A 57,101-nucleotide genomic window follows, 5' to 3' on the forward strand; every position below is an offset into this window, starting at 1 on the left:
CTCGCGGGGCAGGCGGCTGAACGCCACCGCGTTCGCGTCGGACAGGACGATGTTCGCGTCGCCCGGGCGGAACGGTTCGGTGAGGCCCTGGTCCTTGTCGCCCGCACCATCAGCGGTATCGCGCAGGTCGCTGATGGCCTTCGTGACCTGCGCGACCGTGAGGCCCGCGGCGGCTTCCTGATCGCGGCGTTCGTACAGCATGCTGCGAATCGCGCCCGCGTGGTACCCCTCGACGGCGAGGATGCCGGCGGCCTGTTCGAGCACGCCGCCGGGGCGGTCGTCGTTGATGAGCGGCGACGCGCCCTTGTACGCGGTGACGCCGACGTCCTCGAAGATGTACGCACCGTGCAGGAAGAACAGGTCATTCAGGAACGGGTTGAAGCCCTTGATGGCGCCGCCGCTCGCGGCCTGCCCGGCCGCGTCGAACGCGCCGTTCAGGTCGATGACGGGGCGCGGCACGGGCGTCCCACCGAGCGCCGTGATGGTCTGAATCAGGAACTTCACGTGGGCGATCTCGTCACTGGCGAGTTCGTTCGCGAAATCGCGCACGTCGGTGTTCTGGAAGGGCACGCCGGTCAGGCCGGCGGGCAGGCGGATTTCCGCGTCGCCGCCGACGCCCTGCAGTTCCGCGAGGCGGCCGGTGGCGGCCAGGTAGAAGGCCGCTTCGAGGTACTCGAGGTTCAGGGCGAAGTTCAGGACGGCCGCGTCGACGCTCGTTGCGGGGAGGCCCGCAAGGTTCGAGAGGTCCAGCAGGGCGGGCGCGCAGGCGGTCACGCCGACGCCCACGCCGAGCAGGCCGAGGGTGCGCAGGGCCTGGCGGCGCGACGTGGGCGCGTTCAGGGGGGTTGAGGACTGGGTCATGGGGGTCCCTCCGGGGTGTTGAGTGGGGTGCGTTACTTGAGGTTGCCGTTCACGCCGTTCGGGAAGAACCCGCCGCTGGCCGCGTCCGCCTTCTGGTAGACGATGTTCAGGACCTCGCGGGGCGCGCGGCTGAACGCCACGCCGTTCTCGTCGGTGGGCACGATGTTGGACTCATTCGGGCGGGGGGCGTCGGCGATGCCCTGATCCTTGTCGGCGGCGCCGTCGAGGCTGTCGCGCAGGTCGCTGATGCCCTTGGATACCTGCGCGACCGTGAGGCCCGGCGCGACTTCCTGCGCGCGGCGCTTGTACAGCTGGTACCGGGTGGAGCCCATGTGGTATCCCTCGACGGCGAGGATGCCGGCGGCCTGTTCGAGCACGCCGCCGGGCTTGCGGTCACGGATGAGCGGCGATGCGCCCTTGTACGCGGTGACGCCGACGTCCTCCAGGGTGTGGCTCGCCAGCAGGAAGGACGTGTCATCCCGGAAGGGGTTGAAGTCCGTAATGCGCCCGCCAGTGGCGGCGTTCGCGGCGGCGGTGAACGCCGGGCCGATGTCGAGCACGGGGCGGGGAATGGGCACGCCGCCGAGCGCGGTGATGGTCTGAATCAGGAAGCGCACGTGCGAGAGTTCGTTGGTGGCGAGTTCGTTCGCGAAGTCGCGGATGTCGCCCGACTGGAACGTCATGGGCGCGAGGCCGGTGACGCCGTCGGGCACGCGAATCTCGGCGTTCCCGCCGAGGCCGCCGAGTTCGCGGATGCGGCCGGTGGCCATGAGGTAGAAGGCCGTCTCGAGGTATTCGAGGTTCAGGGCGAAGTTCAGGATGTCGACGTCGAGGTTGGGCTTGTCGGCGCGGGGGGTGGTGCTGGGCGCGCAACTGGCGAGGGCGACGCCAGCGCCGGCCACGCCGAGGCCACGCAGGAACTGGCGGCGCGAGGTGGGCGCGTGGGGGGTGGTGCCTTCTGGGCTCATGAGGTCCTCCGGAGTGGGGCAGGTGGCGTTGATGCCGGGCTGGGGCGACACCGCATGAAGCGCACCCCGAGGTGGGGTGGTGCTTTGATGGTGTCTGTGGTGGGCGAGATCAGGGTGGCGGCTGTGTTCCTCGCCACCGTACTCAGGGGGGTGGCCACGGCGATGACAGTGGACTGAAGCTGCCATTGAGGAAACCGTCACGCTCCGTAGAGAAGTGGGCTCAACACACGAACGCTCCGTGTGCCCGCGTACAGAGCGAACGGAACGTCCGGTCAGGAAGGTTGCGCGCGACGGTGCACGCGGCGCCCCCGGCCCACCGCGCAGGTACTCCACCGTGAACGCCAGGTCGCTCCCGCCCCCCTCGCATCAACCGGCTGTCGCAGGGACCAACGCGCCAGGTGACCGACCTCGGGCCGCGTCCAGCAAGGGCACAAGGTGCACCGCCGAAGGGACAGGTTAACCGTCCACAGCGCCTGAGGAACGGCACGGTGGAGCCCGTGATCACCACTTGGCCTGCGCGTGAGCGGTCCAGGCTCACGCGCAGGCCGGGCGTCACCGCGCACCTCCTGAGGGCCGGCGGTGGTCTGTGACCGAGCCACGCCTTCCCTTACGCTGCCGGGAACGCCCGGGGTTCACCTTGGCGCATTCGGCGGATGCGCGCGCGGGCCGACACGCCGTATACTTCAGGGGCGATGACCGGGAAGAGTACCCGGCGCGGCCCCCACAGGAAGGCGTTCCCGCGACTGAGAGGAACGCTGGTCAGGCGCCCGGCGAACGTCACCCGCGAGCACGCCCGCAGAACCCCCCGCAGCCGGGGGCAGTAGAGCGGGCCGGGCGCGCCCGTTACAGCGCACCTTCGAGTGCCGCACACCCGTGCGGAATCGCGGTGGTACCACGGGACCCTTCACGTCTCGTCCGCGCACCCCTGAGCGGGGTCGTCCCGGACGAGACGTTGCTTGTGGTCCGGGCAGCCCCGCGCGAAGGAGCCATATGCAGGAACACCCCATCCCCGACACGAACGACACCGCGCTCAGCAAAGCCTTCGACCCCGCCAGCGTCGAGCCGAAATGGGCGCGTATCTGGGCGCAGGAGCCGTTCCGCGCGGACGCAACCAGCAGCAAACCCCCGTTCACGATCGTCATTCCGCCGCCGAACGTCACCGGGAACCTCCACCTCGGGCACGCGCTCGACAACACCCTTATCGACACGCTGATTCGCTACAAGCGCATGGCGGGCTTCGAGGCGCTGTACCTGCCGGGCACGGACCACGCCGGCATCAGCACGCAGGTGGTCGTCGAGCGGCAACTGAAGGTTGAAGGCAAGACCCGCTTCGACCTGGGCCGCGACGCGTTCCTGGAGCGCGTGTGGGCGTGGAAGCAGGAGTCCGGCGGGACGATCCTGAATCAGCTGCAGCGCCTCGGCGTGAGCGCCGACTGGACGCGCGAGCGCTTCACGATGGATGAGGGCCTGTCGCGCGCCGTGCGGCACGAGTTCGTGCGCCTGTACCACGAGGGCCTCGCGTACCGCGGCGAACGCATGGTGAACTGGGACCCGGCCAGCCAGACGACGCTCAGCGACCTCGAAATCGACCGCGAGGTCCGCAAGGGCAAGATGACCACCCTCCGGTACGCCCTGGAGGACCAGACGCTCGCGGCGAGCAACGGCGAGGCCGGGGAAATCCTGATCGCCACGGTCCGCCCGGAGACGATCTTCGCGGACCAGGCCATTGCCGTACACCCCACAGACGCGCGCTTCGCGCACCTCGTCGGGCAGCGCGCCCGCATCCCCCTCACGGACCGGTTCATTCCGATCATTGCGGATGAGGCCGTCGAGATGGAGTTCGGCGTGGGCGCCCTGAAGATCACGCCCGCGCACGACCCGACCGACTTCGAGGTGGGCGAACGCCACAGCCTCTCCCGCCCCAGCGTCATCGACCTGAACGGGCACCTCACTTCGGACCTCGTGCCGGAAGCGTTCCGCGGCCTGGAGCGCTTCGACGCGCGCAAGAAGGTCATCGCGGCGCTGCACGAGGCGGGCGCCGTCGTGGAGGAGAAGGACCACCAGACGGCCATCGGCCTGTCCGAACGCACCAAGGTGCCGGTCGAGCCGATCATCAGCACCCAGTGGTTCGTGCGCATGAAGCCCATGGCGGACGCCGTCCTCGCGGGCCTGGACCGCGGCGACATGCAGCTCGTCCCGGACCGCTACACCAAAGTGAACCGCGACTGGCTGGAGAACATCCGCGACTGGAACATCAGCCGCCAGTTGTGGTGGGGGCACCGCATTCCCGCGTGGTACGACGACGCCGGAAACGTGTACGTGCCGGACCTGGAGAACCCGGACCTCGACTGCGATCAGGACCCCCGCTACGCGCACCTGAACCTGCGCCGCGACCCGGACGTGTTCGACACGTGGTTCAGCAGCAACCTGTGGCCGTTCAGCACGCTCGGCTGGCCGGACGAGGCCAGCGAGGACTACCGCAAGTTCTACCCCACGCAGGTGCTCGTCACCGGGTACGACATCCTGTTCTTCTGGGTGGCGCGCATGCAGATGGCCGCGTACCACTTCACGGGGCGCGCGCCGTTCAGCACCATCATGCTGCACGGCCTGTACCTGGACGCGAAGGGCCAGAAGATGAGCAAGAGCAAGGGCAACGGCGTGGACCCGCTGGAGCTCTTCGAGCAGTACGGCGTGGACGCCGCACGCTTCGCGTTCACGTACCTCAGCACGGGCGGGCAGGACATCAAGCACGACCCGCGCCGCTTCGAGCAGGGCCGCAACTTCGCGAACAAACTGTGGAACGCCGCGCGCTTCGCGTTCATGAACCTCGAAGGCGAGCCGGAAGCGGGCGAAGCGACCCTCGCGGACCGCTGGATTCGCAGCCGCCTGAACGACACGGTCCGCGAAGTGACCGCGCACCTCGACGCGTTCGACATCGGCGCGGCCATCCGCACGGCGTACGCCTTCACGTGGGATGAGTTCTGCGACTGGTACATCGAGGCGGCCAAACCCGCCCTGCGCGCCCGCAACGCCGCCACGCGCGCCACCCTCAAGGACGTGCTGGAAGGCATCCTGAAGCTCCTGCACCCGTTCATGCCGTTCATCACGAGCGAAATCTACGAGGCGCTGAACCACAAGCGGCAGCTCGCCGTGCACTCCTGGCCGAAACACAACCCGGACGCGTTCGACGCGGAAGCGACGCGGGCGTTCGCCGCGCTGCGCGCCACCGTGAGCGCCGCGCGCAGCCTCAAGAGCGAACTGGGCCTCAGCCCGCAGGACCGCCTGGGCGTCGTCGTGGAAGGCGAACTGCTGGGCACCATTCAGGAGAACCGCGCCGTCGTGGAAAGCATCGCGCGCGTGAACATCCAGGACGCCCTGGAGGGCCGCACGCTGAGCGCCATCGAGGCGGGCGTGACGGTGCGCGCGCCCCTGGAGGGGACCGTGGACCTCCAAGACTGGCTCGGCAAGCAGCAGAAACGTCTCGTGGAGCTGAACAAGCAGATCCAGCAGGCGCAGGGCAAACTCAGCAATGAGGGCTTCGTGGCGCGCGCGCCGCAGGACGTCATTGACGAGGAGCGGCGCCGCGTGACGGACTTCACTGCGCAGAAGGAACGACTGGAGCAGGTGCTGCAACAGTTCGCTTGAAGTAGGCGTGACGAGCGGGGCGATCAGGAGTCCTGATCGCCCCGCTCGTCTGGTCAAGCCCTGGCTGCCGCACCACAGGGCCTGCCCCGCACTTGTAAGGGTTCTGTCAGCGGAATTTCATAATCTCTTCACAGACGAGGCAAGGAAACGCGCAGTGCATCCGGGCACCTGCTGCGCGTCGAGCCAGTGGTGCGACCGACGTCCCCCGCAGTTCCGCGCGCTCGCCGCGCCTGCATGGCCGACCCCCCGCCGTCATGCAACCGAACTGCCCTCAGGTCCGGAGACACGTCGCGCACCCCTCAGACCAGGCTGCTCACACGTTCCGGCGGCTGCCCCGGGTCACACCCGGACGGCGACCAGACCGGCACCACGCTTGAGCGCCGATCCAAGCGGTCGCTGCACGACTCTCTCCGACAAGGTCCCCTCCCCTTTCCATCTTCCAGGAGCCTGCACATGCGTAAACTCATCGCGCTGACCCTCGCCGTCGCCACCCTCGCCCCCAACGCCCTCGCTGACTCGAAAAGCGACCAGACTGTGTCGTACGGCATCGCCAAGATTGCTGAAGTCGCGTTCGGAACTGAACCCATCAACTTCTCGTTCCAACTGTCGGACTTCACCGTGGGCGAGCAGGAGTCCAAGCCTAAATACGCCGCTGACACCCTGAGCGTCATGACGAACATGAAGAGCACCGTGAGCTTCAACGTGTATGACAGCACCGACACGGCCCTCAGCCTGTACGACGTGCCCGGTCTGGCCTCCCTGTTGATGGATTTCGGGACCGACTCGATGATCGCGCCGTTCAGCGTAGGCGCCAACACCCTGTCTGTGAGTGCCGGAACGTCCATGACGATGCCGTTCCAGTGGGTGGCCGTGGCGAACCTGAAGGCGCCGCAGGTCGACGCGAAGTCCTTCATCGTCCGCGCGACGATCGTCGGGCAGTAACACCGGACGGGTGATGTGATGGCGCGTCTGCGTGTCCGTTCCCTGCTGGCTCTGGCGGCGCTGCTGGGCTCCGCCGCGAGCGCCCGCGTCAGCGTCGGCAGCCCCCTGTTCGTAAGTGCGACGGCCGCGCCCGGCGAGACGATCAAGGGGACGCTGCTGCTGCAGAACACCGCGAGTACGCCCGCGCGGGCGCGCCTGTACCTCACCGACTACCGCTTCTCCCCGGAAGGCGGTCGTCAGTTCGACGCGCCCGGCAGCCACCCACGCTCCAGTGGGCCGTGGGTGAGTCTCGGGCAGGAGGTCGTGGTGGTGCCGGCGAACGGCACGCTGGAAGTGCCGTACACCATCCACGTTCCGGAGCGCGTGGCGCAGACCGGCAGCTACTGGAACCTCGTGATGGTGGAACCGGTCGACGAGAACGACGCGCTCGTCAGTGGCGCCCTACCGAGCGGTATGACCTTCAAGCAGGTCACGCGGTACGCGGTGCAGCTGCTCACGAACGTGGGCGCGGACGCCAAACCCGTGGTGGCGTTCAAGAATCCCGTCATCAACAAGTCGACCGCCGGGAAGCCCCTGCTGAACGTGACGCTGGAGAACACCGGCACGCAGTACGTGGCCCTGAACGTGTACGCCGAGGTGTACGCGGCGGGGAAGCTGGTGCGGCGCGTGGATGTGGAAGGCAGCCGCCTGTACCCGGGCACGTCGGAGCGGGAAGCTATTGAGTTGCCCCTCACGGAGGTGGGCGACTACCAGATTCTCGTGGTCGCGGACGGCGGGGAAAACAAGCTCTTCGGCGTGCGCTACAACCTGAACATCCCGAAGTGACCATGGGTGCCGATGCCGCCCGAACGACCTGAACTGACACGTCTTCGTCCGTCCCGCCAGGTGCGCCGCGCGCTCCTGGCGGCGCTGTTGTGCGCGGGGCCGGGCGCGCGCGGGCAGGCGCTGGAGGTGCGGACGTCCACGCCCGCACCTGCGCAGACGCGAGCGGTGACGGTCGGGTACGAGGTCCGCAATCCTGGCGCGGACGCGCAGGTGTTCGAGCCGACGCTGGTGCTGCCGTCAGGGTGGACGATGCTGGTGCCGCCCACCAATGAGCGCGTGGAGGGCGGTCAGGTACGTTCGGGAATGTTCGTGGTGGTGCCGTCCGGGTCGGTGCTGGCGGGGACGTACGCGGGGGTGCTGCGGGTGGCGGGCGGGCTGGAGGTGCCGTTTCCGCTGGTGGTGGCGCGTCGACCGGCACTCGGAGTCGTGGTGGCGGACGCGCCACGCGCGAGTGCCGGCGATTACGCGGCGCGGTTCATGGTGACGAACGAGGGGAACGTCGCGGAGGACGTGCGGTTCGGGGCGCTCAGCAACCTGGGAGCTCTGCTGGACGTTCAGCCGTCGACAGCGCGACTCGCGCCGGGCGCGCAGGTGGAGGTGGTGGTGCGCGTGACCCTTCCGGACGCCGTGGCGACCGAGCAGCACGCCGTGCAGTTGACCGCGAAGGGTGCGGCTACGGCGTCGGCGAGCGCGGTGACGACCGTGCCGACGCGGCGTGGCGTGTCGGGCGCGGCGACGTTGCCGGTGCGGGTGGAGGTGAGCGGGGGGACGGGGGGCGTGGATGGGCGCGTGACGGGGGCGGGGACCCTGCCGGGCGGCCTGAAGTTCCGCGTGCAGCTGGATCGCCGGACGCCGCTGGTGGCCGTGGAGGGTTCGCGGTGGGTGGGCAGCGCGGGCGTACTGGCGGTGGGGCGCGTGCCGGGGAACGCGGTGACCGTTCCGGGCGTGAAGCTCACGTACCGCGGGGATGCCTGGGCGGTGGACGGCGCGGTGGGGTGGCGCGCGGCGGAGCGGGCGGGCGTGTTGTTGGGAGTGGCTGCGCAGGCGTCCCCTGCGCCTGGGGTGCGCCTGATGGCGGACGCGCGCTGGCAGGCGGGCGCGCTTGCGTGGGCGGCGGACGCGCAGTGGGCGAGGCCGCTGCGCGGTGGGGCGTGGCAGCTTCAGGCAACCGCGTCGGGTGAGCCTTCGGGCGTGATGAATGTCCGGGCGGCGGGGCAGGTGCACGCGGCTGCGGTGGGCGCGCACGCGGAGTACGCGGCGAGCATCGAGCCGGGTGGGATGGTGTGGGACGCGCGGGTGGACGGCACCTGGACGCCGGGGGCGTGGGCGTTCGGGGTGGGAGCGCATGCGGGCACGACGCGGCTGCGGCCCTGGCCGGAGCTGGAGGTGAACGCGAGCGGCGCGTACCGCTGGGCGGGCGGTGCAGCGTTGAAGGTGGCGTCCGTGGCGCGCACGCGCTTCGGGGTGCAGCCGCCGGACGTGGAGGCGCGCGTCACATTGGACGTGCCGGGTGCGGTGCGGGTCCGGCATGAGCTGTTGTGGGCGTCCGCGTCGGGCAGCGTGGCGTATAACGCGACGGCGCAGATGAGTGCCTGGGGGGGAGCGCTGGGGGTACGGGGCGGCGTGTCGGCGTCGCCCGCGGCGGAACCGCAGGTTCGTGTGGGGGCGTCGTGGGCGGGGCCGGTGACGTCCCGACTGACGGTGAAGGCCGCGGTGGGTACGGAGCGCCTGGGGGTGGCGCCGTGGACGCTGGACGCGCAGGGTGAGTACCGGTTTACGCCGTCCAGCACGGTGGGGTTGAGTTCGTCGTTTGCGCTGGGTGGGGAGGGCGTGCGCCTGAACTCGCTGCGTGTGACGTACCGGACGTCCCTGAGCGTGCCGCTGCCGGACCGGAGCGCGGCGCGGGTGTCGGGGCGCGTTCTGGATGAGGCGGGCGCGCCGGTAGCGGGCCTGCGGGTAGTGTTGGGCGCGCGCAGCGCCGTGACGGACGCGCGTGGCGTGTACACCTTCGAGGGCGTTCCGGCGGGGACGCAGGTGATCGCGGTGGACTTGGCGGCGTTGGGGGTCGAGCGGGTGGCGTTTCCGGGCCTGGGGACGCCCTTGGTGGTGCAGCCGGGGGCCGTGGCCACGCGGGATTTCCTGGTGATGCGCGCCGCGACGATCACGGGAGTGGTGCGCGCGCCCGATGGGACGCCGGTGCGGGGGCTGCTGCTGGAGTTGACGGACGAGACCGGGAGTGTCACGCGGACCTTCTCGGGCGCGCAGGGGACGTTCGCGTTCCGTGGGCTGGTGCCGGGGCCGTATCGCCTGCGGGGTGTGCCGGAGTCGTTGGGTGGCGGGCCGTTCGATGTGACGCTGCCCTCCCCCACCCTGGAGGTGCCCTCCGGGGCGACGGTGCCCGTGGCGGTGACGGTCACGGCGGTCGAGCGGCAGATTCAGCTGCAGGACGGCGGGACGCTCACGCCGCTGACGCCCCCGACGGGACCCTGAGGTGCATGAGCGGGCCTTGACGCGGGGCGGACCTTTGCGGGCGAGCGCGCGCACTATGCTGGGCGCATGCAGTTCACCGTGCTGTCAGGCCTGAGCGGCGCCGGCAAGAGCACCGCCATGCGGGCCCTGGAAGACGCCGGCTTTTTCGTCACCGACAACCTTCCCCCGGAACTCTGGGTGGCGATGTACGACCTGAGCCGCGCGTCCGGCGCGCAGCGCGTCGCGGTCGTCACGGACGCCCGCACGCGCGAGTTCCTGCCGGCCCTGGAGGGCAGCTGGCAGCGTCTCTCGCGGCGTGAGGGCGTGCGCGTGGTGTTCCTGGAAGCGACGGATGAGGTGCTGCTGCGCCGGTACAACCTGACGCGCCGCGCGCACCCGATGGGTGAACACAGCCTGATGGCGGACTTCGACCGGGAGCGGGCGCTGCTGGCGCCGCTGCGGGCGCTCGCGGACGTCGTGATCGACACGACGGACCTGGACGCGCGGGCGTTCACGGACCGGCTGCGGGGGCTGTTCGACCTGCAGTCGAGTTTCGACCTGCGGCTGATCAGTTTCGGGTTCAAGCATGCGCCGCCGCGCGACGCGGACCTCGTGCTGGACATGCGCGGCCTCCCGAACCCGCACTATGACCCGGTGCTGCGCCCCAAGTCCGGTCTGGATGCGGACGTGGCGGCGTACGTGTTCAACGGGCCGGACAGCGAGGCGTACTACGCGCACGTGCAGGAGTTCGTGCGCGCGAGCGCAGACGCGGCGCGCCGCGGCGGGCGGCACAGTTACAGCGTCGCCATCGGCTGCACGGGCGGGCAGCACCGCAGTGTGGCCGTGGCGGAGCGGCTGTGCCGGGACCTGCATGACCTGGGGGCGCGCGTGATTGCGCACCGGGACGTGCAGCGCGGCGAGGACGACGCGGCGATGCCGGTGGCGCCCCGGGAAGGCGTGTGAGGCGCGTGGCGCGGCCTTCGCTGGAGCGGCGCATGCGCGCGTTCAGCGTTCACCCGGACGCGCCGGTGCAGGCGCGCCGCGCCGTGAAGTGGCTCGCGCCGGGCATGGGCGTCAAACGCTGGGTGACGCTGTTCGTGGCGTGCGCGGCGCTGCTGGCGCTGGGGTTCATGCACCTGGTGTGGACGGGGCCGCTGCATTTCGTGGCGACGCGCTGGATTCTGCGGTTGAATGCGCTGGTCGAGCCGGGGCCGGTGCCGCTGTGGGTGGCGGGCGCGGTCGTGATGGCGTTGGCGTTCGTGGGCGCGGTGTGGTCGGTGCTGATGCTGAACCGTTCGCTGCTGTACGCGACGGGCACCAGCCCGAGCATGGCGGTGGACGTGATCTATTCGCGGCGGTCCCTGTCGCGCGGCGCGCGCATCGTGGCGATTGGCGGCGGTACGGGGCTGAGCAACCTGCTGGCGGGCCTAAAGGCGCACACCGGGAACATCACGGCGATTGTGACGGTCGCGGACGACGGTGGGTCGTCCGGGCGGCTGCGCGAGGCGCTGGACATGATCGCGCCGGGGGACCTCACGGACTGCCTCGCGGCGCTCAGTGACAGTCCGGTGCTGGCGCGGCTGCTGCTGCACCGCTTTCGGCGCGGGGAGGGCCTGGAGGGGCATACGTTCGGGAACCTGATGCTCGCGACGCTCAGTGAGGAGCAGGGCGGCCTGCAGGACGCCATGAGTGAACTGCACGAGGTGCTGAACATCTGCGGGCGCGTGTACCCGGCCACGACGAAGCCGGCGACGCTGCTCGCGCACCTGGAGGACGGCAGCGTCATCGCCGGGGAGAGTCAGCTGGCGGTGGAGCGCGCGGGGCGGGGCGTGACGCACATCACGCTGGAGCCGCCGGACCTGCCGGCGCTGCCGGCCGTGCTGGAGGCGATCGCGTCGGCGGACATGATCGTGCTCGGGCCGGGGAGTCTGTTCACGAGCCTGATTCCGGCGATTCTGGTGCCGGACGTGGCGCACGCGCTGCGCGCGTCCTCGGCGCCGATCGTGTACGTGGCGAGCCTGATGACCGAGCCGGGCGAGACGGACGGGCTGACGCTCGAGGAGCATGAGCGGATGATCGCTCGGCACCTGAACCGCGCGCCGGACGTGGTGCTGGTGAACAGCGCGCCGATTCCGCTGGGCGTGCGTGAGCGGTACAGCCGTGAGGGCGCGCACGTGCTCGGCACGCACGGGTACCTGAGTGGCGCGTTGCGCCGGCGGGTGCGGTACGCGCCGGTGCTGCAGCAGGGGCACGCGCGGCACGATCCGGCGAAGCTGGCGGCGGCGCTGCTGGCATTGCTGTCGGAGCTGCCGCACGCGCACCCGGACGAGTGACGCGGGCGCGCGTGGGCGCTCGCGCGCGCCTCACTTCCGCGGACTATACTTGCTCGCGTGTTGCTTTCCGCCGTCATGGCCGCCCTGATTTCCCTTCCTGACGCGACTGGTGACGCGCGCGGCGACGGTGCGTACGTCCTGCCGCGCGTGCCGGCCATCACGGAGGACAGCGTGGATTTGCGGTCGTTCCGCGCGGAGAACGCGGGCGGGAAGTTAAGGCTCACGGTGACGCTCGGGGCGCTGCAGAATCCGTACGGGGCGCCGTTGGGGTTCAGTAGCGCGGCGGTGGACGTGTTCATCAAGACGCGGGTGGGGGGCGCTCAGACGCTGAGTGGCACGGGCTTCCAGGCGCCGGCCGGGGACGGCTGGCAGTACCACTACCGCGTGGACGGCTGGGGCGCGCGCGTGTGGTTCGTGCCGGACGGGCAGCGTGAGCCGGTGGAGCGCCAGGTGCGGACGAACGTGCGCCTGAGCGGGTCGAGCGTGGTGCTGGATACGACCATTCCGGCGGGGAAGTACTCGTACTGGGTGACGAGCAGCGTGTATTCGCCGTTCACGCGGGATGGGACGCTCGCGCCGACGCTGAGTGGCGCGGACGCGAGCCTGCATGCGCCGCGGGCGGGCATGCCGTCGCCGGTGGACGTGATCGCGAATGGCGAGCAGGCGCAGGCGTACGTGACGCACGTGCTGGCGCCGCAGGGGGAGGTGCGGGATCGGCGTTCGGTGGCGCTGCTCGCGCTGGCGGGCGTGGCGTTGCTGCTGGGGTTGTTCGCGAGTTTCCGCGCGTGGCGCAAGAACTGAGCGACGGAGGCCGTTCCGGAGCGGCGGGCGCCCCTTACTCGCCGCTCTGCTGGTGACGTCAGGGTGACGGGGGGGTCCGGAAGGCGGCGCGGGCGCGCATGACGGCGTCGTGGTGGCGTTCCGCCCAGAGCCACACGCCGCACAGGGCCTCGCTGAGGCTCAGGCCGAGGTCGGTGAGGTGGTATTCGACTTTCGGTGGGACGACGGGGTGGACGGTGCGGCAGACGATGCCGTCGTATTCCATCTGCCGGAGGGTTTTGGTGAGCATCTTCTGGCTGATGTCGCCGACGAGGTCCCCGAGTTGCGTGAAGCGCAGGGTGCCGTGTTCGGTAAGGGTCTCGAGGATGATCATGGTCCATTTGTCGGCGATGCGCGCGATGACTTCGCGGACGAGCTGGTCCACCTCTGGGGTGGAGGCGTGCGGCGCGGCGGGCGCCTGCTGACTTTCCATGGGGTAAGTATGGCACTTTCAGGCGCCTACTTCCCAAAAGAGAGTGAAGTGAGTAGGCTGCGGTTCGGAGGTTCTCATGAACATCACGAACAACACCATCCTGATCACCGGCGGCAACTCGGGCATCGGTCGTGGCCTCGCAGAAGCGCTGCACGCGCGCGGCAACACCGTCATCATCACCGGGCGTCGCCAGGCCACCCTGGACGAGGTGGTGACCGCGAACCCCGGCATGATCGCGTACCCTCTTGACGTGCAGGACCCGGCAGGCATTACCGCGCTTGCCAGCACCGTCACGCGCGCGCACCCGGAACTGAACGTGCTCATCAACAACGCCGGCATCATGAAAGCCGAGCGCGTGCAGCACGACGCGGACACCCGCGTGGCCGAAGACACCATCAGCACCAACCTGCTCGGCCCGATCCGCCTGATCCACGCGTTCCTGCCGCACCTGCTGGGGCGCCCGAACGCGACCATCATCAACACCTCCTCGGGGCTCGCCACCGTCCCGCTGGCGCTGACGCCCACGTACTCCGCCACCAAGGCCGCCATTCACGCGTACACCGAAGCGCTGCGCTACCAGCTGCGCGGCACGTCCGTGGAGGTCAAGGAACTCACGCCGCCGTACGTCGCCACGGAGCTAATGGCGGGCGGCACCCACGACCCGCACGCCATGCCGCTCGCGGACTTCATTCAGGAGGTCATGGCGATCCTCACCGACCAGCCGGACGTGCCGGAAATCTGCGTGGACCGCGTGCGGCCCCTGCGGGACGCCGTGGCGAACGGCCAGTACGCGACCATCTTCGAGGGCCTGAACCACGCCATGCAGCACCTCGACAGCTGAACGGACGCCGACCCCACGCGCTGCCCAGACGGACCCGCGCGGCCCGGCCGGGTTCTCCGGTAAGCTGCGGCGCATGCGACAGGACGCGCTCACGGGCGCAGCGTTGGTGTTGACGGCGGCGGTGCTGTGGGGCCTGCTGGGCATTTTCGGGAAGGCCATTCAGGCGAGCGGGCTCAGCGCGCCGGAAGTGGCCTTCTGGCGCGCCACGCTCGGCGGAGGCCTATTTGCCGCGCACGCCCTTGCAACGCGCGCGGCCATGCCGCGCGGGCGGGACGCGTGGGTGACGGTCGCGTTCGGGCTGCTGGGCGTGAGCGTCTTCTACGCCTCCGGGCAGCTGGCCGTGCGGTACGGCGGCGCGAGCCTCGCGTCGGTGCTGCTGTACACCGCGCCGGCGTTCGTGGCGCTGGGTGCGTGGGCGCTGTGGCGCGAGCGTCCGGGCGCGCGCGAGGCGGGCGCGGTGGCGGGCACGCTGGCGGGCATCGCGCTGATCAGCCTGGGTGGCGGGCAGGGCGTGCACGCCAGCGGCGCCGCGCTCGGCTGGGGGTTGCTGAGCGGCTTGACGTACAGCCTCTACTACCTGTACGGGAAGGTGTTCTTCGCGAGGTACGCGCCCGCCGCGCTCTACGCGCTGGCCCTCCCGGTGGGCGCGGTGGGCCTCGTGCCGTTCGTGCAGTTCGCACCGAAATCGCCGGGCACGTGGGGGCTGCTGGTGGCGCTCGCGGCGCTCAGCACATACCTGGCGTACACGGCGTACAGCGCCGGCCTGCGCCGCCTGCCGGCGACGCAGGCGAGTGTGATCGCGAGCATCGAGCCAGTCGTGGCGGCGCTGCTCGCGGCGGTGGTGTTCGCGGAGCGGCTGTCAGCGGCGGCCATTGTGGGCGCGGCCCTGGTGGTGGGGAGCGCGCTGCTGCTGAGCCTCCCGAAGCGGGCGCAGGCGACGCCGCCGGCCGCGCCCTAGGGGCTGCCTGCCTTCCCGGTGGCGGGGCCGCGCCTGAATCCGCGGCCCCGCCACTCGCCGGTTCCGCCCGGAGGTTACTCCTGCGGTTGCAGGTCGAAGTCCCACTCGAAGGAGCGGCCCCACGGGAGGCTCGCGTCCTCCAGGGTGTACGTGCGCCCGATGCGCAGCGGGAACTGCGCGCGCGCGAGGTTCAGCAGGGTCGTCTGCGCGGCGGCGCTGCCGAGCTGCGCTTCGGGGATGGCGGCGCGCAGGGCCGCGCGGACGCGGGCGCTGTACGTGACGTCGTTCGCGAACTCGCGGGCGAGCAGTTCGTCCTGCCGCTGCGCGTTCCCGGTGCCGGGCTGCGCGGCGCGCAGCTGCACTTTGGCGTGCGCGAGGGCGGTGCCGAGGTTGTTGCCCGGCGTGCCCCACGCGGCGAGCGACAGCAGGTTCGCGGTCTGCCGGAGCGTCTGGAGGTCCGCCCAGGTGCGCGGGTTGCCGGTGTTGACCTTCTCGACGTCCGCAACAGCGACGGGGCCGCGGCGGAGCAGCTGGCTGACGCGCAGCGCAGCGCGGCGCGGGTCGCCGCCGTTGAAGACATACAAGGTGGCGTCCGCGCCTTCGCCGGCGGGCGCGAGCGCGAAGCCGCCCGCGAGGGCGTGCAGCTCGACGCTGCGCTTGAGGGGGATGCCCTCGTACTGAATGACCGCGTCGGCCTTTTGGGGGTCGCTGTACTCGACGGCGACGGTACGCGTCTCGGGTGCGAGCGCGCGGGCGACGAGGAGGCTGAGGACCTCGTCCGCGCCGGGGTACACGCGGACGTTCGCGGGGGCGTCCTGCGCGAGGCGCGCCCCCTCAGCGGGGGACGGGGAGCCGGTCTTCGCGTCGTCCCAGGTGACGTGCAGTTCGCGGAATACGCCGTCGCGCGCCCAGGTGAGCATGCGCTGGGCGACGGCGTAGTTGCGGGCGCGGTCCTTGGCGTCCGGTTCGCGCGGCAGCGTGATGAAGGCGTACACGGCGCCGCCGGTGCGCTGCTGCCACGCGCGGACCGGTTCGAGGCGCGCGAGGGCCTCGTCGACGCTGAGGGGGCTGGTGCGGGACTGCACGAGGCCGCCGTACGCGAACGCGTCGAGCGCGACGATCAGGGGCGCGTCGCCGGGCTGCGCGGCGAGCCAGGCGGTGAGGGCGGCGTGGTCGGCGCCGCGCGTGGCGTTGCCGAGCAGTTCGGCGGGGGGAACGTTCACGTGCCCGCCGGGCAGGCCAGCGATGCGGGCGGGCAGGTCGTGCGTGGCAGGGCGGGAGTCGAGGGGGACGAGCGTCTGGGCGCTCGCGGTGCCGAGGAGGGCGGCGAGAAGGAGGGCCTTGGCGTTCATGGGGCGGAGTGTACGGGCCGCGCATGAGACGGCCCCTTCACTCCCCTGACAGGCCCTGCACCTTCTCGCGCGGGCGGTAGGTGCCTGATTCGGTAGGCATTCGTCCTGCGGGGCGGGCGCGGCGGGCGGTACTGTGCTCCTCATGAAGACTGCGAGGGGTCGGTTTCAACCTTCCGTGCTCGGTTCGCGCCGGGGGTGCCTGTGAAACGGTCGGATCTGTGGGGGTTCGCGGTGCGTGGGCTGACGCGGCGTCCGGTGCGGACGCTGCTGACGGCGCTCGGCATCATGGTGGCGGTGGCGAGCATGGTGATCTTCCTGTCGCTCGGGGAGGGGCTGCGCAAGGTGTTCACGTCGGAACTGGGCGGCATTGGCCCGGACCTGCAGGTGAGCCTGAACGGCCTGAATCAGGGGCTGGCGGTGCAGCCGAACCTGCCGCTCAGTACCGCCGCGGACGTGGAGCGCCTGTCTGGGGAGTTCGGGTTCCAGCAGGTCACGCCGGTCGTGATGAGCGTGCGCGGTGGACTGGACCCGTCGCAGTCGTTCGTGCTGTACGGCCTGCCGGCCGCGCAGGGCATCCAGGCGGTGTTCCCGAAAGCGCAGGTGGCGAGTGGGCGGGCGCTGCGCGCCGGGGACACGGGCGTGGCGGTGGTGGGGGCCAAGGCCGCCGAGAACGCGAACCTGAAGGTGGGCAGTACCCTGCGCCTGAATCGCCGCTCGGCGGTGCGGGTGGAGGGCGTGCTGGGCACGTCCGGGGGCCTCACGGATTCGTTCATCTTCCTGCCGCTGGAGACGCTGCAGCGCGCGATCGGCGCGGAGGACCGCCTGTCGCTGGTGGCCGTGAAGCTGCGGGAGCCGACGCGCGCCAAAGCGACCGCGCAGGCGCTCGCGGAGCGCCTGAACCTGGAGGTGCAGACGCAGGCGGACTTCCTGAGCTTCATTGAGCGGGCGCTGCGCATCAGCGACGCGGTGCGGTTCGGCATCAGCCTGATCGCGCTGATCGTCGGGGGGCTGGCGGTGGCGAACACGGTCATGATGGGCGTGTTCGAGCGCACGCGGGAGTTCGGGACGCTGCGCGCCATGGGCGCCCGGCCTGGGTTCGTGAGTCAGGTGGTGCTGACCGAGAGCCTGCTGCTTTCGTTGATCGGCGGCGTGGGCGGCGTGGTGCTCGGGCTGCTCGGTATCCTGGGCGTGAACGCGTACACCCAGAACCTCGCGAACATCAGCGCGGCGGCGCTGACGCCGCGTCTGGTGCTGCTGGCGCTGGGCGTGTCGCTGTTGCTGGGCCTGATGGCGGGGCTGCTGCCGGCGCGGTCGGCGGGGCGGCTGCGCATCACGGACGCGTTGGGGCGGGTCTGAGATGATCACGCTGGAGAACGTCACGAAGACCTTCCCGAGCGGGGAGGGCGTCATTCGCGCGCTGGACGCCGTGAACTACACGTTCGGGCCGGGCCTGACGGCGGTGGTGGGCCCGTCGGGCAGTGGGAAGAGCACGCTGCTGAACCTGCTCGCGGGGTTCGACACGCCCACGGGTGGGCGCGTCGTCGTGGACGGCACGGACCTGGGCGCGCTGGGCGAGGCGGGCCGTGCGGACTTCCGGCTGGCGCGGTACGGGTTCGTGTTCCAGAACTACAACCTCGTGCAGATCCTGTCGGCCGCGGAGAACGTGGAGTTCCCGATGGCGCTGGCGGGCGTGCCGGCGCGGGAGCGGCGTGAGCGGTCCACGGCGCTGCTGGCGCGTGTGGGCCTGGCGGGCCGCGCGGGGCACCTGCCGGCGAAGCTGAGCGGCGGGGAGCAGCAGCGCGTGGCGATTGCGCGCGCGCTGGCGCTGGAGCCGGGCATTCTGCTGGCGGACGAGCCGACCGGGAACCTGGACTCCCGCACGGGCGAGAGCATCCTGGAGTTGCTGGTGGCGCCCGCGCGCGCCGGCAAGACGGTCGTGCTGATCACGCACGACGCGGACGTGGCGGCGCGCGCGGACCACGTGGTGCGCGTCCGCGACGGCCGCATCGAGCGGGTGGAGGACCACGTGCCCGCGCACTGACCGGCAGCAGCGCCGCAGGGCGGGCGGGTGCGCGCACCCGCCCGCCCTGCGGCGCTTACCAGTTGAGGTCCGGGGTTGTGATGGCCCGCTCGGCGCCCGCGTCGGTCGTGAGGGTGTACGTGAGGGTGTACGTGCCTGGCAGGACCCGCGCGAGCAGAATCTGGTCACCGTCGGTGCGGGGGTTGAGGTTCGCGAGGCTGGGCCCGCGGACGTTCAGCGGGCCGCGCGTGGCGCCGCCCGGCAGCGGATCGGTGATGCGGACGTTGTCGAGCGCGGCGTCCACGGTGAGGCTGAGGGTGACGGTGTACCCGCCGGGCGCGGCGGTGGCGGCCTTGTTCAGTTGCGCGCGCTGCGTGGCGCTGCCGAGCTGCGTGGTGCGGGTGACGTTCGCGCCGGCGGGGTTCAGGACGCGTGCCTCGCCGGTGACGGTCAGGCCGCTCGGGTCGAGGGTGGCCTGCGCAGCGTCGCTGGCGCACACGCGCGCCGGGAGGCGCAGGCGCAGCGGCGTGGTGCTGCTGAGGTCGCCGCGCAGTTCGAGGGGGTAGTCGCTGCTCCACGCGGCGGGCAGGCCCAGGCGCAGCGTGGCGGGCAGGCGGTACGGGAAGTCCGTACGGGCGGTGGCGGTGAGTTGCGTCACGTCGCACGCGGCGACGATGTCGGGCGTGGTGGTGAGGGTCAGGTCGGTGCGGACCGCGTACTCCAGCGTGACGCGCGCGGCGTCGCCGTCGCCGATGCGGACGGTGCGCGGCTGGATGGTCGCGCCGGGCACGGGGGCGGGCGTGAGGGTGTACTCGCCGGGCGGGAGCGGCGCGGTCGCGGGCAGCGTGAAGGTGCGGCCGTTCACGTCGACGGTCACGCCGGGCAGCGGCACGCGGGCGTCGCCCAGCACGGCGACCGCGTCGACGTTCAGGCCGCCTTCGGGCGTGCGGGCCACGAAGCGGATGCGCGTGCGGCCCGGCACGTACCGCACTTCAGCGGCGCTGAGGATGTTCCCGGTGCCTTCCACGAGCGTGGCGCTGACCGGCAGGTACCCGCTCGGGAGGCGCGGGCGGACGGTGTTGTCGCTGCTGGCGGTGTACGTCGCGCCGGGGATGGGGCGACCGGCGGCGTCCACGACTTCCACGCCGAGGTAGTTGGCGAGGTTCTGGCCCTGCGGGGTGGGGAACCCGCCGACACGCGCGTACGCGGGGGCGTCAGCGTCACGCACGCGGAACGTGACGGCGTTGCTGTACTGCTTCGTGCCGGCCTGCACGCTCGCGAGGATCGTCCACTCCCCCACCCGCTCGGGCGTCACCTCGAGGCGGTCCGTGCGGCTCTCGACGTCGCCGCTGGACGTGAGGGGCACGCGCTCGCCGTTCGGGAGCAGCAGGGTAAGCGCGAGTTCGGCGGGGCCGTCCGCGTCGTAGTTGCTGAGGTCCAGCGTGCGGCCCACCCACGCCTGCGGGACACTGAGGCGCGCGGCGGTCAGGTTCTCGCCGGGTTTGCTGCGCGCGTTCACCGTGAAGTCGCTGCTTTCCAGCGCGAACGGCGCGGCGGCGCGCAGGGCGTAGGCGTTCTTGCCGTTCCCGTGGGACTGCACGCGCAGCGTGTAGGTGCCGGCGGGCAGTGGGCCAGGCACCAGGCTTTCCCAGTCGTGCGTGGTGGTGAGGCCGTAGCGGCGCTCGACGATCACGCCGCCCGGGCCGCTGAGGGTGAAGGTCGTGTCGAACGGGACGTTGCGGCCGTACAGTTCGTCGCCGTAGTACCCGGCTTCGGCGCGGCCGTTCGCGTAGTCGTTGGCGTTCAGGCCGGGGCTGTAGACTTCCAGGCCGACGTTGCGGGTGGCGGCGTCGGGCGGGATGACGAGGCGGTACTCCTCGGCGTTCTGGACCCAGCGGGTGGCGGTGCCGTCGCCGACGGCGACGAGGGGGAGGTTCCCGCCGCTCTGCGCGGCGGCAGGGGTGGCGAGAAGCACGGCAGTGAGTAGGGTGCGGCGTAGGTTCATGGGCGGCGTCTCCTGCGGGGCGGTAAGTGGCCCGATGATAGCGGGCGGTGACGCGCGCGTGCCGGTGGGCCGGGAGGCGTCGCGTATTCTGGGGGGCATGCTTGCCCGTGCTCGCGCCGACATTCACGCTGGTCATCTCGTTCGGAACGCCCGGGCGCTCGCGCAGGTGAGCGGCACGCCGCTGATCGCGCCCGTGAAGGCGGACGCGTATGGGCATGGCGTGAACCTCGTGGCGCGCGCGCTGGAGGACGAACCGAGCGTGTGGGGGTTCGCGGTGGCGATGCCGCGTGAGGCGGCGGCGCTCGCGCCGCTCACGCGCAAGCCGGTGCTGCTGATGACGCCCGCCGCGCCGGAGGAGGTCGGGCCGCTCGCGGACCTGGGGGTGCGCCTGTCGGTGAGCAGCGCGGAGGAGGTGGCGGCGCTCCCGGCACACGCGCGGGTGCACCTGAAGGTGGACACGGGCATGAACCGCCTGGGTGCGAAGCCGCCGGAGGCGCTGCGTCTGGGCGCGGCGCTGGAGGCGCGGGGGCTGCTGGAGGGCGTGTACACGCACCTGGCGTGCGCGGACGACCCGGACCTGCGCATGAGTGAGGCGCAGATTCACGCGTTCGCGGCGGTGCGGGCGGCGTTCCCGGCGGCGCTGGCGCACGCGCAGAACGGCGCGGGCGTGCTGGCGTTGGGGCGCGTGCCAGGCCTGGATCTGGCGCGGCCGGGGCTGGCGCTGTACGGGTACCCGCCGGAGCACCTGCGGGCGCGGGCGGAGCTGCGGCCGGCCATGCGCGTGACGGCCCGCGTGGGGTTCGTGCACACGGTGCCCGCCGGGGAGAGCGTGAGTTACGGGGCGCTGTGGCGCGCGCCGGAGGACACGCGGGTGGCGACGGTGCAGTTCGGGTACGCGGACGGATATCCGCGTGGCGCGACGGGCCGCGCGCGCGCCGTGGTGCGCGGGGAGGTGCGGGACGTGCTGGGGCGCATCTGCATGGATCAGTTCATGCTGGACGTGCAGGGCCTGGATGTGCGCGTGGGCGAGTGGGTGGAGGTGTTCGGGTGGGACGTGCTGAGCGCGTCGGACCTGGCGGCGTGGTCGGACGGCATCGAGTACGAGGTGCTGACGGGCATTGGCGCGCGCGTGGAGCGGACGTTGGTGGAGTCCGCCGGTTAAGGCGCTCAGCCCGGCCGGGCTGAGCGCCTGCGCGTGGGGATCAGGCGTGCGGTGGCGGGCCAGGCGTGGCGGAACCTGACGAACGCGGCGGGGAGCGTGCGGTATAAACGATGAGGATTTACTGAAAAGCGAATGACGCTCGCCTCCATGTCGTTCTCATGCGCTGGCGGGCTCGCAGGAGGACGCATGACGAACCGGCCACCCTACCTCTACTCCGGCGGCAACGTGCTGATGCACAGCCCCCTGCACCTCGGTCAGGCCGACATGACCGGCTTTTTCGTGCGCGGCGACCTGAACAAACTGCAGGCCACTGTGGACGCCACCCTGAACGCCGTGCCCGGCGCCGGCCCCTTCCGCGTGCTGTCGCCGTACGTGCTGCTCACGTTCACGCGCGTCGCGCACGCCAACTCCACGCACCCCACCGACGAAGCCAAAGGGTGGATCACCGAAACGGACATCGTCACGTGGGTGGCGGTCGCGCGCATGCGCGGTGAGCAGGTGGACGGCGTGTACCTCTACCCCTGCCACATCTGGGTGGACGACGCCATGGCCCTCATCAACGGCCGCGAGCTGTTCGGCTACCCCAAGGACCTCTGCCAGTACGAGATGCCCGCCCCGGGCACGCAGCCCGAACGGTACGCCGTCACCGTGAAGGGCTTCGACGTGTTCGCGCCCACCACGGAAATCGCGTGGCACCCGCTGCTGGAGGTCGTGCGCACCGAAGGCAGCGGCGGGCGGCCGGTTCACAACTTCTTCGAGCTGGTCCGCGAGGCGTTCGAGGTGCTGCACGCCCTGCCCGGCGGCCTGAACCCGGACCTGCACTGCTGGGAGCAGATCCTGGAGATGCTGCTCAGCCCGCAGGTCGGGCAGCTGTTCCTGAAGCAGTTCCCGGACAGCGCCGGCGAACGCGCCGTGTACCAGGCGGTCGTCCTCTCCCCCGCCGTGGTGGGTGCCGTGGACGGCGGCGCGCTGCTGGGCGGCGCGTACACCTGCACGTTGCACCCCGTGGCGAGCTTTCCGCTCGCGGACACGCTCGGGTTGGCGCTCGGCCCGCAGGAGGCGATGCTGCCGTTCCAGCTGCGCTTCGACTTCACGGTCATGCCCGGCGAGGAACTGGCCGTGAACACCGGCGTGCGTGAGAAGATCGCCGTGCTGGGCGGCGGCGTGGGCGCCATGAGCGCCGTGTACCACCTCACCAGCCAGCTCGGCTGGCAGGACCGTTACGACATCACCGTGTACCAGATGGGCTGGCGCCTGGGCGGCAAGGGCGCGAGCGGCCGCAACGCGAACGCCGGGCAGCGCATCGAGGAGCACGGCCTGCACATCTGGTTCGGGTTCTACGAAAATGCGTTCCGCATGATTCAGGACGCGTACGCCACCCTGAACCGCCCGGCGGGCGCGCCGCTCGCCACGTGGGAGGATGCGTTCAAACCGCAGGACTACATCGTGCTGGCCGAGCAGGTCGCGGACCGCTGGGTGCCGTGGCCGCTGGTGTTCCCGCGCCTGCCCGGCACGCCCGGCGACGGCGGCGAGGGCCTGATGATCGCCGACATCGTGCGGGTGCTGCTCAAGGCCGTGGAAGGGTGGGTCACGGACGCCACGGCGCGCAAGCCCTGCCCGCATCCCAGCGAGCCCGCCGAGCGGCCCGGGTGGCTGGTGGGGTTCGCGCAGCGGTGCGTGCAGGCCGTCGAGGACTGCGTGCGCGCCGTGGAGGAATTCGTGGTGGACGCCGCGTGCCTCACGGCGGCGCTGTGCACCAGCATCATTGGGCACCTCGACGGGGACGCCACGCACGACACCGTGATCGACGAGGCCCTGCAGGGCCTGCGCGCGTGGCTGGAGCACTGCCTCACACCGCACTTCGACGAGGACGACGAACTGCGCCGCCTGTACATCTGCATCGATCTGGGCCTCACGACCGTGGCCGGCATGCTGCGCGACGGCGTCGTCACCGGCGGGTTCGACGTCATCAACGACATCGACTTCAAGGACTGGCTGCGCAAGCACGGCGCCAGCGAACGCTACAGCGTCGATTCCGCCCCGATCCGCGGGTTTTACGACCTGGTGTTCGCGTACGAGGGCGGCGACTACGGCCGCCCGAACATCGAGGCGGGCACACTGCTGCGCGCCATGATGCGCATCGGCCTGAGCTACCGCGGCGCGATCATGTACAAGATGCAGGCCGGCATGGGCGACACGGTGTTCACGCCGCTCTACCAGCTGCTCCGCGCGCGCGGCGTGAAGTTCAGGTTCTTCCACAAGGTCGAGGAACTCCGCGCCGACGGGGACGCCGTAGGCGAGGTGCGCCTGACCCGGCAGGCGGACGTCGTGAGCGGCCCGGACGGGTACGACCCGCTGGTGTTCGTGCGCGGCCTGGGCTGCTGGCCGAGCGCGCCCCTCACGGACCAGCTGCTGCCCGCGCAGGCGGACCTGTTGCTACAGCACGACGTGAACCTCGAATCGCACTGGACGAACTGGCCGGACGTGTACCGCGACGCGTTCGGGCAGGACCTCCCGGACGTCGTGCTGCGTCGCGGTGTGGACTTCGACCGGGTCATCTACGGCCTGTCCATCGGGTCGGTGCCGCACACCTGCGCGAACCTGCTGCCGCGCAGCCCGAAACTTCAGGGCGCGGTGGACGCGGTCCAGACCGTCGCCACGCAGGCGTACCAGGCGTGGACGAACCGGGACCTCGCGCAGCTCGGCTGGACGGACCAGCCGGAAGGTCAGAGCCCGGTGCTGAGCGCCTTCACGGAGCCGTACGACACGTGGGCGCCCATGAATCAGGTGCTCGACAAGGAGGTCTGGCCGAGCGGCCCGGACGCGCCGCAGGCCGTGTCGTACTTCTGCAGCGTCTTCCCGGTGGACGCCTACCCGTCCGCCACGGACCACGCGTTCCCGGGGCAGTGCCGTGACGCCGCCAAGGCGAGCGCGCTGAATCAGGTGGGCACGCAGCTGCACGCGCTGTGGACGAAGGCGGGCACGCCCGGGCACTTCCCGTGGGACTGGCTGTGCGACCCGAGTGGCGCGCAGGGCGAGGCGCGCTTCGACGCGCAGTACTGGCGCGCGAACGTCGACCCGAGCGAGCGGTACGTGATGTCCGTCGTGAACAGCACCCGCGCGCGCGTGCGCGCGGACGAGTCGGGCTTCGTGAACCTCACGCTCACCGGGGACTGGCTGCACACGGGCCTGAACGCCGGATGCGTGGAAGCGGCCGTGATGGCGGGCATGCAGGCGTCCCGCGCGATCAGCGGCTTCCCGAACACCATCCCCGGCGACGGCGACCGCTAAGGCGCGTGGAGCGGAGGGGGCTGCCCAGTGGCAGCCCTCTCCGCTCGGTCCGGCCAGCACTTCGGACAGCCGCGACCGAACCAAGCGGGGGGCCCTGCGGGCGCGCTTGACCCGGCCCCAAGGGCAGAGCCTACGCTGCAGCCATGAACGAGCAGGCGGTTCTGCATGAACAGCTCACCATCAGCGCCTTCGCGCGCGAGTCGCGCCTCACTGTCAAGGCCCTGCGGCTCTACGACGCGCTCGGCCTGCTGCACCCGGCCATCAAGGACCCCAGCAGCCACTACCGCTACTACACGCGCGCGCAGCTGCGCCGCGCCCGCCTGATCGGCCTGCTCCGTCAGCTGGACATGCCGCTCACGCACATCGCGGCCATGCTGCACCTCGACGCTCCGGGCGCCGTGGGCAGCCTGCGGGCGTACTGGGCGGATCAGGAGCAGCAGCACGCAGACCAACGCAACCTCGTTCAGTACCTGGCAGGCTACCTGCTGGGTGAAGGAGCCTCTATGTACACCGTAACCGTCCGTGACGTGCCCCAGCAGCAGGTTCTCACCGTGCAGCGCACCCTGTTCGCCGCGGAGCTGCCCGCGTACATCGAAGCAGCGGAGCGGGCGTTGTTCGAGCGGCTCGCGCGCGCCGGCCAGGCGCAGAGCGGCCCTGCATTCGTGATCTACCACGGGCAGGTCAACGAGGACAGCGACGGCCCGGTGGAGGTGTGCGTGCCGTTTGACGGCGCCATCGCGCCGGAAGGGGAGCAGCGCCTGCGCCTGGAGGGCGCGCACCGTGAGGCGTTTACGACGATCACGCTCGCGCAGTGCGCGTTCCCGGAGATCCTGAACGCCTACGACGCCGTGCACGCCTGGATGATGGCGCAGGGCCTGCGGCCGGTCGGCGCGCCCCGCGAGGTGTACTTCACGTCGCCCGCAGGGCTGGCCCCGGACGACGCGTTCTGCGACGTCGCCTGGCCGGTGCAGTAAGCCCGCGGGGCACTCCAGGTTGAAGCGCGTGGCCATGACCGGGCCGCGCGCTTCAGCGCAGCGCGAGCGGGGCGAGCATGCTGCCCTTGCGGGCGGCTTTGTGGCGGTACATGCGGGAGTCCGCCTGGTTGTACACCTCGGCCATGGCGGTGCCGTGCGCGGCGGTGGCGGCGCCGTAGCTCACGCCGAAGTTCGGGAAGCCGTGCAGGCGCAGGTCCCGTTCGATGCTGTCGATCAGGTCGTGCAGTTCGCCCGCCTGGGATTCCCGGGCGATGAGCGTGAATTCGTCGCCGCCGAGGCGGAAGCAGCGCACGCTGTCGGGCACGCGGGTGTGCAGCGCCTGCGCGAAGGTGCGGAGCAGGTCGTCGCCGCGCGCGTGCCCTTCGCCGTCGTTGATGCTTTTCAGGCCGTCAAGGTCCATGAGGATCAGGACGGGCGGGTCGTGCGTGGCGGGACGGCTCAGGACGTGCTCCATGTGCATGTCGAACGCGTGGCGGTTACCGATGCCGGTGAGGACGTCGGTGTAGGCGAGCTGCAGGGCGTGCTGGAGGCGGACCATGCTGGCGTCCTTCTCGCGCTGGAGGATGTTGATGCGTTCCGCGAGGGCGAAGGCGAGGAGCATGCCGTCGAGGGTGCCGCCGAGCAGCGTCATGAGTTCCGAGTTGGGCACCAGGTCGGGAATCAGGCCGACGTTCGCGGGGAGGATCAGCGACGCGGGGATCAGCAGGGCCAGGAAGGCGCCCACGAAGTACCGCGCGGGCCGGAAGCCGCTGCGCCAGCTGACGATGCCGCAGATCAGGGCGATGATGACCCACACGCCGATGGCGAGCGTGGCGAGCGCGTGCGCGTACTGCGGCGCGATCAGGCAGGAAGGCAGCAGCGCCAGCGGCAGCCAGATGTTCACGCGGCTGACGGCGTCCAGGGTGGGGAACTGCTCGCCGAGGCGCAGAAAACGGCGGTAGAACAGCGTGTTCAGGACGGGCAGCAGGAAGAACCCGACATAGTAGAGGCGCAGGTCGTACACGCCGAACAGGTCCGCGAACACGTGGAACGTGAACGCCCACGCGACGGCGTACATGAGCATGTACGCCGCGTAGAAGAACAGGCTGCGGTCGCGGGTGTTCGCGGCGATGAAAAAGTTGTAGACGGCGAGGGACAGCAGCGCGCCGAGCGCGCCGAAGGTGAGGAGGTTGTCCCACAGGACGCTGTGGGTGTACGCGGCGCGCGGCACGACGCTGAAGTCCGGCGCTGAGGCGTAGTACAGGCTCTGGAAGCGCACGACGAGTTCGGCGCTCTGGCCGGGCGGGAGGGTGATGTTCTGCCCGTAGTGGAGTGGGTACGTGCGGGCGCTGCGCTGGCCGGTGTGGAGGGTCTGGACGCGTCCGTCGGCGGTGTAGAGGCGCGCCTCGACGGCCTCGATGAGGGTACCGTGCGGGTTGAACACCCAGTCGGTCGTCTGGGTGTCGTTGGTGATGCGGGCAGTGAGCCAGTACGCGCCGCCGAACAGGTTGACGCGGCGGGCGGGCGCGTGGGTGCGCGTCCAGGCGTCGATGCTGCGCAGGTCACGGGGGAAGGCGACGTCCCGCGCGGCGTAGAGGGTGCCGGTGGTACCCAGCTCCAGGGGCTGCGTGGCGCGCAGGGGTTGTTCGGGGTGCGCGGCGCGCGCGCCGCTCATCAGGCAGATGAGGGCGATCAGCGTGACCACCGCGCGGTACAGTGCCTGGGCAGGCAGCGTCATTGCATTAGCTCCATGAAGGCTGAGTGGTTTTTCTCACCGTCTTGACAGCAGGCTAACAGAAACGGGAAGGGTGCGGCGTGAGAAGTGCGCGGCCCCCGCTGGGCGTCGAACGGATGACTTCCTGGGTGTGCGTGAAGGCCTTCAGCGTAGCGCACGGCGGCCCCAGGCGTCCTGGGGCCGCCGTGCCCGGGGCGGTCAGGCGCGCGTGAACGCCGAGTACCGTTCGAGGAGCGTCCAGGCTTCGCCGCTGCGCAGGACGTCACGGGCGCGCTCCACCCCGGCCGGCAGGGAGGGGCACAGCCCCGCCACGTACAGGGCCGCGCCCGCGTTGAGCGTGACGACGTCCTGCTGCGCGGGCGTGCCACGCCCCTGCAGGACGTCGCGGGTGATGGCGGCGTTCTCGGCGGCGTCCCCGCCGGCGAGGGCCGCGCGGTCGTGCGTGCGCACGCCGGCCTCCTCGGGCGTGAGGGTCACGTCGTGCACGTGCCCGCCGCGCAGTTCCGTGATGGTGGTGGGGCCGCAGACCGTGAGTTCGTCCAGGCCGGCGCCGTGCACGACCATCGCGGCGTCGCTGCCGAGCAGGCGCAGGACTTCCGCGAGCGTGCGGGTGTACGCGGGGTGAAAGACGCCCATCACCTGGTGGGTGGCGCCGGCGGGGTTGCTGAGCGGCCCGAGCAGGTTGAAGACGGTGCGGCTGGCGAGTTCCGCGCGGATGGGCGCGGCGTACCGCAGGGCCGGGTGGTAGTTGCGGGCGAACATGAACCCGATGCCGAGGTTCTCGACGGCTTCGGCAACGCGGGCGGGCGGCGCGTCGAGGTCCACGCCGAGCGCTTCGAGGACGTCGGCGCTGCCAGCGCGGCTGCTGGCGGCGCGGTTCCCGTGCTTGGCGACGCGCGCGCCGCCCGCGGCGGCGACGAACGCGGCGGTGGTGCTGATGTTGAAGGTGTGCGCGCCGTCCCCGCCGGTGCCGCAGGTGTCGAGCAGGGGGCCGTCGTGGTGGACGTCCACGCGGACGGCGTGCTCGCGCATGACCTGCGCGAATCCGGCGATCTCCTCGGGGGTTTCGCCGCGCACACGCAGGGCCGCGAGGGCGGCGGCGAGGCGGACGCTGCTGACGTTGCCGGCCATGACGTCGCGCATGAAGGTGGCGGCCTCGCCCTGCGTGAGGCGTTCTCCGGCCATCAGGCGCGCGTGCATCAGCGGGCCTCCTGCGCGGTGCGGGCGTGCCGGTGCGCGCGGGCGAGGTCGAGGAAGTTCGCGAGCATGCGTTCCCCGTCGGGCGTGGCGATGCTTTCCGGGTGGAACTGCACGCCATGCAGGGGGTACGTGCGGTGGCGCAGGGCCATCAGGACGCGTTCGTCCGGGTCGTCCGTCCACGCGACGGGCACGAGGTCGCCGGGGAGGTCGCGGACGATCAGGGAGTGGTAGCGGGTGACGGTGACGTCCGGGGCGAGCCCGGCGAACAGGCCGCTGCCGTCGTGCTGGACGGCGCTGGTCTTGCCGTGCACGGGCGTGTGCGCGCGGGTGACGGTCGCGCCGTACGCGGCGCCGATGCTCTGGTGCCCGAGGCACACGCCGAGCGTGGGGTGGGTGGGCGCGAAGGTGCGGATGACGTCGACGCTGAGGCCCGCTTCGGTGGGCGTGCACGGGCCGGGCGAGACGACGATGGCGTCCGGGTTGAGGGCGCGCACCCCGGCGAGCGTGAAGGCGTCGTTGCGCCACACGGTCAGGTCCGCGCCGAGCGTGCCGAGGGCCTGCACGAGGTTGTACGTGAAGCTGTCGTAGTTGTCGATGACGAGGACGCGGAGGGGAGCGGGGTCGGTCACGGGCGCCTTTCGTTTGTGCAGGGCAATGAGGGGAACGGGGCCGGGGCGGGGCTGGCCGTGCGTGGCGTAGCCGAGGCGGGTGTACAGGCGGAGGTTCGCGGCGTTGCGGCTGTCGGTGAACAGCGCGGACGTGTGGGCGTTCAGGCGCTGCTCGATGGCGCGCAGCAGGGCGGCGCCGTGCCCGCGGCCCTGGTGGTCGGGGTGGACGATCAGGCGGCCGAGGTGCGCGACGCCTTCATCATCCACGTGGCCGCGCACGGACGCGACGAGTTCGCCGTTCACGGTCCCTTTGAGCATGAGGCGGCGGGCGTGTTCCGCGTGGAGGTCGTCGAGGGTCTGCGTGAGTGGCGCGAGTTCGCCGCGCGCGTGCGCGTCCGGGTAGCGCTCGGCCTCGGGCGCGAAGGCGAGGCGCTGCAGGGTCAGGATGCCGGGGAGGTCGCGCGCTTCCGCGCGGTCGATGCGCAGCGTCATAGGCCCTCGCAGGCGAGCCGCACGGCGCGCATCAGGGCGGCGGCCTTGTTGCGCGTTTCCTGCTCCTCGGCGGCGGGGTCGCTGTCGGCGACGACGCCCGCGCCCGCCTGAATGTGAATGCGGCCGTCCTTGATGACCATGGTGCGGAGCGTGAGGGCCATGTCGAGGCTGCCGTCGTGCGCGATGTACCCGAAGGCGCCGCCGTACGGGCCGCGCCGGACGGGTTCGAGTTCGTCGATGATTTCCATCGCGCGGATTTTGGGGGCGCCGCTGACGGTGCCCATGGGAAGCGCGCTGGCGAGGGCGTGCAGCGGGGTGAGGCCGTCGCGGAGTTCGGCGGTGACGCTGCTGACGATGTGCATGACGTGGCTGTAGCGTTCGATGGTGAACGCGTCGTGCACGCGGACGCTGCCGTAGCGGGCGACGCGGCCGAGGTCGTTGCGGCCGAGGTCCACGAGCATCAGGTGTTCGGCGCGTTCCTTTTCGTCGGCGAGGAGGTCGGTGGCGAGGGCGGCGTCTTCGTCGGGGGTGGCGCCGCGTGGGCGGGTGCCGGCGATAGGGCGGGTGGTGATGGCGTGCCCGTCGCTGCGCAGGAGGCTTTCGGGGCTGCTGGCGACGAGGGTGACGTCGCCGAGGTCGAGGTAGCCGAGGTAGGGGCTGGGGTTCACGCTGCGCAGGGCGCGGTATAGCGCGAAGGGGTGGGTGGTGAGGGGCGCGCTGAAGCGCTGGCTGGGCACCACCTGGAAGACGTCGCCGGCGCGGATGTACGCGAGGCCGCGTTCGACGGCGTCGGCGAACGCGCCGGGCGCATGGTTGCTGGTGAATTCCGGGATGGGGGCGGGTTCGCTGCCGGGCAGGGGGCCCTGCAGGGGCGCGCGGAGGCGCGCGACGAGGCGTTCGGTGACGGTGGCGGCCTGGGCAGGGTGGTCGCTGAGCGCGACGGCGAACAGGCGGTGTTGGAGGTGGTCGAAGATCACGAGCCCTTCGGGCGCGATGAACAGGGCGTCGGGCACGCCGAGTTCGTCGGGGTTCGCGTCGGGGAGGCGTTCGTAGACGCGGATGAGGTCGTAGGCGGCGTAGCCGACGGCGCCGCCGATAAAGGTCGGCAGCCCGGCCGGGACGGGCGCGGGCTGCCGGGTGCGTTCGTAGAGGTACGCGAGCGGGTCGGGGAGGTCGTGGGTGCCGGTGCCGAAGCTGCCGCTGAGGGTGACGGTCGTGCCGCGCGCGGTGAGGCGTCCGCGTTCGCCGACGCCGATGAAGGAGTACCGGGCCTGGCGTTCGCCGCCTTCGACGCTTTCGAGCAGGAAGCTGGGGCCGTGGCTGCCCTGCGTGAGTTTGAGGTAGGCGCTGACGGGCGTGTCCAGGTCGGCGCTGAGTTCGCGGACATGCACGGCGGGCTGCGTGGTGAGGGTCATGGTGGCTCCGGGTGGGGTGTGGGGCGTACGAAGGCGCGCCCAGGTGAAGTTCACCTGGGCGCGGCCTGTCGGAGGGGGCACGCGAGTTGGACCCAGGGTTACCTGGGCCACCACCACGCGCGCATCGTCGTCATGCGGTCAGCATACGGGGCGTGGCGCGCGCGGTTTCGGCGCGCTGTCTAGAGCGGTGGGGGTCAGGGGGTGACGCCGTGTTCCACGACGGCGGGTGCGAGCGCGTCGGTGGTGGTGGCCTGGTGTCCGGCCCATTCGGTCCACAGGGCGTGGAGGGCGCTGAGGGCGGCGTGGAGGGCGGTGTCCACGTCGGGGCTGCGGTGCAGGCCGCTGCGGGCGAGGGCGGTGACAAGGCGGACTTTGGTGGTGAGGTAGCGTTCGCGGCCGCGGGGGCGGTCGTAGACGTAGACGACGTCGTCCCAGGTGTACGCGAAGCGGCTGAACAGCAGGGTGGTGGCGGCGTCGTGGGCTTCGCGGATGGGGGCGTGGAGGGTGTCGCCGCGCTCCTGGAGGAGTTCGGCGGCGACGCCGGTGACGTCACGGTCGACGCTTTCGCGGAAGTGACGTTCGATGTGGTGGCGCGCGCCCGCGCGCGTCCGTTCATTCATAATTTAATGTATCAATTTTGCTTAAAACAGATCAAGGCGGTCGCCTACCCACTACCGCCCCCTGCACGCACAACGCCGCCCGGACCTCCGGGCGGCGCTCCCTTCAAGACCGGCTCAGCGGGTGATCTTGAACGACTTGATGAACTGATCCATGATCGGCCCGGCCGTGTTCGCCTGCGCGCGCGGCACCGTCACTGTCACCGCGTACGCCCGCCCGCCCTTGAGTGCGAACACCTGATCGAAGTACAGGTCGAACTTCCCCTGCTTCCCCTGCAGCTTCAGCCGCTGCGCGGGCGCGCCGCCCAGCGTCGTTTTCGTGTTGCTGACCAGCTTGTACCCGGTGATGACCGCTTCCAGCTGCTGCAGCGTCAGGCTCGTGAACGTCTTGAGGTCCACGTTGCCCGGCAGGGCCTGCACGATCACGTTCGCGTTCGTCGTGAACCCGGCCGCCGTCCGCGGCCCCAGGAACGCGACCGTCACGCCCGGCACTTCCTTCGTGACCGTCCAGCCGTTCGGCGGCGTCACCGTAAAGCCCTGCGGGTCCTTGTACGGCGCGGCCACCGCCACGCCTGCCACCGCCATCACCAGCGCGGCCCCTCGAGTCCAGTTGTTCATCACAGGTCCTCCTTTGCGCTCGCACGGTTCGCGGCGTCCCCCCAGTGTGACGCCCCACGCCGCGCCGCGCGGCGCAAACCCAGCACCCTCAACGGTGAAGGGCATCACAGCGCGCCGCACCGTCAGCGCGCGTACAGTCCAGACATGAGCCAGCTGTTCACGCCGTACCGCATGCGCGACCTCACGCTCCCCAACCGCCTTGTCGTCTCCCCCATGTGCATGTACAGCGCGGTGAACGGCCACGCGAACGACTTTCACCTCGTGCACTACGGGCAGTTCGCGCTGGGCGGCGCGGGCCTGATCATCGCCGAGGCCACCGCCGTAAGTCCCGAAGGGCGCATCTCCCCCGAGGACCTGGGGCTCTGGGAGGACGCGCACATCCAGAACCTCGCGCTGCTCACGGACTTCGTGCACAAGCACGGCGGACGCATCGGCACGCAGCTCGCGCACGCGGGCCGCAAAGCCAACACGTACGCGCCCTGGCGCGGGCGCGGCGCCGTCCCCGACGAGGCGGGCGTGTGGGACGTCATCGGGCCGACGGGCACACCGTTCAGCGACACCTACCACACGCCCCGCGCCATGACCGCCGACGACATCGCGCGGGTCATCGGGGACTTCGAGCGGGCCACGCGCCGCGCCGTCCTCGCCGGGTTCGACATGGTAGAGGTGCACGCCGCGCACGGGTACCTGCTGCACCAGTTCCTGTCGCCCATCAGCAACGACCGCACCGACGAGTACGGCGGGACGTTCGAGGGCCGCGCGCGCCTCACGCTGGAAGTCGCGCGCGCCGTCCGCAACGCGTTCCCCGCGCACCTGCCGGTGTTCGTGCGCCTCAGCGCCACCGACTGGGTGGAGGGCGGCTGGGACGCGGAACAGACCGTGCGTCTCGCGCAGCTGCTGTACCGCGAAGGTATCGACGTGATCGACGTCAGCAGCGGCGGGCTCGCCACCTGGCAGCGCATCGAGGTGCAGCCCGGCTACCAGGTGCCGTTCGCGCGCGCCGTGAAAGAAGCGGGCGTGCCCAGCATGGCCGTCGGCCTCATTACGGAGCCCGCGCAGGCCGAGGCGATCCTGCAAGAAGGCAGCGCTGACCTGATCGCGGTCGCGCGCGAATTCCTGCGCGACCCGAGCTTCACGCACCGCGCCGCCCGCGCGCTCGGCGCGGACATCACGTACGTCGCGCAGTACGAACGCGCGAAGTAACCGTGCGGCGCAGCGGAGGGTCCCCACGCATGGTGGGGGCCCTCCGCCGGCCCCCTACAAGGTCGGCAGGGGCGCAGGCGTCCTGCGCATGCCGCGCGTCAGGGCCGCCCCGGCGAGGCACAGGGCCGCCGCCGCCACGAACGCCATGCCGTAACTGCCGAGGTGGTCACGGGTGAGGCCACCCAGCCACGCCGCGCCGGCCGCGCCGAACTGGTGCGCGCAGAACACCCACCCGTACACCGTGCCGACGTTCGCGCGGCCGTACGTGTCCGCGACGATAGCCGTGGTGGGCGGCACGGTGGCAATGTAATCCAGGCCGAACAGCACCGCGAACACGACCAGACCGGCCGCGTTCCCACTCGCGCCGACGAGCGGCAGCACCAGCAGGCTCAGGCCGCGAAAGGCGTAGTACGCGCCGAGCAGCTTCCGAGGGTCGTAGCGGTCCGTGAGGTACCCGCTGGCGAGCGTGCCCACGAAGTTAAACGCGCCCATCAGCGCGAGGAACCCGGCAGCGGTGCCCGCGACGATGCCGCAGTCGGCGGCGTACGCGATGAAGTGCGTGCCGATGATCCCGTTGCTGGTGGCGCCGCAGATGAAGAACGTGCCGGCCAGCAGCCAGAAGTTCGGGGTGCGCAGGGCGCGCGCCATGACGCCTGGGTCCGGTTTCGGGGCGGGCGGGGCCTTGAGTGCCGGGTCGCCGTCCGGCGCGAGGCCGACGTCGCCGGGCGCGTTCCGCAAGAGCAGCAGCGTGGGCAGCAGCAACGCCGCGGCGAGCGCCCCGAGGATGACGGTGGTGGGCCGCCACCCGAGGTGCGCGGCCGCGGCGGTCAGCGCAGGGATGAACATGAGCTGCCCGGCGCTGGTGGCCGCGCCGAACAGGCCGACGATCAGGCCGCGCTGGCGCACGAACCAGCGGTTCGCGACGGCCGCGCCGAGAACGCTGCCGACCAGGCCAGTGCCGAGGCCGCTCAGGACGCCCCAGGTGAGCGTCAACGCGAACGCAGAATGGCTAACGGCGCTCAGCAGCAGGCTCGCGGCGAGCAGCAGCAGCCCGGCGGTCGTGACGCGGCGCGGCCCGTGCCGGTCGATGAGCATCCCGGCGAGCGGCGAACCCAGCCCGAACACCACCAGCCCAACGCTCACGGCGAACGACAGCGACGAACGGGACAGGCCGGTGTCGTACAGCATGGGCAGCAGGAACACGCCCGGGGCGCTGCGGGTGCCGGCGGCGAGCAGCAGGATGGCGGCGGTGACGGCCACGACGATCCAGCCGTAGTACAGCCGGGCGGTGGGCGGGCGAGCGGGCGGATTCATGTTCTTTTAAAGTTACCTCCACGCTCGGGAACTCGCCGTGAACCGGGTCGTAGTGTGGGAGCAGGAGGTTACCCCATGAGCATTCTTGATCGTCTGTCCCGCCTGATTCGCGCGAACGTGAATGACGCCATCAGCCGCGCCGAGGACCCGAACCTGATCATCGAGCAGAGCCTGCGCGACATGCGTGACGCGTACACGCAGGCGCGCAGCGAAGTGGCCGACAGCATGGCCCAGCTCAACAAGCTGGAACGCGAAGCGACCATGAACCGCAAGCTCGCCGAGGAGTACGCCAGCAAGGCCGAGCAGGCGCTGCGCAGCGGCAGCGAGGACCTCGCCCGCGAGGCGCTGCGCCGCAAGAAGAACCACGAGGACCTCGCGAGCGGCTTCGAGGCGCAACGGGCGACGCAGGGCGCCACCGTCGATCAGCTCAAGACGCAACTGCGCGCCCTCGAAGCGAAGATCGACGAGATGGAATCCAAGAAGGAACTCATTCAGGCGCGCGCGAAGACCGCCACCGCGAGCCAGACGCTGGAACGCATGAGCGGCTTCGACAAGAGCGGCGGCGCCATGGAGGCGTTCGAGGAGATGGAACGCCGCGTGAGCACGCAGGAGGACCGCGCGCGCGCCATGGGGCAGCTGCGCGAGGAAGGCGACCTGGACGCGCAACTCAAGAACCTCGGGCGGGACAGGGAACTCGACGACGAACTCGAGGCGCTCAAACGCAAGGTGCAGGGCGGAAGCGGCACGCAGAGCTGACCGGCCGTGCACGGCGGGGCGTGAGGCGCGTGCCTCACGCCCCGTTCGCCTGGTGGAGTTATGTCCGTGGTGGGACGTGCCGCCCACCAGGGGGGCGCTACACTGGCGCATCATGACGAAGCCCGGTCTTCCCTGCTGCGGCGCGCCCGCGAACTCCGGCAAAAGCGACAGTGCCGGTCCCGCACGCGCCCCTATGCTGAGCCGCATGAACGTGAGCCGTCCGAACCGCCGCGCGCTGCTGACCCTGCTGCCGGTCGCGCTGCTGGCTGCGTGCGCGCCTGCGGCGCAACAGACGCAATCGCCGGTGAGCGTCGCGACGACCGTGAGCGGTGTGAGCTTCTACCCCGCGCAGACGGGCCTGACCTGGCAGTACACGCCGGAAGGCGAACCGCAGGGCCAGGCGCCGTACGTGTTGCGCGTGACTGGCCCGACCCTGTTCCTGAACCAGCCCGTCACGGCGTATCAGCTCACCGGGCGCGGCGCGGACCAGACGTGGTACCGGCAGGTCAGCGACGCCGGCGTGAAACTGCTCGGGTTCACGAAGCCGGGTCTGACGGTCACGCTGAACCCCGCGTGGACCGAAGCGCCTGCCGCGAACACCTGGCGGGCCGGCCTCACCTGGAGCGGCCGCAGTCAGGTGCAGGTCGTGCAGGGCGACAAGGTCGTGCAGGAAGGCGCCGCCGACTACACGTACACGGTGCTGGAGCAGCGCAACGTCATCGTGAACGGCCAGCCGTACCAGGTGTGGGTCGTGAACCGTCAGATCAAGGGGGACCTGGGCGCGCTGTTCCCGGCGTCCCAGGATTACTGGTTCGCGCCGCGCGTCGGGGATATCCGCACGCCCGAAGCGTTGCTGCTGACCGCGCGGAACTTCAAGGGAGGTTGAGGCATGCGCCTGATTGACGCCATCCACTCGCCCGAGGACCTCAAGAAAGTCCCGCGCGAGCAACTGCCGCAGGTCGCTGCGGAACTCCGCGACGAGATCGTGCGCGTGTGCAGCGTCGGCGGCCTGCACCTCGCGAGCAGCCTGGGCGCCACGGACCTGATCGTCGCGCTGCACTACGTCCTGAACAGCCCCCGTGACCGCATCCTCTTCGACGTGGGGCATCAGGCGTACGCGCACAAGATGCTCACCGGCCGCCGCGAGCAGATGCGGAGCGTCAAGAAGGAAGGCGGCCTGAGCGGCTTCACGAAAGTCAGCGAAAGCGAACACGACGCGATCACGGTCGGGCACGCCAGCACCAGCCTCGCGAACGCGCTCGGCATGGCGTTCGCGCGCGACGCGCTCGGGCAGGACTACCACGTGGCCGCCGTCATCGGCGACGGCAGCCTCACGGGCGGCATGGCGCTCGCCGCGCTCAACACCATCGGCGACGCCGGCAAGAAGATGCTGATCATCCTGAACGACAACGAGATGTCAATCAGCGAGAACGTCGGCGCGATCAACAAGTTCATGCGCACCCTGCAGGTCCAGAAGTGGTTCCAGGAGGGCGAGGGTGCCGGCAAGAAGGCCGTCGCGGCCGTCAGCAAACCGCTCGCGGACTTCATGAGCCGCGCGAAGAGCAGCACCCGGCACTTCTTCGACCCGGCGAGCGTGAACCCGTTCGCGGCGATGGGCGTGCGGTACGTCGGGCCGGTGGACGGCCACGACGTGGGCGAACTGGTGTACCTGCTCGAACGCCTCAAGGACCTCGACGGGCCGACCATCCTGCACGTCGTCACGAAAAAAGGCAAGGGCCTGAGCTTCGCGGAGGCCGACCCGATCACGTGGCATGGCCCGGGCAAATTCGACCCGGAAACCGGAGAGTCCAGCAAGAGCAGCGCGTACTCGTGGAGCAACGCGTTCGGGGACGCCGCCATCGAACTCGCCAAGGCGGACCCGCGCGTGTTTGTCATCACGCCCGCCATGCGCGAGGGCAGCGGCCTCGTGAAGTACAGCCAGGTCCACCCGAACCGCTACCTGGACGTCGGCATCGCCGAGGACGTGGCTGTCACGACCGGCGCGGGCATGGCCCTGCAGGGCCTCAAGCCCATCGTGGCGATCTACAGCACGTTCCTGCAGCGCGCGTACGATCAGGTGCTGCACGACGTCGCCATCGAGAACCTCGACGTGATCTTCGCCATTGACCGGGGCGGCATCGTCGGCGCGGACGGCGCGACGCACAACGGCGTGTTCGACCTGTCGTACCTGCGGCACATCCCGAACGTGAAGATCGGCCTGCCGAAAGACGCCCTGGAGTTGCGCGGCATGCTGAAGGCCGCGCAGAAGCTCGGCGGTCCCGTGGCAATCCGCTACCCGCGCGGCAACACGACGCCCGTCCCGGAAGGCACCTGGCCGGACCTGGAATGGGGTACGTGGGAGCGCGTGCAGGGCGGGGACGACGTGGTGATCCTCGCGGGCGGCAAAGCGCTGGAGTACGCGCGTCAGGCCGTGAAGGACCTGCCGGGCGTGGGCCTCGTGAACGCCCGCTTCGTGAAACCCCTCGACGAGCGGATGCTGCGCGCGATCGCCACGCGCGCCCGCGCCGTTATTACGGTGGAGGACCACACCGTCGTGGGCGGGTTCGGCTCGGCAGTGCTGGAGCAGCTCGCCGCGTGGAACCTGAAACCCACCGTGCGCGTCCTCGGCATCCCGGACGAGTTCCAGGAGCACGCGACGGTGGAGAGCGTGCACGCCCGCGCCGGCATTGACGCGCCCGCGATTCGCACGGTGCTCGCGGAACTGGGCGTGGACGTTCCCATCGAGGTGTAAAGCGGGCGCTCAGGGGGCCGGAGGGTGCGCCCTCCGGCCCCTTACGTGGTCGGCAGCGCCGCGAAGATGTCCACGGCATTCCCGTCCGGGTCCTGCAGCGTGGCGTACCGCTGGCCCCAGAAGGCGTCATAGGGGGGCGCCTGGACCGTGTGGCCGCGCGCACGCATGTGCGCGCACACCTCGTCCACGCCGAGCGGCGTGCCCGCGTCGAACGCGACGCTCAGGCGCGCGTTTCCGGTGGGCGCCACCCAGTGCGGGTTGACCAGACGCGCCAGGGTTTCGCTTTCCCACGCGACGCGCAGGCCGTTCACGCGGACCTCCACGTGCGCTTCCGGCTCGCCCTGCTCGTTCAGGTGCGCGCCTTCGGGGATGGGCAGGCCCAGGTCACGGTAGAAGGCGAGGGCGCGTTCCAGGTCCCGGGCGATCATGGCGACGTAGTTGAGGGTCAACATGCGTTCAGTCTGACGGGGTGTCCGGCGCGGCGTCTTGAAGGTTTCGGACGCGCCACGCGCGCGGCGTGTCGCCGGTCAGTGCGACGCATTCCCGCGTGAAGTGCGCCTGGTCCGCGTACCCCGCCAGCAGGGCGACGCTCGCGAGCGGGACGCTCGGGTCGCGGAGCAGCGGCAGGGTGCGCTCCAGGCGGAAGGTGCGGGCGAAGGTGCGCGGCGAAACGCCCACGTGCACGCCGAACAGCCGGGTGAGCTGACGGGCGCTGAGGCGCAATTCGGCCGCGAGCGCCTCGATGCCCTCGATGCGTGGGGTGCCGGCCTCCAGCCGCCCGGCGGCGTACGCGACGCGCGGGTCGACGGGGCGCAGGCGAGCCTGAACGAACGCCTGCAGGGCGTCCTGCGCCGCGCCGGTGGGGAGGTCGGCGAGGTGCTCCTTGAGGGCGTGCGTGGGCGCGCCCCACACCGCCTCGGCGGGCACGGCGTCGTCGCGGTACAGGGCCGCGTCGCCCAGCAGAGCACCGGCAGCGTGCGGATGCAGGCGCAGCGCAACCCGGCGGCCACCGTCGCTGTGCACGGGATGAGGGGCAGTCATGACGCCCACAACGCGCAGGGACAACTGCCCGCCGGGCGTCTGGTGGAAGATCAGGTCCGTGCAGCCGTCCGGGCGGACGATGGTGCGGCCGGTGCCGGCGCGGCTCGCCCACGCGGCGCGCACCACACCCCTCAGTCGTGGTGACGGCAGGTCCTCTTGATACACGCCCTGAGCGTACCTTCAGCGCTGGCGGTACCTGCTTGAGGGCGTGGCCGTCCAGGGCGCAGGCGTCGAACACCTCGCCCCAGGCGCCGCCGCTCGCTGACGGGGGCGCCCAGCGCGAGGAGCCGCGACGTTTGGCGTGGCGAGCCCCAGTTCGGCGCTGCCGCGCGGGCAGCAGGCGTCCATGAAAAGGTGCAGGAACGCTCGGCAGTCGCGGACGGCGAGGTCGAGGCTGTCCAGGCGGACAGTCATGCCTCTGCGTGCGCCCCTGCGGGTGGCGTGATCGTGAGGATCCGTGCCACGAGCGCGGCGACCCGGCGGGCGGTGAGCGGCGCGAGCAGCGCGCCGTGCCGGCCGTGGCCAGTGGCCACGAGGACGTTCGGGAGGGTGGGGTGCGGCCCGAGGATCGGCAGGCCGCCGGGCGTGACGGGGCGCAGGCCAACGAGATGCTGCTGGGCGGGCGCCGGCGCGTACCCGGGCGTCAGGTGGCGCGCGGCGGTGCGCAGCCACCGCTCTGCGTGCGCGTCCGGGGTGGGGGCGGCGGTGGCGCGGGTGGTGGCGCCGACGTACAGGCCGTCCGGGCGGCCCAGCGCGTACCCCCGGCGGGCGTACAGGGCGAGGTGGTCGTGCGGGCCGTCCAGCAGGAGCGCCTGTCCCTGAGCGGCGCGGACCGGCAGGCCGAACGCGCCGCTCCACGCACCCGCCGCCAAGACGACCAACGGGACGGTGAGGGGCCCGGCGCTCGTGTGGACGCGCACGCCGCGCGCCTGCGGGCGCAGGCCGCGTACCTGCGCCCGCAGGACCGGGACGCCGTGCAGGGCCGCGAGGACGACGCTGGGCGGGTGCACGCGGCCTTCGCCGGGGGTGGCGCGCGCCGCGAGGAACGGTGGGGGCGCCTCGACCGGGTTCCCGGCGGCTTCGTCGTGGAGGGCGTGGGCGTCCTGGGCGGTGCGGGCCACGCGGGTGACGCCCGCGCGCAGGTGCACGGGGCGGCCGCTCGCGGCTTCCAGGCGCCTCGCGAGGTCCGGCCAGAGGCGCAGGCTCTCCAGGGCGTCCGCGTGCAGGGGGGTGCCGCGCAGGCGTTCGCCGTCGGGCGTGAGCAGGCCCGCGCCGGCGCGCCACGCGGCGCCCGGCAGGTCGGCGTCCACGACGAGCGGCGTGAGTCCGAGGGCGCGCACCTCGAAGGCGACGCTCGCGCCGACCAGGCCGCCACCGACGATGAGGACGTCAGGCGCGCGCGGCATGGGGCGGGGTCACGCGGGCACCTCGGGGTCCGGCAGGCGCGGGACGCCCGCGGTGGGGCTGCTGGCGCTCGCGCCGTCGCGCGCTGGCATGCGGCCCGCGAGGTACGCGGCGCGCCCGGCCTCCACGCCCAGGCGGAATGCGCGCGCCATGCCGACCGGGTCGCGGGCCTCGGCGAGGGCGGTGTTGACGAGAACGGCGTCCGCGCCGAGCTCCAGAGCCTGCGCGGCGTCGCTGGGCACGCCGAGGCCCGCGTCCACGACGACGGGCACGGTCGCGTCGTCGATGACGGTCTTCACGAGTTCGCGGGCACGCAGGCCCCGACCGCTGCCGATGGGGCTGGCGAGCGGCATGACGGTCGCGCACCCTGCGCGTTCGAGCGCGCGGGCGAGCACGCCGTCCGGCTGGATGTACGGGAGGACCGTGAACCCCTCCCCCACCAGCATTTCGGCGGCGCGCAGCGTCCCGACCGGGTCCGGGAGCAGCCAGCGCGGGTCGGGGATGACTTCGAGTTTCAGCCAGTTCACGCCGGTGAGGGCGCGCGCGAGTTTCGCGACGCGCACGGCTTCGTCGGGCGTGCGGCACCCGGCGGTGTTCGGGAGGAGCTGCAGGCGGTCCAGGTCGAGGGCGTCGAGGAGGCCGTCGTGGCCGGGCGCGCCGAGCTCGACGCGGCGGATGGCGACGGTGACGATCTGCGCGCCGCTCGCGTCGATGGCGTCGCGCATGACGTGCAGGTCCGCGTACTTGCCGGTGCCGACCATCAGGCGGGACGTGAAGGTCTGACCGGCGATGGTGAGGGCGTCGGGGTGTGGCATTTAACCGCCTCCGGTGATGCGGACGATCTCGATGACGTCACGCTCGGTGAGTTCCCGGTCGGGGATGCGCGCGCCCGGGTAGAAGTCGTCGTTGACGGCCACGGCGACGCGCGCGGGGTCGACGCTGAGGGTGCGCAGCAGCCCCAGCAGGGTGAGGCCGGGCGCGAACGTGTGCGGCTGGCCGTTGACGGTCATGCGAGCACCGCCGGGCGGTCCAGCAGGCGGGCGAGGTCGCCCGCGGCCTGCGCGGGGTCGGGCGCGTCGAGGATGGCGCGGACGACGGCGAGGCGCGTGGCGCCCGCGCGGATCACGTCGGGCGCAGTGGCGTGGTCGATGCCGCCGATGGCGTACCAGGGCACGCCGGTGTGGTCCTCGGGGGCGTGCGCGGCGGCCCAGCGGACGTAGTCGAGCGTGGCGGGCGCGCGGCCCGGTTTGGTGGGCGTGGCGTACACGGGCCCGACCGCGAAGTACGCGGGGCGGTCCGCGAGGGCCGCTTCGGCATGGTCGGGCGCGTGCGTGCTGCGGCCGATGCGCAGGGCAGGCGCGAGGTCGCGCGCCCAGCGGGTGGGGAGGTCGGCCTGCCCGAGGTGCACGCCGGTCGCGCCGCTCGCGACGGCGACGTCCACGCGGTCGTTGATGAACAGCGGGACGCGCCGCGCGTGCGCGAGGTCCCGCACACGTTCCGCGAGGCGGATGTACGGCACGGCCTCCCAGCCTTTGCAGCGGAGTTGCAGGGTGTCCACGCCGCCGTCGAGGGCAGCGGCGATGCGGGCGAGAAAGTCGGCTTCCGCCTGCCCGTCGCGCGGGGTGGCGACGAGGTACAGGCGCCCGAGGGGGAACGGCGTCACGTGGTGACCTCCTCCGGGGCGCTGCGGTACAGTTCGCCGCCGCCCTCGCGGAACTCGCGGGCTTTGTCCTGCAGGCCGAGCAGGACGTCGTCGGCGCGCAGGTCGTGGCTGAGTTTCATGCTGCAGAAGTGCGGGCCGCACATGCTGCAGAAGTGCGCGGTCTTCGCGGCTTCGGCGGGCAGGGTGGCGTCGTGGAACGCGCGGGCGCGTTCCGGGTCGAGGGCGAGGTTGAACTGGTCCTCCCAGCGGAACTCGAAGCGGGCCTTGCTGATGGCGTTGTCGCGGGCCTGCGCGCCGGGCACGCCCTTGGCGAGGTCGGCGGCGTGCGCGGCGAGGCGGTACGCGATGACGCCGTCGCGCACGTCGTTCTTGTCGGGCAGGCCGAGGTGCTCCTTGGGCGTGACGTAGCACAGCATGCTGACGCCCATCCAGCCGATCACGGCGGCGCCGACGGCGCTGGTGATGTGGTCGTACGCGGGCGCGACGTCCGTGACGAGCGGCCCGAGCGTGTAGAACGGCGCTTCGCCGCACACCTGCAGCTGACGGTCGACGTTTTCCTGCAGGAGGTGCAGCGGGACGTGGCCGGGCCCTTCGATCATGGTCTGCACGCCCAGTTCCTGGGCGATTTTGGTGAGTTCGCCGAGCGTGTCGAGTTCCGCGAACTGCGCGGCGTCGTTCGCGTCCTCGATGCTGCCGGGGCGCAGGCCGTCGCCGAGGCTGAAGGTCACGTCGAACGCGGCCATGATTTCGCAGATCTCGCGGAAGTGCGTGTACAGGAAGTTCTCCTGGTGGTGCGCGAGGCACCATCTCGCGAGGATGCTGCCGCCGCGCGAGACGATGCCGGTGCGGCGGCGCACGGTGAGCGGCAGGTGCGCCAGGCGCACGCCGGCGTGCACGGTGAAGTAGTCCACGCCCTGCTCGGCCTGCTCAATGAGGGTGTCGCGGTACACGTCCCAGGTGAGGGCCTCGGGGACGCCTCCGACCTTTTCGAGCGCCTGGTAGATGGGTACGGTGCCGATCGGGACGGCGCTGTTGCGGACGATCCACTCGCGCGTCTGGTGAATGTGCTTGCCGGTGGAGAGGTCCATGACGGTGTCGGCGCCCCAGCGGGTGGCCCACACGAGCTTCTCGACCTCGTCGGCGACGCTGGCCTTCACGGCGCTGTTGCCGATGTTCGCGTTGACTTTCACGCGGAATGCCCGGCCGATGATCATCGGTTCGAGTTCCGGGTGGTTGATGTTCGCGGGGAGCACGGCGCGGCCGCGGGCGATTTCGGCGCGGACCACTTCGGGCGTGATTTCGCGCGGCATCTGGAAGCCCAGGGCGTTGCCGGGGTGCTGGTGGCGCAGCTCGAACGCTTCGGCCTGGCGGAGGGCCTCGCGGATCGCGACGAATTCCATTTCGGGCGTGATGACGCCCGCGCGGGCCGCCTGGAGTTGCGTGATGGTCCGGCCCGCGCGGGCGCGGCGGATGGTGTGCGCGCCGGGGTAGCGGAGGTCGGCGAGGTCCGCGCGGGCGTTCTGCGCGCGGGTGTACGCGCTGGTCGCGCCCGGCAGCGTGTGGAGGTCGGGGTGGTTGTGTAGCCAGGGCCGGGCGTGCGGCAGGCCAGCGTGCAGGTCGAGGGGCGCGTCCGGGTCGGTGTAGGGGCCGCCCGTGTCGTACACGCGGACGCTGGGGTTCGGGGTGTGGCGCGCGAGGCCGCCGATCATCTCGACGGTGGGCGTCAGGTCGATTTCGCGGTGCGGGACGCGCACGTCCGGGTAGCGGGTGCCGGGCGTGTACACCTTGCGGCTTGCAGGAAACGGGCCGGTCGTGAGGGTCTGTTCGGTGGGCGTCTGGCTGGTGGGGGCGCGGGCTGAGCTTTCGGTGCGCGCCGCCCGTTCGGTGGTGTTCGTCATGCGAGTCCCCTCCTGTGGGTGGCGCGGAGGGGAAACGCAGGGTCACGCGGGGCCCATGGGTAGGCCGGGGCGACCAGTTGCGCCTGTCACGCTCCCTCCGCTGGTGTGAACCAGATCAGGTTCCTAGGGTCAGGCCGCTGTGCTCGGCCCTCTCAGCCCCCGCGTATGGGGACACCCCTGGTGACAGCACAGAAGTACCACTCCCGGCGGGGCGCGTCAAATGCGGCGGGCGCGTGGCATGCTGGGAAGCCCCCATTCCTGCGCACGCTGGAGGTTCACGGATGAGCAAACCCCTGACTGGAACGATCGCGCTCGTGACGGGCGCCAGCCGAGGTGTCGGGCGCGGCGTGGCGCTCGGGCTGGGCGAGGCGGGCGCGACGGTGTACGTGACCGGCCGGACCCTGAGCGGCCGGAACCCGGACCTGCCGCGCCTGGCGGGCAGCCTGGAGGAGACGGCCGAGGAGGTCACGCGCCTTGGCGGGCGGGGCGTGGCGGTGCGCTGCGACCACCGGGACGACGAGCAGACGCGCGTGGCCGTGGAGCGCGTCCGCGCGGAGCATGGCCGCCTGGACGTGCTGGTGAACAACGTGTGGGGCGGGTACGAGGGCCTGCACGCGTGGGATGAGCGCGGGCGGACGTGGGGCGCGCCGTTCTGGACGCAGCCGCTCTCGCTGTGGGACGAGATGTTCGGCGCGGGCGTGCGCGCGCATTACGTGACGAGCAGCCTGTGCGCGCCGCTGCTGATCGAGGCGCGCGGGCTGCTCGTGAACATCTCGTTTTTCGCGGCGTTGCGGCACCGCGGTACCGAGAACATCCCGTACTTCCTGGCGAAGGGCGCGGATGACCGCATGGCGCTCGCCATGGCGAATCACCTGCGTCCGCACGGGGTGACGGCGGTGTCGCTGTACCCGGGGCTGGTGAGGACGGAGGGCGTGCTGCTCGCGCCGGAGGGAGCGTTCGAGTTCAGCAATTCGGAGTCGCCGCAGTTCCTGGGGCGCGTGATCGCGGCGTTCGCGGGGGACGCGGGACGGCTGGAGCGGTCTGGGCAGGTGCTGGTCGCGGCGGAGCTGGCTGAGCACTATGGCGTGACGGACGTGGACGGCGCGCGGCCCCGGTCGATCCGGGCGGAGTACCTCCCGTGACGCCGGTGGCGTTGTCGGTGGCGGGGTGGGATTCCGGCGGGGGCGCAGGGGTCGGCGCGGACCTACAGGTGTTCCGCGCGCACGGCGTGCACGGCGTGGGCGCGGTGACGCTAGTGACGGCGCAGAACACGCTGGGCGTGCAGGCGGTACAGGTCATGGACCCGGCGCTGGTGCGGGCACAGCTGGAGTCGGTGCTGTCGGATTTCCCGGTGGGGGCCGTGAAGGTCGGGGCGTTGGGGAGCGCGGGGGTGGTGCGCGCGGTTGCCGAGGTGCTGCGGGCGGTGCGGGTGCCGGTGGTGGTGGACCCGGTGCTGGTGAGCACGAGCGGGCGGGCGTTGCTGGCGCCGGACGCGCTGGAGGTGTTCCGGCGGGAGTTGCTGCCGCTGGCGGCGCTGGTGACGCCGAACCTGCCGGAGGCGGAGGTGCTGCTGGGGTGGCCGGCGGGCGCGCTGTCGGGCGGCCTGCCGGTGGAGTGGGCGGCGCCCTGGCCGGCGCTCGTGAAGGGCGGGCATGGGCTGGGGGACGTGCTGGTGGACGTGCTGGCGCTTCATGGGATGCGGCGGGCGCTGACGGCGGCGCGGCGGGAGTCCCGGCATACGCACGGGACGGGGTGCGCGCTGTCGAGCGCGGTGGCGGCGCGGCTGGCGTGCGGTGAGGGCCTGGTGGAGGCCGTGACTGGAGCGCACGCGTACGTGCAGGCGGCGCTGGCGGGGGCGCCTGGGTTGGGCGCGGGGCATGGGCCGTTGGGAGTGCCAGTGGTGGGGGTGGGAGCGCCTTCATAAAGGGCGTGGGGGGGTGGGGTCTGCGCGGGGTAGTGCGGCGGCGTGGGTGGAGAGGTGTGAGAACCTTAAATGTTCATGAGGAGGCTCTCATCCGCTGGGGCGCTGGCGTGATCGTGTAAGCTACTTCGGTATGAAGACCATCGGGAAAGTCACCGTGCTGCCCAAGCTACCGGACGCGATTGCGCGCCTGAGCGAGCTGGCGTACAACGTGTATTGGTCATGGACCCCACGAGCGCAGGAGTTGTATCAGGCGCTGGATCCTCAAATTTGGGAGCGCTTCCAACATAACCCGGTGCGCACCCTCCTCGAAGTGCCGCGCGCCCGCCTCGACGCCGTCGCCGCCGACCCCGACTACCTCGGGCGCTACACGAAAGTCATGGCCGACTTCGACGCCTACATGGGCAAGAAGGACACCTGGGCCGCCCAGAACGCCGCCGCGCTCGGCCGCGTCGCGTACTTCAGCATGGAGTACGCCTTCCACGAAAGCCTCCCCATCTACTCCGGCGGCCTCGGCGTCCTCGCCGGCGACCACTGCAAGAGCGCCAGCGACCTCGGCCTCCCCTTCGTCGCCGTCGGCCTGCTCTTCCACCAGGGCTACTTCCGCCAGAGCATCAACAAGGACGGCTGGCAGGAAGAAGCCTACGACACCCTCGACCTCACCACCCTCCCCATCACGCCCGCCCGCGACGCGTTCGGCGTGGAAGTGCGCTTCAGCATGCCCATCCAGGGCCGCCAGGTGTTCATCCGCGTCTGGGAACTCAAGGTCGGCCGCATCCCCGTCTACCTCCTCGACACCAACGTCCCCGAAAACGACGACCACGACCGCCAGCTCACCGCCCGCCTGTACGGCGGCAACCAGGAATGGCGCATCCAGCAGGAGCTGATCCTCGGCGTCGGCGGCGTGCGCGCGCTGCGCCTGCTCGGCGTGGACGCGAACGTCTTCCACATGAATGAAGGGCACGCCTCGTTCCTTGGCCTGGAACGCATCCGCGAACTCGTCGCAGGCGGCCTGGACTTCCGCACCGCCCTCGAAGCGGTCGCGAGCGGCACGCTGTTTACCACGCACACGCCCGTCCCCGCCGGGAACGACGCGTTCGCACTCGACCTGATGGACCGCTACCTCGGCGAGTGGCCCGCGCAGCTCGCCACCAGCCGCGAGGAACTGTACGAACTCGCCCGCCACGACCAGACCTGGGGACAGAGCTTCAGCATGACCGTTCTCGCGCTGCGCCTCTCGCGCGCCGCGAACGGCGTGTCCGAACTGCACGGCGACGTCAGCCGCAAGATGTGGAACTTCCTGTTCGACGGCGCCAGCGAGCGCGAGGTGCCCATCGGGCACGTCACGAACGGCGCGCACACCCTCACGTTCCTCTCCCAGAACCTCCGCGACCTGTACGACACCGCTCTCGCGAGCGACTGGACCGAACGCCTCGAAGACCCCGCCGTCTGGGAAGCCGTGAACAGCATCAGCGACGCCGACCTCGCCCGCGTGCAGGCCGAACAGAAGATGGACATGATCCGCTTTGTGCGTGAGCGTCTGCGCGTTCAGGCGGAACGCAACGGCGCGAGCGCCGCCGACATCGCCGCGACCGAGGACGTCCTCTCCCCCGACGCGCTCATCATCGGCTTCGCGCGCCGCTTCGCGACGTACAAACGCGCCACGCTGCTGTTCCGCGACAAGGCCCGCCTCGCGCGCCTCGTGAACGACCCGGAACGACCCGTGCAGTTCGTGTTCGCCGGCAAGGCCCATCCCGCCGACAACCCCGGCAAGGCGTTCATTCAGGAGATCTACCGCGTCAGCCAGGAGCCCGAGTTCAAAGGCAAGATCGTCATCCTGGAGAACTACGACATGCATGTCGCCCGGCACCTCGTGCAAGGCGTGGACGTGTGGCTCAACAACCCGCGCCGCCCGCTCGAAGCGTCCGGCACCAGCGGCATGAAGGCGTCGTTCAACGGCTCCCCGAACTTCAGCGTCCTCGACGGCTGGTGGCGCGAAGGGTACGACGGCACGAACGGCTGGCCCATCGGCGACGAACGCGAGTACGCCGACCTCAACAGCCAGGACGACGCCGACAGCTACAGCATGTACGAAACCCTCGAGAAGGACATCGTGCCGCTGTACCACCGCCGCGACGCGCAGGGCTTCAACCACGACTGGCTCGCCATCAGCCGCCGCGCCATGGTGACCGTCAGCCCGCAGTACAGCATGCAGCGTCAGGTCATCGACTACGTCCAGAAGTACTACCTGCCGCTCACCAAACGCGCCGCCACCGTGAACGCGAACACCCGCACGCTCGCGCGCGAGATTGGCAGCTGGAAGACCTGGGTGCGGCAGCAGTGGCCGCACGTGCAGCTCACCGCGAACGCGCAGATGCCCGCCAGCATCGAGCCCGGCCAGACGGTGCGCGTGACGGCGCACGTGCAGCCCGCCGGCATCCAGACCGGCGAGATCCTCGTGGAGGCCGTGCTGGAACGCGGCGACGAGCGCAGCCGCGTGCCCCTGCACTTCACGGGCGACGGCAACTACGCCGCGGACCTCCCCCTCAACGAGAGCGGCCTGTACGCCATCGGCGTGCGCGCCTTCCCGGTGTACCCGGGCCTCAGCAGCGAGTTCGAGACCGGCCTCGCCAAGTGGGCCTGACCCGACAGGCCTGAAGTGGGGGCGCGGCGCGCCGCGCCCCCACTTTGTTAGAAGGCCCCGGTGCGCCGCGCCCGCTGCGGCGTATTGTGGCGGGCGTGACTCGCGCTGTACCGACCGCTGCCCTTCCCCCCATTCCCGCCGTGCTGCTCGCCATCCTGAGCGTGCAGGGCGGCGCCGCCATCGCCAAGGGCCTGTTCCCGGCGCTCGGTCCGGCCGGGACGACCGGCATCCGCATCGCGCTGTCCGCCCTGGTGCTGCTGGCGGTGTTCCGCCCGCGCCTGCGCGGCCTCACGGGCGAGCAGTGGCGCGCGGTGGTGCCGTACGGCGTGGCGCTGGGCGTCATGAACCTGACCTTCTACCTCGCGCTCGCCCGCATCCCCCTGGGGCTCGCGGTGACGCTGGAGTTCGTCGGACCGCTCCTCGTCGCGGTGTTCGGTTCGCGCCGCGCCCTGGATTTCGTGTGGGTGGCGCTCGCCGGCGCGGGCATCGCCCTGATTGCCCCGTGGGGCGGCCGGGGCGGGCTGGACGGCCTGGGCGTGCTGCTGGCGCTCGTGGCGGGCGCGTGCTGGGGGGCGTACATCCTGCTGGGCGGGCGGGTGTCGCGCGTGTTCGGCGGCGCGGACGGCGTGGCCACGGGCATGCTGTTCGCGGCGCTGGCGGGGCTGCCGTTCGCACTCGCGAGCGGCCACTGGGGCGCGCTCACGCCGGGTGTGTTCGCGGCGGGGCTGGGTGTGGCGCTGCTGTCAAGCGCACTGCCGTACTCGCTGGAGATGATCGCGCTGCGCGCACTGCCCGCGCGGACGTTCGGCATCCTGATGAGCCTGGAACCGGCCGTGGCGGCCCTGTGCGGCCTGCTGTTCCTGAACGAGCACCTGAGCGTCCCGCAGTGGGTGGCGGTGGCGTTCGTGATCGCCGCGAGCGCCGGCGCGACCCTCACGGCCCGCCGCGCCACCGCGCCCGTGGAAGCCTGAGGGTCACGGGCAGCGCGCGAGTTCCGGGCGGTACTCGAAGTGCATGGTGTCGTAGTGGTACCAGCGGCCACCCCACACGAACCCGTGGCGCTCGAACGTGTGCACGATCCCGGCCGGGAAACGGTTGCGGTACGGAATGCCGCGCGCGCCCTCGCGGTGCCCGTCCCACTGCCAGTACGCACTCATGCGGGTGTTCAGGTCGATGGCGATGCCGTAGCTGTGCGCGCTGAGGCGCGGCGTGCCCGCCACGGTTCGCCACAGGAACGTCCCGGCGCTCGGCGTGAGGAACGCGCGCCAGTCCGGGTGCTGGGGCAGCTGCGCGGCGAGGTCCCGCGCCACCGCTTCGAGCGCGCGGTCCGCGCCGTTCACGGTCGTGAATGCGAGGCGCTGCCCGAACCAGTTCACGGCGCGCAGGTGCGCGCTGACCTGCGCGCTGCTGCTGCCGTACAGGCGGCGGAAGAACGCGTCATCGCGGGCGCGACCCGGGTCCTCGAGGTACGCGGGGGGGCGCAGGGGCGCGCACGCCGGGTAGGGTGTACGGAGCTGCGCCCGCAGGTCGGCGTGGTTCAGGCGGTCGGTGTACGACCCGCTCGTTGCGCCCGCGCGGGTGACGGGGGTGCGCGTCCCGTCCGGCCAGACGACGGCGTCGGCGTCGGCGCGGAGTTGCGCGTCCGGGTACGCGCGCACCACGGCCTCGGCGAGCTGGGCGTCGGTGGGCGCGGTCGGCGCGGCCACGCCGAGGCTGCCGCCCAGCAGGAGCAGCCGGACCACGCGGGCGCAGCGGGCGGCCTTCAGGGCGTGCAGAAGTTGATCCACGGCGCCTGCCCGGGAACGCCATTTCGGCGCAGGGTCACGATGGCGTTGGCCTCGGCTCCGTGTTGGTACTCCAGCTCCAGCGGCCCGAACGCACGGCTCGCACCACGGACGGCGGTGTTCTGCGCGCTCAGCCACGCGAGCATGTCGGCCTTGCGGGCGGGATTGATGTTGAAGCACTTCAGGGCGAACGCCACCGTGACTTCACCGAGCAGGCCGCGTTCGGTGAGCGTGAGGGGGTCCTTGCCGAGGGACAACTCGATTGCATTCAGGCGGTTCTGGTTGGTGTACGAAGCGCCGCTCAGGTTCACGTTCAACCCCGCGCTGTTCGGGTGACGGTAGGTAAAGGCGTACTCCGACTCGATCCGGTCAATGATCCCGAGGTTCTGAACGTTCGGCAGGCCCGCTAGGAAACGGCCGACGCTGATGCTCCCGGCGCTCGCGGTGGCGCACGCGAGTGCCGAGGCGGTGAGGAACACATGGCGCTTCATGCGCGGACGGTAGCACAGGGCGGGGCGGGCGCCACGCAGGTTTGCGTGGCGCCCGCCCCGCGGAACCGGGTGCGTCTTAGTCGGTGTGCGGCTGGTGCAGCGCGGCGTGGACGATCTTGAGGGCGTCGTAGTCGTACTGCCCACCGAGGGCTTCCCACAGGGGCTTGAGGCGGCCCTGCGCTTCGGGGTCGAGGGTTGCGTACGTCCGGGCGATGCGTTCCACATCGTCTGGGGTGAGGCGCGTGGCGTCCTCAGGCGTGACCGCGCCGGTGCGGGCGAGGTCCGCGAGGTGCCCGATGACCGTGGAACGCGCCAGGCCACGCTCGCGCGCGATGCTCGCAGGGTCGAGGCCCGCACGGTGCAGGCGCAGGGTGTCCGCGAGCGTGTCGCCGGTGCTGGCGCGCGGCGCGGGGGTGCTCACGTCGGCGGGCGAGGCAGGGGTCGCTTCGCCGCCGTGCTGGATGACGACGTTCAGGAACCGCTCGCCGTACTGGGCGAGGCGCGCTTCACCGACGCCGCGGATGGCGGCGAGGGCGTCGAGCGCCTGAGGTCGGCGCGCGGCGATCTCGTCGAGGGTGGCGTTCGGAAAGATCGTGAACGGCGCGCGGCCTTCCTCGCGGGCGAGGGTGGTGCGCAGGAACTTGAGTTTGGCGAGCAGGTCGCCGTCCACGGGCGGGAGGGCCGGGGCGGGCTCGGGGGTGGGCGCCGCGAGCAGCGGGGCGGGCGCGGTGGCGGCCGGGCGGGGGTGGTGCCGGCGCCAGCGTCCTGCAGGACCGTGAGGAAGCGGTCGCCGTACTGCTGGAGTTTGCGTTCGCCGACGCCGCTGATCGCGCCGAGCGCGGCGAGCGTCTGCGGGCGCGCCTCGGCCATGGCCTTGAGGGTGGCGTCGTGGAAGATGACGTACGGGGGCACGCCGCCCTCGCGCGCCAGGTCAAGGCGGGTGGTGCGGAGCGCGTCGAACAGCGCCTGATCCTCGGGCGCGAGCGTCGCCTGCGCCGCGCCGCGCGGCGCTTTCGCGCCCTTTTTGGGGGCGGGGTCGTCGCGGAGGGTCAGGGTCACTTCGCCTTTGAGCAGCGTGCGCGCCTGCGGCGTGGCGATCAGGCTGCCGTGCCCGTCGGCGTCGGTGGTGAGGTAGCCGAGGGCGGTGAGCTGGCGCAGCACGGCCCGCCAGGTTTTCTCGTCGTGGTCCTTGCCGACGCCGTACGTGGGGAGCTGGTGGTGGCCGAGCGCGCGGATGCGGGGCGTGTCGCGGCCCAGCAGGACGTCCGTGAGGTGCTGCGCGCCGAAGCGGTTGCCGGTGCGTACGGCGGCCGACAGGGCCATCTGGGCGGGGCGGGTGGCGTCCCAGGTGCGCGGCGGGTTCAGGCAGGTGTCGCAGTTCCCGCACGATTCGGCGCGGTCCTCGCCGAAGTATGCGAGCAGGCCCACGCGGCGGCACGCGGCGCTTTCGGCGTACGCGAGCAGCGCGTCGAGTTTGCGGCCTTCCACGCGTTTCACGTCGTCGGGCGCGGTGCTCTGCGCGAGCATGCGGCGGACGTTCACGACGTCCGCGAGGCCGTAGGCCATCCAGGCGGTGCTGGGCAGGCCGTCGCGGCCCGCGCGGCCGGTCTCCTGGTAGTAGCCTTCGAGGCTCTTGGGCAGGTCGAGGTGCGCGACGAAGCGGACGTTGGGCTTGTCGATGCCCATGCCGAATGCGACGGTGGCGACGACGATCAGGCCCTCCTCACGCAGGAAGCGCTCCTGGTGGAGGTCGCGGGTGCGGGCGTCGAGGCCCGCGTGGTACGGGAGGGCGGTGAGGCCCTGTTCGCACAGCCACGCGGCGGTTTCCTCGACGCTCTTGCGCGACAGGCAGTACACGATGCCGGCGTCGCCGGGATGTTCGGTGCGGATGAAGTCGAGCAGTTGCGTGCGGGCGCTGCTTTTCGCGGTGACGCGGTACTGGATGTTCGGCCGGTCGAAGCTACTGATGAAGGTGCGCGCGCCGTGCAGGTCGAGGACGCGGACGATGTCGTCGCGGGTGCGGTCGTCGGCGGTGGCGGTGAGCGCCATGCGGGGCACGTGCGGGTACCGCTCGGCGAGGACGCCCAGGCCGGTGTACTCGGGGCGGAAGTCGTGGCCCCACTGCGACACGCAGTGGGCTTCGTCGATGGCGAACAGGGCGAGGTCGGCGCGGTCGAGGAGGTTCAGGGTGCGGTCGAGCAGCAGGCGTTCGGGCGCGACGTACAGCAGGTCGAGGTCGCCGCGCAGCAGGGCGTCCTCGATCTCGCGGGCGCCCTGGGCGCTGAGGGTGCTGTTGAGGGCGGCGGCGCGGACGCCCGCGACGCGCAGGGCGTCCACCTGGTCCTTCATGAGGGCGATCAGCGGGCTGATGACAATGCCGACGCCGGGGCGGACGAGGCTGGGAATCTGGTAGCAGAGGCTCTTGCCACCGCCGGTGGGCATCAGGACGAGGGCGTCCTCACCGGCGATGACGGTGTTCACGATGTCCGCCTGTGGCCCCCGGAAGGCCGGGTAGCCGAAGATCGTCTGGAGGGCGTGCAGCGCGTCGGGGTGCGCCGCTGAGGGGGGAGCCTGGGTCACGCTGCAGTTTAGCGGGGGGTGGGCGCGCGCGCCGTGCCCATCCCCCCTTTACAAGTGGCGCCGCAGGTGCTCACGCGGGCGGTGCCAGGCGCGCTCCCCTTGCTCAGGGCGGGCTGTGGAGCGCGCGGCTTTACTTGGGGGTGGGGGGCGCGGCGAGCGGGGCTTTGAGCGCGGCGGCGTTGAGGGCGCGGGGGCCGGCGGCGTAGCCGTTTTGCGCGAGGACGTAGGCGGTGACGTTGAGTGCCTGCGCGGGCGTGAGGCTGCCGGGTTTGTTGCGGGGCATCTTCTGCGCGATGTAACCGTGCAGGTCGGCGGCGGGGCGGCGCCCGTCGGCCCAGCGGGTCAGGAAGGCGGTGCCGACGAGGCCGGGGGCGCGGCTGCCCTGGAGGTTGGCGCCGTGGCACCCCTGGCAGCTCTGGGCGTACACCTGCTGTCCGGCGGTGACCTGCGCGGCGGTGAAGGTCGGCGCGGCGGCGGGCGCCTGCGGGGTGGCGACGGCGGCCGTGAGGGTCAGCACGCCGATGAGGCCCCCCACGCATGAGCTGAGCTGTACGGCGAGCGGAACACGCACCATGTTCGGGACCTCCGGGGTGAGAGTAGGCGTCGGGTTGAGCGCGAATCCGTTTCGTACGACGTGAAGTGATTTCACCTTACACCGCTGCCGCCCCATGACTTCGCACACAGGAGGTTTTATTGCGCCGCTCGGTCTATATGCACTGTCTGGGCAGGCTGGTGGGCCCGCACGAGCGCCTGCGCCTGCGCGAGCACCGCCGGGTCCAACTCGTGCGCCGGGCGGGCCAGCAGGTACCCCTGGATGGCGTCCACCCCCAACTCCAGCGCGAGGCGCAGCTCCTTGGGCGTCTCGATCCCCTCGGCGATCACGTCGATGCCCAGGTCATGCGCGTACCGGGTGATCGCCCCGATCAGCGCCACGCGCGGGTCGGCGTCATGCACGCCCCGGACGAGGTCCCGGTCGAGTTTCACGAAGTCCGGCCGCAGCGCCTCCAGGTACAGCAGGCTCGCGTACCCCGCCCCGAGGTCATCCAGAGCGACGCGCATGCCCTCCTCGCGGTAGCGCTCCAGCACGCGGCGCAGCGTCGGCAGGTCCGGATACGCCTCGGTTTCGACCACCTCGAACACCAGCCGCCGAGGGTCCACCTGCGCCTCCCGGCAGGCGCGGAAGGTGGTGCGCAGGCACACATCCGGGTTGTACACGACACTCGGCGCGAAGTTCACGAAGATGTTCGCGCCAGGCGGGAGGCGCTGAACGCCCTGCTGGATGGCGCCGATGCGCGCCTGCGCGTCCAGGGCGCGCGCGGCGTCGTGCGCAGTGGCGGCTTCCAGGAGGTCCAGGGGCGGCACGGGACGATCGCCGTCCTGCGCGCGCATGAGCGCCTCGAAGCCCAAGACGTCGCTGTTGGCGTGCACGATCGGCTGGTACGCGAAGCGCAGGTTCGCCGCGACCTGCGGGAACCACGTGGTTTCCAGGCGCGTCAGCCAGGTGCGCAGCGGACGCGCCTCGGCGTAGTGCAGGCGGCCGTCGGCATGAGGCATGGCGTGCACCTCCTCGGCTTCGAGGGGCGTGAGGGCGTGCATGAGGGCGCGGACGGCGTCCACACTCGGAGCGCTCAGCAGGTGGCTGCTGTCGTCGTACGCCTCGCCGAGGTTGCCGGCCAGGATGAGCGCGGCCAGGCGCTGCCGGACGTGCGTGCCGCGCGCGTAGACCAACAGCCGGGTGGGGACGTGTGCGGCGTGCGGCAGGGCGTCGCAGTCACAGGCATGCGCGCGGACGGTCATGACGTTTATTGTAGGCGGCGCTGCTGTGGGCACCTTATATCGCCCTTCATGAGGGTGAGCGCACTGGCGGGCGCGTGCTACGACGGGGGTATGCGGATGGTGGTGGTGGGGGGCGTCGCGGCGGGCATGAGCGCCGCGAGCCGCGCGCGCCGCGCGAACCCGGACGCGGAGATCGTGGTGTTCGAACGGGGCGCGTGGGTGAGCTATGGCGCGTGCGGCCTGCCGTACGCCCTCGCGCAGGACAAGCCGGACTGGGACGTGCTGGTGGCGCGCACTCCGCAGCAGCTGCGCGGGCGGGGCCTGCACGTGCAGCTGGAGCACGAGGTGACGGGCGTGGACGCGCGCGCGCGGACCGTCACGGTGCGCGGGCCGGGTGGGTCGAGGACCGAGCCGTACGACGAACTGCTGATCGCCACGGGCGTGTCCGCCGTGCAGCCGGCGTGGAGCGTGCCCGGACTGGCGGGCGTGCATACGCTGCGGACCATGGCGGACGCGCAGGCGCTCGACGCGAGCGTGCGCGGCGCGCGGCGCGTGGCGATCATCGGGGGCGGGTACATCGGGCTGGAGCTGGCGGAGGCGCTGCGGGCGCGCGGCCTGAGCGTGGCGCTGCTGGAAGCGCAGGAGGACGTGGCCGGGCGCGCCCTGGACCCGGAGGTGGCCGCCCCGGTGCGCGCGGAGGTGGAGCGCGGCGGCGTGGACGTGCGCACGGGCGTGACGGTGGAGGGCCTGGGCGCGCGCGCGGGGCGCGTGACAGGCGTGCACACGAGCGCCGGGTTCGTACGCACGGACGTGGTGGTGGTGGCCGTGGGTGTGCGCGCCAACGCGGAGCTGGCGCGCGCGGCGGGGGCGCGCCTGGGGCGGTCCGGGGCGGTGCGCGTGGACGTGGCGTGCCGGACGGCGGTGCCGGGCGTGTGGGCGGCGGGGGACGTGTGCGAGGTGCGGCACCGGGTGTCGCGGCGGTTCGTGCATGTGCCGCTGGGCCTCACGGCGAACCGCATGGGGCGCGTGGCGGGTGTGAACATGACGGGCGGCGCGGCGCGCTTCCCGGGAATTGTGGGCACGGGGATCTTCAAGGTGTTCGGGCTGGGCGTGGCGCGCACGGGGTTGACGCTCGCAGAGGCGCGGGCTGTGGGGCTCGACGCCGTGGCGGTGGACAGTGCGCTGGCGGACCGGCCCGGGTACTACCCGGGGCACGCGCCATTGCACGTGCGCCTGGTGGCGGAGCGTGCGTCGGGGCGGTTGCTGGGCGGGCAGCTGGTGGGGCAGCCGG

At 71.5% G+C, this 57,101-nt stretch carries 47 protein-coding genes, 1 pseudogene and 2 riboswitches (2 of these 50 cut by a window edge); of the genes and pseudogenes, 23 read left to right on the forward strand and 25 right to left on the reverse strand.

From position 1 onward, the window contains the following. Both DEIMA_RS10950 and DEIMA_RS10955 read right to left on the reverse strand, forming a co-directional pair. On the reverse strand, positions 1-861 hold the 5' portion of the coding sequence (locus DEIMA_RS10950) for a ferritin-like domain-containing protein (RefSeq protein ID WP_013557321.1). Its footprint begins 81 nt before the window's first position; 861 of the gene's 942 nt are visible here — the first part of the coding sequence; the start codon lies at positions 859-861; the stop codon falls past the left edge of the window. Between the two features lie 32 nt (positions 862-893). Continuing rightward, positions 894-1,829: a ferritin-like domain-containing protein gene (locus DEIMA_RS10955; RefSeq protein WP_013557322.1), complete on the reverse strand. Its 936-nt coding sequence runs from the start codon at positions 1,827-1,829 to the stop codon at positions 894-896. Between the two features lie 990 nt (positions 1,830-2,819). Here DEIMA_RS10955 and DEIMA_RS10960 point away from each other — a divergent pair. From DEIMA_RS10960 to DEIMA_RS10990, 7 genes are all read left to right on the forward strand, one after another. Continuing rightward, positions 2,820-5,474, forward strand: a complete 2,655-nt coding sequence (locus DEIMA_RS10960; RefSeq protein ID WP_013557323.1) for a valine--tRNA ligase — start codon at positions 2,820-2,822, stop codon at positions 5,472-5,474. 126 nt (positions 5,475-5,600) lie between these two features. Then, positions 5,601-5,684: riboswitch (cyclic di-GMP riboswitch) on the forward strand. A 243-nt stretch (positions 5,685-5,927) separates the two neighbouring features. Next, on the forward strand, positions 5,928-6,416 hold the full coding sequence (locus DEIMA_RS10965; RefSeq protein ID WP_013557324.1) for a hypothetical protein: 489 nt from the start codon (positions 5,928-5,930) through the stop codon (positions 6,414-6,416). A gap of 18 nt (positions 6,417-6,434) precedes the next feature. Next, positions 6,435-7,241 carry a CARDB domain-containing protein gene (locus DEIMA_RS10970; protein ID WP_013557325.1) on the forward strand — a complete coding sequence of 269 codons (807 nt, stop codon included), beginning with the start codon at positions 6,435-6,437 and terminating at the stop codon, positions 7,239-7,241. 60 nt (positions 7,242-7,301) lie between these two features. Beyond that, entirely contained in the window at positions 7,302-9,731 is a 2,430-nt protein-coding gene (locus DEIMA_RS10975; RefSeq protein WP_013557326.1) for a carboxypeptidase-like regulatory domain-containing protein, read from the forward strand. 66 nt (positions 9,732-9,797) lie between these two features. Continuing rightward, positions 9,798-10,673, forward strand: coding sequence for an RNase adapter RapZ (gene rapZ, locus DEIMA_RS10980; protein ID WP_013557327.1), 876 nt, complete (start codon positions 9,798-9,800; stop codon positions 10,671-10,673). Between the two features lie 32 nt (positions 10,674-10,705). Next, complete coding sequence (locus DEIMA_RS10985) at positions 10,706-12,043, forward strand: gluconeogenesis factor YvcK family protein (protein ID WP_013557328.1); 1,338 nt, start codon at positions 10,706-10,708, stop codon at positions 12,041-12,043. A 57-nt stretch (positions 12,044-12,100) separates the two neighbouring features. Further along, on the forward strand, positions 12,101-12,844 hold the full coding sequence (locus DEIMA_RS10990; RefSeq protein ID WP_245528313.1) for a glucodextranase DOMON-like domain-containing protein: 744 nt from the start codon (positions 12,101-12,103) through the stop codon (positions 12,842-12,844). 58 nt (positions 12,845-12,902) lie between these two features. Here DEIMA_RS10990 and DEIMA_RS10995 read toward each other — a convergent pair whose 3' ends face one another. Continuing rightward, complete coding sequence (locus DEIMA_RS10995; RefSeq protein WP_013557330.1) at positions 12,903-13,295, reverse strand: winged helix-turn-helix transcriptional regulator; 393 nt, start codon at positions 13,293-13,295, stop codon at positions 12,903-12,905. A 76-nt stretch (positions 13,296-13,371) separates the two neighbouring features. Here DEIMA_RS10995 and DEIMA_RS11000 point away from each other — a divergent pair, with 76 nt between their 5' ends. Both DEIMA_RS11000 and DEIMA_RS11005 read left to right on the forward strand, forming a co-directional pair. Beyond that, on the forward strand, positions 13,372-14,136 hold the full coding sequence (locus tag DEIMA_RS11000; protein ID WP_013557331.1) for an SDR family oxidoreductase: 765 nt from the start codon (positions 13,372-13,374) through the stop codon (positions 14,134-14,136). Between the two features lie 73 nt (positions 14,137-14,209). Then, a complete protein-coding gene (locus DEIMA_RS11005; RefSeq protein ID WP_013557332.1) occupies positions 14,210-15,094 on the forward strand; it encodes a DMT family transporter in 885 nt (294 codons plus the stop codon). Positions 15,095-15,168: 74 nt separating this feature from the next. On the opposite strand, the gene DEIMA_RS11010 is transcribed toward DEIMA_RS11005, so the two are convergent. Beyond that, the gene (locus DEIMA_RS11010; RefSeq protein WP_013557333.1) at positions 15,169-16,446 is read right to left on the reverse strand and encodes a DUF4127 family protein; all 1,278 of its coding nucleotides are present in this window, start codon (positions 16,444-16,446) and stop codon (positions 15,169-15,171) included. A 201-nt stretch (positions 16,447-16,647) separates the two neighbouring features. Here DEIMA_RS11010 and DEIMA_RS11015 point away from each other — a divergent pair, with 201 nt between their 5' ends. Then, entirely contained in the window at positions 16,648-17,802 is a 1,155-nt protein-coding gene (locus DEIMA_RS11015; RefSeq protein WP_013557334.1) for an ABC transporter permease, read from the forward strand. Between the two features lies 1 nt (position 17,803). Beyond that, on the forward strand, positions 17,804-18,487 hold the full coding sequence (locus DEIMA_RS11020) for an ABC transporter ATP-binding protein (protein WP_013557335.1): 684 nt from the start codon (positions 17,804-17,806) through the stop codon (positions 18,485-18,487). Between the two features lie 55 nt (positions 18,488-18,542). Here the strand turns inward: DEIMA_RS11020 and DEIMA_RS11025 are convergent, their stop codons facing one another. Beyond that, on the reverse strand, positions 18,543-20,471 hold the full coding sequence (locus tag DEIMA_RS11025; RefSeq protein WP_013557336.1) for a hypothetical protein: 1,929 nt from the start codon (positions 20,469-20,471) through the stop codon (positions 18,543-18,545). Between the two features lie 97 nt (positions 20,472-20,568). On the opposite strand from DEIMA_RS11025, the gene alr reads away from it, so the two are divergent. The 3 genes from alr (at position 20,569) to DEIMA_RS11040 (ending at position 25,898) form a co-directional block, all read left to right on the forward strand. Then, positions 20,569-21,633 (forward strand): alanine racemase, encoded by a 1,065-nt coding sequence (gene alr / locus DEIMA_RS11030; RefSeq protein ID WP_043816684.1) that lies wholly within the window; start codon positions 20,569-20,571, stop codon positions 21,631-21,633. A gap of 186 nt (positions 21,634-21,819) precedes the next feature. Beyond that, complete coding sequence (locus tag DEIMA_RS11035; RefSeq protein WP_013557338.1) at positions 21,820-24,924, forward strand: acetoacetate decarboxylase family protein; 3,105 nt, start codon at positions 21,820-21,822, stop codon at positions 24,922-24,924. Between the two features lie 143 nt (positions 24,925-25,067). Further along, positions 25,068-25,898 carry a MerR family transcriptional regulator gene (locus DEIMA_RS11040; protein ID WP_013557339.1) on the forward strand — a complete coding sequence of 277 codons (831 nt, stop codon included), beginning with the start codon at positions 25,068-25,070 and terminating at the stop codon, positions 25,896-25,898. A 52-nt stretch (positions 25,899-25,950) separates the two neighbouring features. Here DEIMA_RS11040 and DEIMA_RS16975 read toward each other — a convergent pair whose 3' ends face one another. The 6 genes from DEIMA_RS16975 to DEIMA_RS11070 form a co-directional block, all read right to left on the reverse strand. Then, positions 25,951-27,636, reverse strand: a complete 1,686-nt coding sequence (locus DEIMA_RS16975) for a GGDEF domain-containing protein (protein WP_013557340.1) — start codon at positions 27,634-27,636, stop codon at positions 25,951-25,953. 195 nt (positions 27,637-27,831) lie between these two features. Then, complete coding sequence (gene trpD, locus DEIMA_RS11050; RefSeq protein WP_013557341.1) at positions 27,832-28,833, reverse strand: anthranilate phosphoribosyltransferase; 1,002 nt, start codon at positions 28,831-28,833, stop codon at positions 27,832-27,834. After that, a complete protein-coding gene (locus tag DEIMA_RS18950) occupies positions 28,833-29,933 on the reverse strand; it encodes a GNAT family N-acetyltransferase (RefSeq protein WP_013557342.1) in 1,101 nt (366 codons plus the stop codon). Before DEIMA_RS18950 ends, trpD begins: the two co-directional genes overlap by 1 nt. Then, a complete protein-coding gene (trpE, locus tag DEIMA_RS11060) occupies positions 29,930-31,348 on the reverse strand; it encodes an anthranilate synthase component I (RefSeq protein ID WP_013557343.1) in 1,419 nt (472 codons plus the stop codon). The genes DEIMA_RS18950 and trpE overlap by 4 nt, the downstream gene beginning before the upstream one ends. 194 nt (positions 31,349-31,542) lie before the next feature. Next, the gene (locus DEIMA_RS11065) at positions 31,543-31,968 is read right to left on the reverse strand and encodes a hypothetical protein (protein WP_013557344.1); all 426 of its coding nucleotides are present in this window, start codon (positions 31,966-31,968) and stop codon (positions 31,543-31,545) included. Positions 31,969-32,082: 114 nt separating this feature from the next. Further along, positions 32,083-32,583, reverse strand: coding sequence for a DcrB-related protein (locus DEIMA_RS11070; RefSeq protein WP_013557345.1), 501 nt, complete (start codon positions 32,581-32,583; stop codon positions 32,083-32,085). A 144-nt stretch (positions 32,584-32,727) separates the two neighbouring features. On the opposite strand from DEIMA_RS11070, the gene DEIMA_RS11075 reads away from it, so the two are divergent. Continuing rightward, a complete protein-coding gene (locus tag DEIMA_RS11075; protein ID WP_013557346.1) occupies positions 32,728-33,786 on the forward strand; it encodes an NADH:flavin oxidoreductase/NADH oxidase in 1,059 nt (352 codons plus the stop codon). Positions 33,787-33,840: 54 nt separating this feature from the next. On the opposite strand, the gene DEIMA_RS11080 is transcribed toward DEIMA_RS11075, so the two are convergent. After that, a complete protein-coding gene (locus DEIMA_RS11080) occupies positions 33,841-35,100 on the reverse strand; it encodes an MFS transporter (protein ID WP_013557347.1) in 1,260 nt (419 codons plus the stop codon). A 75-nt stretch (positions 35,101-35,175) separates the two neighbouring features. Between DEIMA_RS11080 and DEIMA_RS11085 the strand changes: the two genes are divergently transcribed. The 3 genes from DEIMA_RS11085 to dxs all read left to right on the forward strand — a co-directional run bounded on the left by DEIMA_RS11085 (position 35,176) and on the right by dxs (position 38,608). Beyond that, entirely contained in the window at positions 35,176-35,856 is a 681-nt protein-coding gene (locus DEIMA_RS11085; protein ID WP_013557348.1) for a PspA/IM30 family protein, read from the forward strand. A gap of 205 nt (positions 35,857-36,061) precedes the next feature. Continuing rightward, complete coding sequence (locus DEIMA_RS11090; protein WP_245528314.1) at positions 36,062-36,742, forward strand: hypothetical protein; 681 nt, start codon at positions 36,062-36,064, stop codon at positions 36,740-36,742. 3 nt (positions 36,743-36,745) lie between these two features. Then, positions 36,746-38,608 (forward strand): 1-deoxy-D-xylulose-5-phosphate synthase, encoded by a 1,863-nt coding sequence (gene dxs, locus DEIMA_RS11095; protein ID WP_013557350.1) that lies wholly within the window; start codon positions 36,746-36,748, stop codon positions 38,606-38,608. A gap of 41 nt (positions 38,609-38,649) precedes the next feature. On the opposite strand, the gene DEIMA_RS11100 is transcribed toward dxs, so the two are convergent. From DEIMA_RS11100 to thiC, 7 genes are all read right to left on the reverse strand, one after another. Beyond that, positions 38,650-39,060, reverse strand: coding sequence for a VOC family protein (locus DEIMA_RS11100; protein WP_013557351.1), 411 nt, complete (start codon positions 39,058-39,060; stop codon positions 38,650-38,652). Between the two features lie 4 nt (positions 39,061-39,064). Beyond that, on the reverse strand, positions 39,065-39,814 hold the full coding sequence (locus DEIMA_RS11105) for a helix-turn-helix domain-containing protein (RefSeq protein ID WP_076736865.1): 750 nt from the start codon (positions 39,812-39,814) through the stop codon (positions 39,065-39,067). Between the two features lie 245 nt (positions 39,815-40,059). Then, positions 40,060-41,055 carry an NAD(P)/FAD-dependent oxidoreductase gene (locus tag DEIMA_RS11110; protein ID WP_013557353.1) on the reverse strand — a complete coding sequence of 332 codons (996 nt, stop codon included), beginning with the start codon at positions 41,053-41,055 and terminating at the stop codon, positions 40,060-40,062. Positions 41,056-41,064: 9 nt separating this feature from the next. Continuing rightward, positions 41,065-41,868 (reverse strand): thiazole synthase, encoded by an 804-nt coding sequence (locus DEIMA_RS11115; RefSeq protein WP_013557354.1) that lies wholly within the window; start codon positions 41,866-41,868, stop codon positions 41,065-41,067. Further along, on the reverse strand, positions 41,869-42,063 hold the full coding sequence (gene thiS / locus DEIMA_RS11120) for a sulfur carrier protein ThiS (protein WP_013557355.1): 195 nt from the start codon (positions 42,061-42,063) through the stop codon (positions 41,869-41,871). It abuts the gene before it with no gap. Then, positions 42,060-42,716 carry a thiamine phosphate synthase gene (gene thiE / locus DEIMA_RS11125; RefSeq protein WP_013557356.1) on the reverse strand — a complete coding sequence of 219 codons (657 nt, stop codon included), beginning with the start codon at positions 42,714-42,716 and terminating at the stop codon, positions 42,060-42,062. The genes thiS and thiE overlap by 4 nt, the downstream gene beginning before the upstream one ends. Then, the gene (gene thiC, locus DEIMA_RS11130) at positions 42,713-44,614 is read right to left on the reverse strand and encodes a phosphomethylpyrimidine synthase ThiC (protein ID WP_013557357.1); all 1,902 of its coding nucleotides are present in this window, start codon (positions 44,612-44,614) and stop codon (positions 42,713-42,715) included. The genes thiE and thiC overlap by 4 nt, the downstream gene beginning before the upstream one ends. Before the next feature lie 74 nt (positions 44,615-44,688). Then, a riboswitch (TPP riboswitch) is annotated at positions 44,689-44,803 on the reverse strand. Between the two features lie 92 nt (positions 44,804-44,895). Here thiC and DEIMA_RS11135 point away from each other — a divergent pair. The 4 genes from DEIMA_RS11135 (at position 44,896) to DEIMA_RS11150 (ending at position 50,150) form a co-directional block, all read left to right on the forward strand. Continuing rightward, entirely contained in the window at positions 44,896-45,756 is an 861-nt protein-coding gene (locus DEIMA_RS11135) for an SDR family NAD(P)-dependent oxidoreductase (RefSeq protein WP_013557358.1), read from the forward strand. After that, on the forward strand, positions 45,753-46,538 hold the full coding sequence (gene thiD / locus DEIMA_RS11140; RefSeq protein ID WP_013557359.1) for a bifunctional hydroxymethylpyrimidine kinase/phosphomethylpyrimidine kinase: 786 nt from the start codon (positions 45,753-45,755) through the stop codon (positions 46,536-46,538). Before DEIMA_RS11135 ends, thiD begins: the two co-directional genes overlap by 4 nt. 130 nt (positions 46,539-46,668) lie before the next feature. Beyond that, complete coding sequence (glgP, locus tag DEIMA_RS11145) at positions 46,669-49,179, forward strand: alpha-glucan family phosphorylase (protein ID WP_013557360.1); 2,511 nt, start codon at positions 46,669-46,671, stop codon at positions 49,177-49,179. Positions 49,180-49,274: 95 nt separating this feature from the next. Next, positions 49,275-50,150, forward strand: coding sequence for an EamA family transporter (locus tag DEIMA_RS11150; RefSeq protein ID WP_245528315.1), 876 nt, complete (start codon positions 49,275-49,277; stop codon positions 50,148-50,150). Between the two features lie 3 nt (positions 50,151-50,153). On the opposite strand, the gene DEIMA_RS11155 is transcribed toward DEIMA_RS11150, so the two are convergent. The 6 genes and pseudogenes from DEIMA_RS11155 to DEIMA_RS11175 all read right to left on the reverse strand — a co-directional run bounded on the left by DEIMA_RS11155 (position 50,154) and on the right by DEIMA_RS11175 (position 55,831). Continuing rightward, positions 50,154-50,966 carry a M15 family metallopeptidase gene (locus tag DEIMA_RS11155; RefSeq protein WP_013557361.1) on the reverse strand — a complete coding sequence of 271 codons (813 nt, stop codon included), beginning with the start codon at positions 50,964-50,966 and terminating at the stop codon, positions 50,154-50,156. Beyond that, positions 50,942-51,454, reverse strand: a complete 513-nt coding sequence (locus tag DEIMA_RS18280) for a hypothetical protein (protein WP_013557362.1) — start codon at positions 51,452-51,454, stop codon at positions 50,942-50,944. Before DEIMA_RS18280 ends, DEIMA_RS11155 begins: the two co-directional genes overlap by 25 nt. Before the next feature lie 76 nt (positions 51,455-51,530). Next, the gene (locus DEIMA_RS18690) at positions 51,531-52,124 is read right to left on the reverse strand and encodes an HRDC domain-containing protein (protein ID WP_076736868.1); all 594 of its coding nucleotides are present in this window, start codon (positions 52,122-52,124) and stop codon (positions 51,531-51,533) included. A 152-nt stretch (positions 52,125-52,276) separates the two neighbouring features. Beyond that, positions 52,277-54,034, reverse strand: a pseudogene (gene recQ, locus DEIMA_RS11165) (DNA helicase RecQ); the annotation flags it as partial. 130 nt (positions 54,035-54,164) lie between these two features. After that, the gene (locus tag DEIMA_RS11170; protein ID WP_013557364.1) at positions 54,165-54,608 is read right to left on the reverse strand and encodes a c-type cytochrome; all 444 of its coding nucleotides are present in this window, start codon (positions 54,606-54,608) and stop codon (positions 54,165-54,167) included. Positions 54,609-54,724: 116 nt separating this feature from the next. Beyond that, positions 54,725-55,831, reverse strand: coding sequence for an EAL domain-containing protein (locus DEIMA_RS11175; RefSeq protein WP_013557365.1), 1,107 nt, complete (start codon positions 55,829-55,831; stop codon positions 54,725-54,727). Positions 55,832-55,879: 48 nt separating this feature from the next. Here DEIMA_RS11175 and DEIMA_RS11180 point away from each other — a divergent pair, with 48 nt between their 5' ends. Next, on the forward strand, positions 55,880-57,101 hold the 5' portion of the coding sequence (locus DEIMA_RS11180; RefSeq protein ID WP_013557366.1) for an FAD-dependent oxidoreductase. The gene runs 179 nt beyond the window's last position; 1,222 of the gene's 1,401 nt are visible here — the first part of the coding sequence; it begins with the start codon at positions 55,880-55,882; the stop codon falls past the right edge of the window.

The organism is Deinococcus maricopensis DSM 21211 (genome assembly GCF_000186385.1).
GTDB lineage: Bacteria > Deinococcota > Deinococci > Deinococcales > Deinococcaceae > Deinococcus_B > Deinococcus_B maricopensis.

Bases quoted from the DNA above. Each gene is read 5' to 3' on its own strand.
- DEIMA_RS10955 (WP_013557322.1), bottom strand. From the start codon at position 1,829: ATGAGCCCAGAAGGCACCACCCCCCACGCGCCCACCTCGCGCCGCCAG.
- DEIMA_RS10960 (WP_013557323.1), top strand. From the start codon at position 2,820: ATGCAGGAACACCCCATCCCCGACACGAACGACACCGCGCTCAGCAAA.
- DEIMA_RS10965 (WP_013557324.1), top strand. From the start codon at position 5,928: ATGCGTAAACTCATCGCGCTGACCCTCGCCGTCGCCACCCTCGCCCCC.
- DEIMA_RS10970 (WP_013557325.1), top strand. From the start codon at position 6,435: ATGGCGCGTCTGCGTGTCCGTTCCCTGCTGGCTCTGGCGGCGCTGCTG.
- rapZ (WP_013557327.1), top strand. From the start codon at position 9,798: ATGCAGTTCACCGTGCTGTCAGGCCTGAGCGGCGCCGGCAAGAGCACC.
- DEIMA_RS10985 (WP_013557328.1), top strand. From the start codon at position 10,706: ATGCGCGCGTTCAGCGTTCACCCGGACGCGCCGGTGCAGGCGCGCCGC.
- DEIMA_RS10995 (WP_013557330.1), bottom strand. From the start codon at position 13,295: ATGGAAAGTCAGCAGGCGCCCGCCGCGCCGCACGCCTCCACCCCAGAG.
- DEIMA_RS11000 (WP_013557331.1), top strand. From the start codon at position 13,372: ATGAACATCACGAACAACACCATCCTGATCACCGGCGGCAACTCGGGC.
- DEIMA_RS11005 (WP_013557332.1), top strand. From the start codon at position 14,210: ATGCGACAGGACGCGCTCACGGGCGCAGCGTTGGTGTTGACGGCGGCG.
- DEIMA_RS11010 (WP_013557333.1), bottom strand. From the start codon at position 16,446: ATGAACGCCAAGGCCCTCCTTCTCGCCGCCCTCCTCGGCACCGCGAGC.
- DEIMA_RS11020 (WP_013557335.1), top strand. From the start codon at position 17,804: ATGATCACGCTGGAGAACGTCACGAAGACCTTCCCGAGCGGGGAGGGC.
- DEIMA_RS11025 (WP_013557336.1), bottom strand. From the start codon at position 20,471: ATGAACCTACGCCGCACCCTACTCACTGCCGTGCTTCTCGCCACCCCT.
- alr (WP_043816684.1), top strand. From the start codon at position 20,569: ATGCTTGCCCGTGCTCGCGCCGACATTCACGCTGGTCATCTCGTTCGG.
- DEIMA_RS11035 (WP_013557338.1), top strand. From the start codon at position 21,820: ATGACGAACCGGCCACCCTACCTCTACTCCGGCGGCAACGTGCTGATG.
- DEIMA_RS11040 (WP_013557339.1), top strand. From the start codon at position 25,068: ATGAACGAGCAGGCGGTTCTGCATGAACAGCTCACCATCAGCGCCTTC.
- DEIMA_RS16975 (WP_013557340.1), bottom strand. From the start codon at position 27,636: ATGACGCTGCCTGCCCAGGCACTGTACCGCGCGGTGGTCACGCTGATC.
- trpD (WP_013557341.1), bottom strand. From the start codon at position 28,833: ATGCACGCGCGCCTGATGGCCGGAGAACGCCTCACGCAGGGCGAGGCC.
- DEIMA_RS18950 (WP_013557342.1), bottom strand. From the start codon at position 29,933: ATGACGCTGCGCATCGACCGCGCGGAAGCGCGCGACCTCCCCGGCATC.
- trpE (WP_013557343.1), bottom strand. From the start codon at position 31,348: ATGACCCTCACCACGCAGCCCGCCGTGCATGTCCGCGAACTCAGCGCC.
- DEIMA_RS11065 (WP_013557344.1), bottom strand. From the start codon at position 31,968: ATGAATGAACGGACGCGCGCGGGCGCGCGCCACCACATCGAACGTCAC.
- DEIMA_RS11070 (WP_013557345.1), bottom strand. From the start codon at position 32,583: ATGAACAACTGGACTCGAGGGGCCGCGCTGGTGATGGCGGTGGCAGGC.
- DEIMA_RS11075 (WP_013557346.1), top strand. From the start codon at position 32,728: ATGAGCCAGCTGTTCACGCCGTACCGCATGCGCGACCTCACGCTCCCC.
- DEIMA_RS11080 (WP_013557347.1), bottom strand. From the start codon at position 35,100: ATGAATCCGCCCGCTCGCCCGCCCACCGCCCGGCTGTACTACGGCTGG.
- DEIMA_RS11085 (WP_013557348.1), top strand. From the start codon at position 35,176: ATGAGCATTCTTGATCGTCTGTCCCGCCTGATTCGCGCGAACGTGAAT.
- DEIMA_RS11090 (WP_245528314.1), top strand. From the start codon at position 36,062: ATGAACGTGAGCCGTCCGAACCGCCGCGCGCTGCTGACCCTGCTGCCG.
- dxs (WP_013557350.1), top strand. From the start codon at position 36,746: ATGCGCCTGATTGACGCCATCCACTCGCCCGAGGACCTCAAGAAAGTC.
- DEIMA_RS11100 (WP_013557351.1), bottom strand. From the start codon at position 39,060: ATGTTGACCCTCAACTACGTCGCCATGATCGCCCGGGACCTGGAACGC.
- DEIMA_RS11110 (WP_013557353.1), bottom strand. From the start codon at position 41,055: ATGCCGCGCGCGCCTGACGTCCTCATCGTCGGTGGCGGCCTGGTCGGC.
- DEIMA_RS11115 (WP_013557354.1), bottom strand. From the start codon at position 41,868: ATGCCACACCCCGACGCCCTCACCATCGCCGGTCAGACCTTCACGTCC.
- thiS (WP_013557355.1), bottom strand. From the start codon at position 42,063: ATGACCGTCAACGGCCAGCCGCACACGTTCGCGCCCGGCCTCACCCTG.
- thiC (WP_013557357.1), bottom strand. From the start codon at position 44,614: ATGACGAACACCACCGAACGGGCGGCGCGCACCGAAAGCTCAGCCCGC.
- DEIMA_RS11135 (WP_013557358.1), top strand. From the start codon at position 44,896: ATGAGCAAACCCCTGACTGGAACGATCGCGCTCGTGACGGGCGCCAGC.
- glgP (WP_013557360.1), top strand. From the start codon at position 46,669: ATGAAGACCATCGGGAAAGTCACCGTGCTGCCCAAGCTACCGGACGCG.
- DEIMA_RS18280 (WP_013557362.1), bottom strand. From the start codon at position 51,454: ATGAAGCGCCATGTGTTCCTCACCGCCTCGGCACTCGCGTGCGCCACC.
- DEIMA_RS11170 (WP_013557364.1), bottom strand. From the start codon at position 54,608: ATGGTGCGTGTTCCGCTCGCCGTACAGCTCAGCTCATGCGTGGGGGGC.
- DEIMA_RS11175 (WP_013557365.1), bottom strand. From the start codon at position 55,831: ATGACCGTCCGCGCGCATGCCTGTGACTGCGACGCCCTGCCGCACGCC.